Genomic DNA, 55,841 nt, shown 5'->3' on the forward strand with positions numbered 1-55,841 from the left:
AACGTTGGACGCGAGACTTTGCAGGATGCGATTCTGGCGAACGTGACTCCCTTTGCCAAGGTCTACACCGATGAGCATTTTGGATATGACGGCCTTGAAAAGCAGTTCGTCCATCAGGTTGTGAATCACTCTCGCGAGTACGTTCGCGGCAACGTGCATACGAACGGAATTGAGAACTTTTGGAGTCTTCTCAAGAGGACTCTGCGCGGGACGTATGTAGCGGTAGAGCCGTTCCACCTGAACCACTACATCGATGAGCAAGTCTTTCGCTACAACAATCGTGCGACGAAAGATAACAAACTTACTGACACTGATCGTTTCGCGTTGCTGATGCTCAAGGTCGCGGGCAAGCGCCTGACCTACGCAGAACTGACGGGCAAGGACTCGAACGAGCCACACCACCCGCAGGCAGGGACGGGGCAAGAGGTGCCATTCTAACCCCGTTGCTTGCCAGCAGGTTTCACCTTCGCGGGTTTCTTCGGAGCCACAGTTGTCTTTGGCTTTTGAAGGACCGCCGTTGCTAGTTTCTTGAAGTTCTCGCCCGCCTTGGGGCCTTCGTGATATTCGTGTTTCATCCTTTTCATTATGCCTCCAAATAGTCCATGGTATGTGCCGCATGGCCAACTCAAAAGAGCAGTTAAAGCGATCAGCGCATCGCTTGAGACTCTGCGTTCGGAATTGCATCGTGAAATCGAAAACACATCGAAAGAGCATGACGATGCTATACGCGATGCAGGCGAAGCCTCCGACGAAAAGCACAAAGAAATAGCCGGGATCATTGCCGGGGCGATCAAGACTATAGGATCCGAGGTACCAGAGTACGAAAAGACCCAGCGCGAAAAGGAATACAAACTTCAGCGTCGAACTTATCTTGCGACTCTCGCTGCTGGAATTGCCGCTGCGATTTACGCGGCATTTGCCTATCTCACCCTGACCGAAATCCAAGATCAAACGTATGCCTCCTGCGTGAGCGCCCAAACCGCTCAGCAGGCATTTCTTCAGGGACAGCAGGCAGCCATCGATTCTCACGAAGCGAGCATTGCGGCCTACGCTCAAGCAATTGCCGTAATCGAGAATCAAAAGGCGTTCGTTAGCCCTCAGTTCATCGTGCCGCCCGATCGCCCCTACGGCAAACCTTTGGAATTGAGGTTCAGTATTGCTAATACTGGAAAGTCTGACGCAAGCAATGTTTCGATTACGGGGGTCGCCATAGCTGCGAGGCCAAACTCTAATCCCAAAATCCCTATTAAGTCCGGCTTTGGCGTGGAGAAAGACGTGTTGGAAGTCGGGGAAAGGTTTATGCCAGACTCTTATCCGACCTACACCACTCCGCCCCGAAGTATTCGGATACCTGTTCTGGATGAGACAGGAAAACCCATCACAGATACGGCCGAAATAGATAAAGAGATTTTTTCCCAGCGAAAGAAATACATCTTCATCTACTACAAAATTTCCTACGAGGATTTCGCGAATCACTACACTAGGACGGTTTGCGTTGCACAAATTTCTTGGCAGGACAGCGATGCTAAACCGCTGGAGCCAAAAGATATTGATCGACAATGCAATGACGGAAGCTACAACACAAAAACAGAAATACCTAAAATACCAATGCCCCCACCCGCAAAACCTATCATTCCTATCCCTGCGGGGAAGCCTCTGACCTGCGAGACACCCAAGAAAACCCTTCTTGATTTTTGGCGATAGGGGCACTACTCACCGCCCCTGCAACATGTGCGCCAACCGTTTTGTTGCCTCGGTAACCCTATGAATCCAGGAGACCTACCTGGAGAGAGGGGATAATAGGGGGCGACATAGCGACTTGTTGCGCCTTGTTGGTATTCGCGGAGGGGCTGGGTCAGATTCGTGGTTTCCCACGTCTCAGAATCGAGACATGGGGCACCCACTCTTCTTGCAGATCGAGAGAACCAGACCGAGGCGACCCGCCCGGATGGTCACCGTTCACTGACCACTGACCACTGTCCACTGTTCACTGACCACTGTCCACTGTCCACTGTCCACTGACCACTGACCACTGACCACTGTCCACTGACCACTGACCACTGTCCACTGACCACTGACCACTGACCACTGACCACTGACACTAATTCACCCGTTCACTTATTCACTTATTCACTTGTTCACTGCCTTGCTCAATGAATCGTCTTCGACTTCCGATTCATGTAATCCATCAGCAGATATTCGCCCAGCGTATCCGGCGTAGTGAAGTAAGCCTTGCCGCGGCACATCTCCGACACCTTGTGCACGAACTGCACGAGGCCGAGGTCCGAAGCGAGCATGAAGGTGTTGATCATGATGTTGGAGCGCTTGCACCGCGCAACCTCTTCCAATGTCTCGCTGACGACCAACGGATCGAGGCCGAAGGCGTTTTTGTAGATGCGTCCGTCGGGAAGCGTCAGCGCTGAAGGCTTGCCGTCGGTAATCATTACGATCTGCTTCATGTCTTTGCGCTGCCGCGCCAGGATGCGCTGCGACAGCCGCAGGCCTTCGCACGTATTTGTGTAGTGCGGTCCAACCTTGACGCGCGGCAGTTGCGATACCGGCAGCTCTTCGGCGGAGTCGTGAAAGAGCACCAGCGAAAGCGAGTCGCCCGGATACTGCGTGCGGATCAAATGCGAAAGCGCCATGGCAACTTTTTTCGCCGGCGTAAACCGGTCTTCGCCGTACAGAATCATCGAGTGCGAACAATCCAGCATCACCACCGTCGCGCACGAGCTTTGATACTCGCACTGATGCACGTGCAGGTCTTCATACTCGAGATTCAGCGGCAGCCCGACGCCCTCGCGCGCAATCGCCGACTTCAGGGTCGTGGTCGTATCGAGGTTGAGCGTGTCGCCGAATTCGTAGCGCTGCGACGCCCCGTGGGTCTCGACGCCCGTTGCCCAGTGGTGTGTGTCGTGGCGGCCGAAGTTTGACTTGCCCAGCGAGCCAAGCAGGTCGCGCAGCGTTTTGTAGCCGAGGAAATCCAGGCTCTTGTCTGTGACTTCAAACTTGACCTCGCCCTGGACATTGCCCGCGTTGCCCATCATCTCCGACATCTGCGTGGGGTCCATGTTCTGCGAGTAAGAGATGTAATTCTCCTGCTCCATCCGCTTGATCAGCTTGTCGATCAGTTCGTCCATCTTGTCTTGCTGCGTCATCTGCTGGAGTTGCTCGCGGATGCGGTCGTCAAATATATCGCCGGACTCGAGAAGCTGGCGCAGTGCTTCGCGCAGGTCATCCAGCGTGTGATCCATGTCCTGAAAGCGCAGGTATGGATCGCGGAAGCCGGAATCGAGCAAATAGTCGGAGAGCGCCTTGAGCAAGTCCTCGATGTCCATCTCGGATGCCAGGTCGCCGGTGAATTTGCTGTAGCGAACGCGCTTCATGAAGTACCTCTTGTGTGGTCTAGTTCAGCGGTTTGGGTGCCCCCGGTCTCGCCCTGAGACGGGGAAAACCGGGAAACCGCAAATCGTCGCGGTTCGCTTTCCTAGTTCAACCCCCCGCCGCGGCCTGACCGGCGTGCGCGCTGCCAGTCGTCAAAGTCGACTTCAATATCGCGTTCCTGCTTACGCTGCGTTTTCTCCGGTGCCGCAAATCCGCGCTCCTCGCTGCGACTCAGTTTGCGATGGGCGACAAGGCCCTCCAGCAGGAACTCCGCCGCCGCGACCGCCTTCGCTGCATCATCGGAGACCTTCACCTGGAGCGGTCCCAGCTTTTCAAAGAGCCCCTGAATCTTCCTGAGGTCGGCAAGAGCGGCCGAACTCGACTGGTTGTCATCAAGCTTGACCGAACCGCCAAGGTTGAACCATTGTTCGATCTGTTGGGTGTTGGTTTCAGCGAAGTAGCGGTCGAAAATCTTGCCGACAGCAGTGTGGATCAGTTCGCGAACCACCGTGTCGGCGCCGCGCATCTCGCCTTCGTACTCCAGTTCGAGCTTGCCGGTGATGCCTGGCAGAGCCGCGTAGATGTCGCTGATGCGCGGCACAGCGAGCCTCTCGCCGTTAATCAGCGCGCGCCGTTCCGCATTCGATACAACCAGTTCTATGGTGGATATCGGCAACCGCTGGCTTACGCCGCTGCGCTTGTCCACCTTCTTGTCTTCGCGCGCCGAGAATGCCACTTGCTCCACGACAGCGCGCACGTAGGGCGGAATCTCGATTGGCGAGGCACCCCGTTCCGACCACGCTTCCTGCGCCGTGATGGCGATGCCTTCTTCGATCGTCTCGGGATAATGCGTGCGAATCTCCGAGCCGATGCGGTCCTTCAGCGGCGTAACGATCTTGCCGCGCGCGGTGTAGTCTTCCGGGTTGGCGCTGAAGACGAGGGCAACGTCGAGGGCCAGCCGCACCGGATATCCCTTAATCTGCACGTCGCCTTCCTGCATGATGTTGAACAGCGCCACCTGGATCTTTCCGGCCAGGTCGGGCAGCTCGTTGATGGCAAAGATGCCGCGATTGGCGCGCGGCAGCAGTCCGTAGTGCATCGTCAACTCGCTCGAAAGATCCTCGCCGCCCCGTGCTGCCTTGATCGGGTCCAGATCGCCGACAAGATCCGCCACCGTAACGTCGGGTGTGGCGAGCTTTTCAACATAGCGCTCGTCGCGGCCCATCCAGGCGATCGGCGTTGCATCTCCGCGCTCGGCGATCAGGTCGCGGCAGCGCTTGCAGATCGGCCGATAGGGGTTGTCGCGAATCTCGCAACCCGCTATGTACGGCATGTGCTCGTCGAGCAGCGCAGTCAGCGCGCGCAGAATGCGGCTCTTGGCCTGTCCGCGCAACCCGAGAAGAATGAAGTTCTGCTTCGAAAGAACGGCGTTAACGATCTGCGGGACCACCGTATCCTCAAATCCGACAATGCCGGGAAACAGCGTCTCGCGCGTCTGCAGTCGGGTGATGAGGTTCGAGCGCAGTTCATCCTTGACGCTCAGGGTCCTGAGGCAAGCTTCTGAAAACTGAGTGCTGGTGCGCAGTTCCCCCAGGGAATGGGGAAGCGAGTGAGCTGCTGGCATCGAATCGCTCCTGTCCGGCCCGACCTTGCCGGTGCTGTGTATAGTAGACGCGTTTGCACCGGGTTCCGGCGCAACGGAACTCAGGTTGTTTTCATCTGCCCGAATTCCTGTTTGTATCAATTGCGTGCTGTTGAGCTTGGGAAGCTATAGCGGCAGAGTGCACCGCGACGGAAGTTAGATTCCATCCCGCATAGAGAGAAAAGATTCCAGCGAAATGCTGGACTAATTGGACTTTGCCCCTGAGCCGTCTCGCTCGTATCGATCGAGAGCGTCCTGGAGACTTCTGGCAACCTGACCGTTGTTTTGTTTCACCGCCAGATCCAGCGCCTCGCGGGCAGACTGAATCGCTTCGGCGGAGTGACCTGTCTTGTCATACACCTTAGCCAACTCCGCGAGACAACGCCAGTCTTTCCTTCGACTCAATGCGACCGCTTTTTCCAGAGGATCGAGCGCGCTCGCAAATTCTTTCCGCGATTCCAGCACATAGGCGAGGTTGAATCGATACTCCACCGAACCTGGATCGACATTGATCGCCCTCTGCAACTGCTCGATCGCGGCTCCGGAGTCTCCGCCCAACGCCAGCGACACTGCGAGGTGATCGAGGAACATTGGATTCGTGGGGGCCAGGACGACGGCTCGGCGGTATTCGGCAAGTGCATCCTTCTCCTGGTCGCTGGCGCTGAGAGCCGTGGCCAGAACATAATGCACCAGCGCGTCATCCGGATTGTTCTGGATGGCCGTGCGCAAGGTGAGGATTGCTTCCGGAAAGTGATTGTTTTCAATCAGCGTGTAGGCCTCGTCAAAGAGGCGATAGAAATCCGTTGCCTGCGGGTCGATGTTGTCGATCCCGACGCCCGGCGGCAGGTTTACAAACTCGGGAATGTTGATCGCGCGGTTTGCTGCTGTCGTGTCATCCACGATGACAGCAGGGGAATCGTTGCCGTCGGCGTCGACGTGGGTGAGCCACAAGCGGGTGTAGGGTCCACGCGCCTTCGATGAAAACGCGAGCCAGTGGCCGTTCGGCGACCAGGTGTGCCAGGAATTCATCGGCGCCATGTTGCAGTGCATCAGGCGCGGCTTTCCGCCGGAAAAGGGAACGATGTAGAGCTTGCTGTCTGGCCGCATCAGCAGGCCATTCTTGTTCTGCACCCAGACGATCCACTTGCCATCGGGCGAGACCTTGGGAAAATTATTGCTCATGCCATTGCCCGAAGCGCCCTCCACGGGAACGGCCTTGCCTCCGCGGCCTTCGTTGAAGGGAATCTGGTAAAGGTCGTACTGGATCTGGGTCTCGTTCGGGCCATTGGCGAATTCCGGCTTCGGCACTCCGGCGGGATAGGGATCGCGCGCAAGGGCACGACTAAAGATGAGGTACTTGCCGTCCGACGACCAGAATGCGCTGGTGTGGACGTACTGCGGGTCGTCAGCCCCGGGTAGCGGCCGCATCTTGGCTTGCTTGCGGTCATACCAGGCCAGGATCCCGCGCGTGGGATAAAAGACCTGGCTGAACTCGATGCTGCGAAAGTTCGTGCTGTAGAGCCGGTCAAGGATGCCCGATGCAAATCCCGGTTCTACGCCCTGATGTTTGTTTGTGTTGTTGGGCGGCCCGATGGAAGTGACCACGTAGCGTCCGTCCGGCGATATCTGCGACATGAAGCCGAAGCGCTTTACGGCGGGATCCGCGGCGCGCGCTTCGTCATTCAGCCCGAATGAACTCCAGTGGAGCACGTTGGAATTGTGGATCGTCATCTCCTTCGCTACCGGCACAAGCGCATAGAGCCCCTTGTCGTTGCGGGGACCATCGAGGTCGAGGCCGAACGTCTTGCCGTCGCGCGAAAAGGAATGACAATTCGCGCATGTGGGCAGGTTGGTCATCACAACGTGGCTTTTGGGCTGCGAGATATCGCGAATCTGCCATTTGATAAGTGGAATGGCTGAGCGCGGCAGGGGCGCGATGGGGCCTTTTTCATCGGGAGGCGGAAGCATGAGCGGCACGTCGCGGTAGAAGATAGGAGCGCCGACCGGATCGCGCGAGGTCGAGACGCTCACGCGGCCAATGGAAACCGGTTCCCGCCCATTTGCCGCGAAACCCTCGATGGAGATTTGGGCAGGTGCGGCGGTCGACAATTGTTTGATCTTCTCCCAGGTCGCGTTGTCGGGCCTCCACGTGTAGGTCGAAGCTTGCTCAGGCGTGAGTGCCAGACCGGGTCCTGCGTTGGGATCGATTTGTCCGCCTTGCAGCAGAATGCCGGTCGTTTCAATTCGAAGGGGTGCACGTGCGCCGCCAAATGAGATTGCTATAACCCAGTGCTGTACCGATTCGTTCGCGTCGTGCCACAAAAACGTGGGCGCCGTGATCTCCGGTGGAAAGACGGATCCATCGCGTGGGTAGTCAATGTTAATCGTCGATGCCTGCTGTGTTAACTCTGCCGGAAGCAGCGCACCCGATGCTGGCGAGAATGCGGGGCCGCAAACCAGCGCAATCGAGCCGGCAACGCCAATCATCGCAATTAGAAGATGGGAAAGACGAGCCCCCATGGACCCCCGCTTCAGCCGCAAATCTTTTCGCCTTACCTAGAGCATGAATTGCCGCCGCGAATGATTCGGTGATCCCGCTCACATGAATGCAATTCCAGATGAGCGATTGTTAGGCAGGCAAGCAGGAGCTTTCGGGCCGCCAACGCATCTTTGCCGCTCTTCGAAATGATCTCCTGCTCCATAAGTCCTTGTTTCCGCAGAGGTCAGTGCCAGCTCTGCTGTTGGAGCGTATCCTTCCGGTGGAGATCTCTCCATGCGCACAGACGAGCGATGAGGAAGTCGGTAGAATTCTCCTTGCGCGTAGAGTGCCGCAGCTTTTTGGGGTATTGGGTCCTCTTGTGGACAGATAATCTGGAGATATAGATGCGTTTTCATGATGCACTTCCGCTTGCTTTTCTGCTTGCTGTTGGATCAGTTCCGCTGGTGGCGCGTGCGCAGTTTCCGCCGGTTCTCAAAGAAGAACTCGCGATGACGTCGGACTCCAAGGTGCCGGGCGCCGCCGCGGTCTATCTCTATCGCGAAGAAACAGAGGACGATCCTCATTCCTTTCGAACGATCTATGCGCGCATCAAGGTTCTGAACGCGGATGGAAAAAGTGCCGCCGTCGTGCATGTCAGTTTTCCGCAGAGTTTCGTTTTTAACGCTGTCGGTACCAATTCGAGCAGAATGTCGGGTGGTTTTGGTGGTTCCCTTTCAACCCAGTCAACCATCGCTGGCCCGAATACCGCGCATTGGGATATGCCGAGCATCAATCACACGGGGGAAGATCAGCCGTGGGATACAGATTCCTATGTGGGCAAAGTGGAGGTCGCGGCCCTCGAGGGACGAGTAACGCATGCCGATGGCACCGTCGTCCCCCTTGCGGGAAAGACCTTAGAATTGTTGAAGGTGTCCAAGGGCCCGCGGGGCAGTGAGACGACATTCACCATGCCGGGAGTTGAAGTAGGCAGTGTGATCGAGTACCGGTACCAGATTCGCTACGATCGTTATCTGACCGCGCCGGACTGGGAATTGCAGGAGCCGTATTACATCCACAAGGAGCACTTTGTCTTCCGGCCATCGAAGCAATTTCTGCCCCAGGAAGCAACTGGAGTTGGTGTCGGAGACAGCGCGTTGAAGGATGCGCACGACAACATTCTTACCGACATCCATTTCCGGCCCGTTCTTCCTTCCGGCAAGACACTGACCAGGGATGCGATGGGGAACTACTCCGTCGACCTCACCGATGTTCCCGCAATTCCGCAGGAGCCCTTTGCGCCTCCGCAGAATGCCGAGGCATTCAGCGTCGACTTCTACTACACCTACACATTCGACGTGAAGGATTACTGGCAAAAGCAGATGAGCTATTGGACGAGGGCGCTGAACGCGTACACGGCGTCCAATCAGGCGTTGCAAAAAGCCGTGAAGGATTCAGTCGCTCCTTCGGATTCGCCGCTCGAAAAGGCGAAGAAGCTCTACGCATTTGTGCAGACGTTCCAAAACACCGATTCAAGTCCCGATGGAGCGCCGCTCACCGGCAGCGAATGGATTCCAAGAGGCAAGGTAGATTCTGTTCTTCAAACCAAAAGAGGATCGAGCAATCAGATCGCGTATCTCTATCTCGCTCTGCTGCGCGCGGCGCGAATTACCGCCCGTCCGGAGCGGATTGCGAGTCGCAGTCTTCACATCTTCTCCGCGCAATACATGGATAACCTTCAACTCGACACCGTTCTCGTTGCATTGGAGATCGACGGGAAGGAAATCCTCGTCGATCCCGGCACGAAGATGGCTCCCTTCGAGGCGCTCCACTGGGCGCACACCGGGGCTGGCGGTGTAGCCATGGATGCGAATAGTAAGACCGAGATCATTGTCACGCCGTTGCAGAAGATCACCGACAACAGCACTCTTCATATCGGCACCGTCAACGTGTCTCCCAAGGGCGTGGTCTCTGGATCACTCAAAGTGGCCTTTATCGGCCAGAAGGCAATTGAGCTCCGCCAGCTTGGCGTGAAGTCGGGCGTCGAAGCTGTACAAGCCGAGATCAGCTCGGTCATCGCGCAGCAGGTGCCCGCGGCCATCCATATTGCGGTGGATCATGTCGGTTATCTCGATGATCCGGATCGCCAGTTGCTGGCCGTGATTCTTGTTTCAGGGTCCTTCTCAAAGCAGTCGGATGGTCGCCTCGTTTTGCCTCGCACTTTTTTCGAAGCGCAGGAACAGAATCCATTTCCGGCCGAGACCTCTCGCGAACTGCCGGTTGACATGCGTTATCCGGCGCAGGAGCAGGAGCAGATTACCTACGCGCTGCCGCCTGGCTTTGCACTCGCGGGCACTCCCGAAGACGCCAAGCTCAAGTGGGAAGGCAATGCTGCATACGAGTTGCGCACGAAAGTCGAAGGCAGTTCGATTACCGATGCTCGCGTCTTCGTCCGGGCCTTCACCGTTCTCGACGCGAAAGACTATGGCCAGTTGCACGACTTCTACCAAAAAGTGGTGGCGGCCGATCAGCAGCCACTGGTGCTCGCTGGGGAACAGGTAGGGGAAGTCCAATAATGGGCCATGGGCAATCGTCCTGGTATCGACCGGCGAAACACCAAAGCGAATTTGCGCGATTGATTTCAGGAAGGCCGCGTGCGGCTCTCACGATTGTCACCCTGGTTCTGCTGCTTTGTGCGTTGCCTCCGGTCAAACAAAGCCGGCTTGCAATGAGTCTCTCGCTGCAGGCCTTTGCCGCATCATCTCCGCATGCCCTGAGCCCCATTTCCATCGACTATCCCGAGGATGGCTCCATCTTTCCCCCCGGAATAACGCCTCCGACATTTTTGTGGCGCGATGCAGCCGGGACCACATGGGACATCGACATTTCTTTCGCCGACCACTCTGCGCCGATTCACGCAGTGTCGAAGGGCGAGCGCATGCAACTCGGCTCGATCGATCCGGATTGCGTTTCAGACTCGAATGCTGCGCCGACACTCACTCCGCAGCAAGCGGCGGCATGGACCTGGAAACCGGACGCGGCAACATGGACTGCAATTCAGGCGCACTCGGTAGGCGCTCAGGCGGATCTGACGGTGACTGGCTATCGCAACGGGCAGATCGCAAGTTCGCAATCCCACATTACCTTTACAACATCAAGGGACGACGTCAGCGCGCCAATCTTCTACCGCGATGTTCCGCTGATGCCGTCATCGGGCAATGGCGGTTCCGTGGCACCCCTCGCCGATTCCAACATTCGCCTCATTCACTGGCGCATTCGCGATATCCGCAAGCCCGAGAGCCACACGGTGCTCTCGGATATGCCCACCTGCGCCAACTGCCATTCGTTCTCTGCCGACGGCAAGACATTCGGGATGGATATCGACGGCCCAGCCAACGACAAGGGCCTCTACGCCGTAGTTCCGGTGAAGAAAACCATGACGATCCAGAGCAACGACGTGGTGCACTGGAATACCGACGGCAAAGTGGGCACAGTGCGCGTCGGTTTCATGTCGCAGGTTTCGCCCACCGGCCAGTATGTACTCAGCACATTTGCCGGCCCCGCGCTTAGCCGCATGATCGATAGCTATTACGTCACCAATTTCATGGACTATCGTTTCCTGCAGGTATTCTTTCCGACGCGCGGCATTCTGGAGTACTACAACCGTGCCACTGGCCTACGCGAACCTCTGCCGGGCGCGGACGATCCAAAGTACGTGCAGACCGACGGCGTGTGGAGTCCCGACGGAAAGTACATTGTGTTTGCGCGTGCCGATGCGCGGGACCCGCGTCCCCATGGTCAGCCTGGCGCTACCCACGCCAACGATCTGAACGAAACGCAGATTCAGTACGACCTTTATCGGATCCCCTTTAACGATGGGAGAGGTGGAAGGGCGGAGCCCATCAAGGGCGCCTCGCAGAACGGCATGAGCAACAACTTTCCCAAGATCTCACCCGATGGCAAATGGATCGTCTTCGTGCAATGCAAAAACGGCCAGCTGATGCGCCCCGACAGTCAGCTCTACATCGTTCCTGCCGCCGGAGGAACGCCGCGACGTCTTCGCGCCAACACGCGGCTCATGAACTCGTGGCATAGCTGGTCGCCCAATAGCCGCTGGCTGGTCTTCTCGTCCAAGGCGCGTTCGCCCTACACTCAGATGTACCTGACCCACATCGACGAAAACGGTGACGCGAGTCCAGCGATCCTGATCGATAACGCGACGGCCTCAAACCGCGCCGTCAACCTTCCCGAATTTGTAAACATTGATCCAGACGGGATACAACAGATCGAAGTTCACGTCGCCGACGGAGCCGAGCGAGCGAGCGGCAGTCATTAGTACGATGATTTTGGGATTTCTAAATCGTCATGAACATGGGTGCCCCATCCTTGCGAAGCAAGGGTGGGAAAGCGACAAGCCTTTGCGGTCGTGGTGCTAGCAATGCCGAACGGAAACCGACAATCAACAGAACAGATGCCCGGCTCATTCCAAATCAAACTCGGCCTCCTGATCGCTCTGCTCCTCGCAGTGTCCGGCCCTGCGTCCGCACAGACGCCCTGCACTCCGCCCGAGTCGATGAAGTCAAAATTCACAGGCCCGCCCAATCCCGACGCATTGAATGACCTTGGCGTTTGGTTCGGTGAGCAGAAGAACTACACCTGCGCCGCCGACGCTTTCGCAACTTCGCTGCAGTTGGATCCAAAGCAGAAAGACATGCCCCGCATCGCCTTCATGTTTGGCGGGAGCCTGTACTTCGCTGGCGATACCCGAGAAGCGATCGCCGCGCTGCGCGAAGCAGAGAAGTTCGGTTACCGCGACATCAAGCTGCACCTGCTGCTGGCCGAGGCGCTCGACAGCACAAAGGCTTCCGCCGACGCCGAAGCAGAATGGCGCGCGGCGCTCGATATCGTCCCAGAAAACGCCGAAACTCTCGATAGCCTTTCGAATAATCTGATCGCCGGTACTGACTACCAGGGAGTGATCACGCTGCTCGATACCGCGAGACTCAGACCCCTCTGGAGCATCCAGCAGTGCTCCAATCTCGGCCTGGCCTATGCCCGCAAGGGAAACCTCGCAGAGGCGTCCAGGGTGCTGCGTGACGGAGCAAATACATATCCCGATTCATTGCCGCTGGCTGAGAAACTGGCCGACGTCCTCACGCAAATCGGGAAAAAGGATGAAGCGGCGCAGGTGCTTGCGAACGCGCACCAGCGCCAGGCTGGCAGCGCAAAACCCGACGCACCTTAAAGCAAAACCAGAAGAACGTCGAGACAAACACAAAGCGGCGCGACCGTTGCCAGCCGCGCCGCTTTGTTCCCCACCCGGAAAGAGAATCGTTCGCTCTAGAACAGGTTCCAGAGCGACTGGTTGTAAATCTCGTGGTGGAACTGTACTTCAGGAGCCTTTACGAAAGTGCCAAGGTCGCGTGCGCAACGATTCGCAGAGGCTTGCTTCAGATCGGCGAAACGTCCCTGCACATCCGAACCCAGAACCTCGGCGATCCACTTCGATCCCTTGAAGTCGTCGATGGCCGCCTGGATGTGATCGGGCAGATAACGCTCAGCCTGTCGCAGGTTGTCGATCTTGGCAGTCGAACCGTCGACGCCCGTCTTGAAGATGGAGTAGAGAGCCAGGTAGGGATTCGCATCCGGCGCGACCGACCGCACTTCCACGCGCATCGAGCGCGAGTTGCCGATCGGCACACGCACCATCGAACCCCGATCGGTGGCAGACGCCTTGATCTGGTTCGGCGCTTCAAAGTGCGGATCGAGACGGCGATATGCATTCACACTGGGATTCAGAATCAGGCAAATGTCCAGCGCATGCGTCAGGATGCGATCAATGAACTCCCAGCCAAAGCCTGAGAGCATCTCCTGGCCCTTCGGATCCCAGAACAGGTTGGTCTTCTCCTTGGAGATCGATACGTTGGTGTGCATGCCGCTGCCGTTCACGCCGACGACCGGCTTGGGAAGGAAGCACGCCGTGTAGCCCATGTTGTTGGCGATCTGACGGCAAAGCAGCTTGTAAAGCTGGATCTGGTCCGCCGCGGCAACCACTTCGCCATAGCCGTAATTGATTTCAAACTGGCTGGGCGCGACCTCCGGGTGATCCTTCTCGTTCTGGAAGCCCATCGCGCGCTGCACTTCAGCAGCCGTGTCGATGAACTGGCGCAGTGGATCGAGCGGCAGCACATGGTAATAGCCGCCGGTGTTGATGAAGTCGAACTTTAACGTCTCGTGGTATCTCCGTTCCGCATCTTTCCCGGCAAAAAGGAAGCCTTCAATTTCGTTGGCCGCGTTGAGCGTGTAGCCCTTGTCCTTGTAGAGTTTGTCGGAGTAGGCCTTGAGAATGCCGCGGAGGTCGCCGGAATATGGCGTGCCGTCCTTGTCGATGACGGTGCCGAAAACCAGCACCTTGCCGTTGCCGAACACATCGGCGGGCACCCAGTAGAAGGCGCTCCAGTCAATGCCCAGGCGCAGGTCGCTCTCCTTCTGCGCGGTGAAGCCGCGAATCGAGGAGCCGTCGAAGGTCAGATTCTCATGGGAGCCCAGCAGAAACTTCTTGTCGTAGTCGAGCAGGTGCAGACGTCCTTCCAGGTCAGAGAACAATACCGTCACTGCCTTGATGTGCTTCTGGTCTGTCAGGTACTTGATCCGCTTATCGCGAACCTCCTCGATCGGCAACCGGCTCAAGCGGTCTGCCTTGGCTTGCAGGTTCAGTTCTTCAAGCTCCTCGTACGAGAGGGCAAGAAAATTCCGGTAGTCCAATGACATAGTTCTCCTTCCAACTGACAAGTGTGTTGTTGGGCATTCAGTGGTAAGTCTAAGGTTCCCTGTATAAGGAATCCGTGAAGATTGCCGCGTGGAGTTGCCTACCGGTGCCGTGCCACAAGCACCATCAATAACAGAATAACAACTGGAATCAGGGCGAGCGCCGTGTAGTAGAGGGCCTGGCGCGTCGCGTGCGATTTTCGCTTGTTCCAGTCGCGCAATTCCACGCGGTCTTCCACCCCGACTTCGTGTAAATGCTGCAGATCATGTGCAAATTCATCGGCGCGTGCATATCGGTTCTGCGGATCGCGTTCGAGCGCGCGATACAGCACCTCCTGCAACTGCGGCGAGATCGACGGCTCGGCCACCGTGGGAGGCAGCGGATAGTTCAGCAGCCGGTCGTTCATGATTTCCATGGGCGACGATCCTGAAAAAGGCAGTCGCCCCGTAAGCATCTCGTAGAGGATGACGCCCATGGCATAGATGTCAGAGCGTCCGTCGCCCCGCTTACCCTTCACCTGCTCAGGCGAGATATAGTCCGCAGTCCCCAGTGTGGCTGTGAAGTTGGCGTAGGTAAGGCGTCGAGCGCCCGCATCTCCGGCGATCCCAAAATCGATCAGCTTGATGTTGTCGTTGGCGTCGACCATGATGTTCTCCGGTTTCAGATCCCGGTGGACGACGCCCTGCTCGTGAATGTATTCGAGCGCTTCGAGTACTTCGATGGCGATGCGGATGGCGCGGTCTTGCGGAATGCGGCCTTCGCCGAGGATGGTGCGCAACAGCCTGCCGTCGCACCACTCCATCACCATGTAGATGCGCGACCGTTTCTCTCCACCATAAACGCGCATCACCATGGGGTGGTCGAGCTTCTCGCCGATGTCGGCCTCCCGTTTGAATCGATCGAAGAGGATCGGGTCGGCTTCCATGTCCGGGTGCGGAATCTTGAGGGCAACGACGCGATTGTCGCGGGTATCGACAGCGCGAAAGATTGACGCCATACCGCTTCGCGCCACCGGGGCTTCAATGCGGTACGCGTCGATTTGCGAGCCGGTTTCTATGGTGTCGAGGAGGCCCATCGGGCGAAATTCTCCAGTGCTTGCGTTTCTTCTACTCTATCGGGATTGAGGGGCGTAACTCTAAGGATTTCGTAAGTCTTTGCGGCAACATCAGGAGGGAAGCCGATAGGGACGCCCGCGATACATGCCCACTTGTTCGACCGAACGGATGCGCACCACCTGCGCCGTGGTGTTGTCATTGCCGTCGATCTCGATTGCGCGCGCGACCAATTCTTGCGCGATCTCATCGATCGGCTTGTTCTGCGACACGATGGAGGCGATCGTCGTCTCGGGCATCTCATCGTGCAGGCCGTCAGAGCACAGCACCAGGATGTCGCCAGGCGCAACGTTCAATGCCGTGGTGTCGGGCGAGACAAACATCTCAGGTCCAAGTGAGCGGATCAGTACGTGGCGCGAATCGGATGTCGCAACGTCGGCGGCGGATATCACGCCCATCTTGCGTTGCTCGTTGACCCACGTATGGTCTTGCGTGATCTGCTTTGCGACACCATTGCGCACCAGGTAGCAGCGCGAGTCGCCCACGTGCGAGACAATGGCCTGGTCATGGCGCAGGGCACATGCCACGGCCGTAGTTGCCATCTTCTTTCCGCGAAATTCCTGGGCCAGCGTCCGATCGTGGACTGCGGCATTCGCGTGCTGCACCAGGCGCGGAAGCAGGCTGATAAGCATGGCGCCGCCTTGTGCCTTCTCGAATTCCTGTACGAGAACCGAGACAGCAGTGGATGAAGCGATTTCGCCCAGGTCCATTCCACCTACGCCATCGGCAACGACAAAGAGAAAACCGTGTGAACGGGCCTGGTGGCGGGAATTGGGAATAAACGACCCCATGGCGTCTTCATTGTTCGTGCGTACTTTGCCGGGATCGCTTGCCTGACCAAACACGACATCCAACATGGACCGGTCGCCTCACTCGGGGACCCCACGAACGGGTCCTATGTTCGTGGAGTGATTCATTCGCTGGGTGGTTTCCGCTCGCGGCCTTAGGAATCGAGCCGAGAAGGAATTCCACCCAGCATTTGTGTTTGGCTGTCGAGAAATTATCGCCGGTCTAGCCAGCGACCTTCCTCGCCTCCAGCAACACTGACTTGCCCTTCGCCTTCGATGATCGCAGGAAGTAAACCGCACCGTACAGGCCCCAGACGCCGGAAATACCAAGCGCCGTCAGCGGTTCCATCTTAGTGCCGAGATTGAAGAACGGTCCAAGCACGTAGACGGCCATGCAAGCCAGGTTAGCCAGCAATCCCAGGCCGGGAATCAGTGTGTGTTTCACAAAGCTGTGGTCAGGCCGCTTGTGGAACGCCACCATGCACAGGAAGCAGCTGAGAGCATACAGAATGAAAGTGCCGAAGTTGGATGTGAGTGTGATGGTCAGCAGGGAATTGGGCAGCGAAGCCAACCTGTCGTGCGTCGAATAGCCGAAGCTCGAGAACAGGCCGTGCGGCAATGCAGCGATGGTTGCGTCGGTCGGCGCGCTGCCATCGGCAAACACCAGCGACACTGCGATGCAGCCGATGATTGCGGAGATCGCAGCCAGCGTCCAGATTGCACGGCGTGGCGTGAGCGACTCGGCGTGGAGCAAGCCGAAGTGTTCAGGTGCCTCGTCGTCTTTGCCCATCGCGTAGGTCACGCGAGCCCCGGTATTCATGCAACTGAGCGTAGTGCCGATGAGCGCGAGGAACACTGTGACCGCTTCGACGATCATGAAGTACTTGCCGTGCCCTTGTCCCAGCAGAGCGTCTCCAACAATAATCATCATGTCGCCGATCGGTGCCGCCGATCCCGCGGCACTTTGCATCGTATACCCCGAGTTCAGAAAGTAGTTTGCGGCAAAATACTCGATCAGATAGCAGACCAGTCCCTGAATCAGCAACGAAGCAATTACGGCGATTGGAATATGTTTAGTCGGGTTCTTAGCTTCGCCGCCCATTGTAGTTACTGATTCAAAGCCAACCAGGATCAGAATGGCGACGGTAGCCTGGATAAATACCCAGCTGAATTTGTGCGGCGAGACCACGGACTTCGCGCTTGTATGCGTGAGAATATTGCCGCTGGCATCGGTTGCCGGATAGTCAATGGTGAACGCAACCGGTTTGCCGGCCGCATCGAGCTGAGGCTGGGGAACGCCGCTTGCGTCACGAACGATGGAGCCGTCCTTGGCGGTGGCGAACTGGTAGGTATAGGTCGCGAGAGACTGCCCGTCGTAGTTGAACGCCGGCGAACCAGCGGGATGATTGGCGCGATATCCCAGTGCGAGCACGCTGAAAACCAGCAATGCGGAAATCTGGATAACATTGATGGCCAGGTTTACCGCCGTCGATGCGCCTGCGCCCTTCTGGGCGATCCAGGCCACAAAGAACGAGAAGACGATGGCGACCATGGCCATAAAGACCGGCCCGGGATTCGATCCGCTGATGAAGCTCGGATAGAAAAACCCGACAACGTAGCCAACGAAGATGCCGGTGGTCGCCACCATCACTCCGGGATAAACCCAGTAGTAGAGGTGAGAGCCCCAGCCGACGATGAACTTCGCGATTCGCGCGTATTTGAAAGCCTTGTCCTTGGAGAGCAGGGCCTGCTCAGCGTAGTAGTAGCTGGATCCTGTGCCTGGATAAAGCTTGGAGATCTCCGCGTAGGCTACGGCCGTGGCCAGGCAGAGGCCCAGCGCAAGCAGAATGCCCCACCACATTGCCGGTGCAGTGGAAGGCTGGCCCGCGGTCCCTGTTGTCGCCTGGATGAAAAACGTTAACCATAGAAAGGCGCCGGGAGCAATCAGCGCCATTGCATTGCTGGTCAACCCGGTAAGGCCCAAAGTTGCCTGCATCTGTGGTGCTTTCTCTTCAGCCATGTAGATTCTCCTGGAGATTAAATTCTTAGAGTCGGCTCCCGCGGGTTGAACTGCGGGATGTTGTGAGGCTCGCCGGATTGCGATCGGGCCACAGGCGTTCAGGGTTCGGGGTTACATGAATGCTACGTATGCACTAATGAAGATGAAATGAAGAAACCTGCTCTTCTGAGTGCATGCGCCCCCGCTTGCAGGCATGCCACCGCAAGGACGGAAAGATTCTCAACAATTCGGCTATTTTTCGGTCACGTTTTTGCCGAAGATGAAGCCGAATTCAAGTACGCTTCGGAATTGGTTGGCAGCCGTTCCTGTGGTGCCAAAGACGCTTCCCGGCGTGTAGTCTGTTGCATGCACCACCGCGAGATCGCCGCGAACGAACACGCCTCCCTTTTGGTAGGTTGGCGTCGCGGTGAAAGTGGTGCCGGAGCTGCCGGCCCCAAAGCCCAGCATGTTCACCGACCCGTCGGTTGTATTGCCCGAACTCGTCAGGTATTCCACGCGCGCCGGAAGCGAGAAGCCGCTCTTGAAGGCGTAGCTGACGTTGAGCGCGCCGCCGGTTGCGGATGTGCTCTTGATAACGCCTACCTTCGCGTTGGTTGGCAGCTTGCCGTACTGGAAATACGGCGAAACGATCCACCGGCCCTTTGTGAACGTATAGATCACCGCGTGCATGTAGCCGTTGTTCTGGATCGGCGTCGCCGCCGTTTCAAATTTGGTCTGTCCGAGGTTCCCCATCCCGTCGTACACCAGGCTATGAGGCCCCTTCGTGAGAGTGGCCGAACCCGAGAGCCACGAGTAGCGGTTGGAATAGTATCCGTCGTTCCAGCTGAACGCGGCGCTCAGGTACTTACCCATAGTTTGATTCACCTGGATGCCGCGATTGATTGCGTTTTCCTGGTTCCAAACGATGCCGCGCTCGATGTTGAAGTTCTGGTACGTAAAGGTGGACTCCGCACCCATCAGCGTGGGAAGAGAGCCGATAAGGAACTGCGTATTCTTGGCCGCCTGCAACTTCAGATAGGCGACCGGAACGGGTCCATAGAAATTTTTCATCGTGTCCTGGGCATTAACAAACGGCGCTGAAAGTGCCTGCATGGTGTAAATGCCCGCCTGGATGAAGTACTGCACCTTCCCGTCCGCTCTTTGAATGAAAACACTTCCGTTGCTCAGAGTGGCCTGCGCACTGTCGTCTCCCGGCACGTGGTTGTTCTGGAACTGCGAGAAACCGGTCACAATGCCATTGACGTTCAGCTTGCCCAACGGTCCTGCGTCGAAGGTGGCCGGCGGCAACCATTGCAGCGGACCAGTCAGAACAAACGTGGAAAGAGGGGCTGGGGCAGCTGCGGGAGTTGGATCGGCCTGCGCCGCTGACGCAGAAGTTAGTGCCGCTGCAGGCGCCGGCGTGGTCGGAGCTTGAGCGCCCGCCGCAACGGCTGTGGAGAGCGCCGCGGCGCTCAACGATTGGAGAATGATGTGATTTACCTTGCTGAGCATCGACACAATTCCTCCTGAACAAGATTTGGGTATGAATCAAATGAGTTTTTATGCGAGAAGTGAGGTTGTTGACTCAATCTCTCTGGTGCGGACTACCTTTTGGGTGGGCCACGGAAAGGCACACGGGGACGGTGTCTTTGCCGGGGCAAAGATAATGAAGTCATGCGCCTTGAGCGCTGTTCCCTTTTGGGGTTTTTGAATCGCTGCGGCTTAACACAAGTAATGCAAACAATGCATAAGGAACGGATGAGGATTGAAGAAAGAAATTCGATATTTCAGCCGCCGCATCGCACGCCGAACAACTCGAATTGGCGGGGCTTTGCAATGAACGACATTGAAGCCGCGCAGAGGGTCCACGCCGCTCCTTCGCATAAAGATCAAATGAGGAACTGTTAATATCTAGACACAATCTCCCTGCGCACGATGCCAGCCCACCTGGAAAAAAAGAAGGTGCACGCGGGGAGTTCTCACTGAAGTCGGCGCAATCCTTGAAGATCGGCGCGCAGACTCAGGAGAAAGAACTTCGAGTCATAGCCGCGGAGTTTCCTGGTTGCTCACGGTCAACGGGATTGAGTTGCGCTCATCCAACTGCCCGGGTGCTCCTCCTCATGGCATCCGAAGGAAAGGCCGGTAACGGTTGTCTGGAACCTACATTCCGCTCCGCGCCTCATTTGCGTCGCGACGCTCGCGCGGCTCCGGGCTGCAGGTGCTCCTGTTCTCAACGGAGTGCGCTCTCGGCATCGTCTCTGTAGTGCTCGTGGGGGTCTTTGCGCACTGGCTGCAATGGCTGCTTCCCGTCGCCGTAGTGCTCTATCTGCTCATCGTTGTGCCCACCGCTCTCTGGTGCGGATTCTGGCAGGCCGTGATCGTCTCGCTTTCCGCGGTGGTCGTGCATAGCTACTTTGCAGCGCGCTTCAACAGGCTCAATCCGGCCACCGATCCGGCAAACTCCGTCACACTCGTGGCGTTCATTCTCACCGCCCTGGTCATCAGCCGCCTGTCCGCGCGCGTCACGGAGCACGCACGCGAAACCGATTCCTGGGGCGGCCAGATGCAGGATCTCTACGAGTTCACGCGGCGCACGCTGCAGATGAATCTGCACGTAGAACCCGGCGCCCAGCTCGTCGAACTGGTGCATGAGATATTCGCTCTCGAGGCCGTCGTCATCTTCGACGCGGATCTGCACGAGACTTACCAGGCCGGCTTCTGGAACGTCGATCCGCAAGAGCTCGCTCAGAACGTTTATTTCTTCGAGACGTCGGACGACGATCCGGAGACAGGCATTGCACGCCGTGTGGTTCGTCTTGGCGCCGCACCCATCGGTGCGGTTGTCCTGCGCGGCGACACCAGTCCATTGACCAACAATGCAATTGCATCTCTGGTGGCCATCACTTTCGACCGCTACCGCGCCTTCGCTAACGAGAGCCGCATCGAAACCGAGCGTCAGACCGAGCAGCTTCGCTCTACCGTGCTGGATGCGTTGGCGCACGAGTACAAGACGCCGCTCACCGCCATACGCGCAGCCTCCACCGGACTCAATGAGATGGGCAAGCTTTCCGCAGGCCAGGGCGAGCTCGTCTCGCTCATCAATGAGCAGGCCGACCTGCTCAACGATTTGACGACGCGCCTGTTGACTACTGCGCGGCTCGATGCCGGCGAAGTCACCGTTCATGCGTTGCCTGTCGGCGTTGCCGCCCTGATTGACGAAGTCGTTGCCAGCCTCAGCGAGCGGCTGGCCTCGATGAAGGTCGCAATCGATATGCCCGACGACACCCTCGTGCTCTGCTGCGACCGGCGCTTGATCACGATGCTTTTATCGCAATACATCGACAACGCCTGCAAGTACGCGATTTACGGCACCACGATCACCATTCGCGCCATCCAGTCAAAGGCCGAGGTCATCTTCTCGGTGCACAGCTTCGGCCCGGTCATTCCCATTGCCGATCGCGAACGCATCTTCGATCGCTACTATCGTTCGTCGGGCTCAGCCAATCGCGCCACCGGCACCGGCATCGGTCTGTCGGTAGCCAAGCGCGCGGCGACGATCCACGATGGATACGTCTGGGTCACCAGCGACCAGGATGAAGGCAACACGTTTTATGCGGCCATCCCATCCCAGGCACGAAAGAGGGAATCGTAATGAACCAGCCCGCCATTCGCATTCTGATCGTCGATGATGAATCCGCCATCCGCCGCGCGCTCAGGCCGCCGCTCGCCGAGCTCGGATTTGAATTCAGCGAAGCCTCGCGCGGAGAGGAGGCGCTCCAGTTGCTGCGTTCCAGCCCGTACGACGTGGTGCTTCTCGACATCAATATGCCGGGCATCGGCGGAATTGAGACTTTACGCCGTATCCGCACATTTGCACCCCGCCTGCCCGTGCTGATGCTGACGGTGCGCGACGGCGAAAGCGAAAAAGTGGAAGCGCTCGAACTCGGAGCCGATGACTACATCACCAAGCCCTTCAGCACCCGTGAGCTGATTGCACGCATCCGTACGGCGGTCCGCAGGGTGCATGCCCCGGCACGCGCCGAAGATGCGCCCATCGAGATTGGAGAGATCCGCCTCAACCCGTCGAAGCGTAGCGTGACCCGCGGCGGCCAGCCCGTCCATCTCACGCGCAAGGAGTACGAGATTCTCTACACCATGATGAGCCGCGCGGGCCGCGTCGTCTCTTACGCCAAGCTGCTCACCGCCGTGTGGGGCGCGGAATGCCGCGAAGAGGTCGAGTATCTGCGCACCTTCATTCGCCAGTTGCGCAAGAAAATCGAGGACGATCCATCAAAGCCGCTCTACCTGCTGACGGATGTATACGTGGGCTATCGCTTCGCCGACGCGCAGATGCTGCAAGATGCGGCGGTCGATCCTGCATCTGCCGGACCCGAAGTCAGCGAACATGTGTCGGAAAACGCGTCCTAGCGATCCAGTTCGAAGGGGACTTGGATACACTACCGCTACCCAACGGGCAACCTCTTCCAAGGTCTCACGATTGTGAATTCAACCTCGATAGCCTTGTCCGAGCATCGGTATTTTTCAGTTGTAGCAGTCGCTGTCACAGTGACAGTACTCGCAGGATTCATACCGCTCTACACGTTGCGTCTCTTGCGTCACGACCCGAATCTGACGCTGCTCGTGCATGCTCACGGATTCGTGATGACGGCGTGGATTGCGCTGTTTCTGACACAAACTTTGCTGATCGCGAGGCATCGCGTCGATCTGCACCGACGGCTTGGGATGTTCGGCGTGGGGCTTGCATCGCTTGTGATTCTGGTAGGCATGCCTACTCTGGTGAATGCCGCCGCACGCAGGTCGCACGATGTTCACAGTACCCGGTTTTTGTGGATGCTGGCCGCTTTTGACGGCCTTGCTCTGGTTGTGTTTGCTGGACTGGTTGGCGCTGCCATTTTTCTCCGCCGGCGTGGCGACTATCACAAGCGGTTGATGCTGCTGGCGACGCTCAGCCTGCTTGGTCCCGCATTCGGTCGCCTCACTGAATATGCGAGAGGGTTTCGAGGCAACAGTGATTTTGGGGTATTGCTCCTCTGCGTGGGGACCGTTCTGGTGTGCGCCCTTGTCGACACAATGAGATCGCATCGACTGCATCCGGCGTTTGTCTGGGGAGGAGTGTCCGTCATTGGCATGGATGTGGCTACTTACATAGCCAAGATCATGCTCTAAGATGGCCGCGCAATCTGACGCGAGTACAAGTGTGTCGGACGCGAGACATACAGAGTTGCCGAAGAAACGCGTCACACGCTCGATATACGCGGAGCCACTACATCCTCCAGACTTGATACGGCATCTGACTTTATTCAGGGACTCCGATTTAGCACCGGCTTTAGCGTTTTACCTTGCAGGTTTCCTCAAACTCAGGCACCATTTCTGGTGCTGATCGATTCGGCAGCAATAAGTCTTCAGGTGAAGCAATGAGCAGCAACGCGGAATTTCATTCAAGCACTACTCCAATATTCTGGGGCGAGATTGCTCCCTGCGAGCACATTGCGCAGTTCTATGAAAATGACGACGTTTTGCTGGACACGCTTTTCGGATTCGTGGCCGGTGGCCTGACGCGGGGCGAGAGCACCATCGTGATCGCAACGCCAGAGCATCTTGAAGCTTTGGAACGTCGATTGGCCGCCACCAACGGCGAACTGGTAGCTGCGTTGATGGAGGATCGATACATAGCCCTTGATGCCAGCACCGCCCTCAACAGCTTCATGGTGGATCACTGGCCAGACGATCAGCTATTTACCAACTTCGTTACCGGTTTGCTCAGACGCGCGCAAGTTAACGGCAGTCGCGTGCGCGCATTTGGAGAAATGGTGGCGTTACTTTGGGCGAGAGGCGACACCGGGGCTACAGTCCGGCTTGAGCACCTATGGCAACAGTTCTGTCTGAGCCAGTCGTTCTCGCTTTTCTGTGCATATCCAAAGGCTGGGTTCACCAAGGCCCCGACAAATTCGATGGCCGAAATATGCGCCGCGCACTCCCGGCTTGTCTGACCTCAATTCAGAAGCGTCTAAGTAATCAGCCATAGCGTTTGGTGGTTGGCCACGTCTCTGGGAACCCACCCGGCATAACGCGAGGGTGCCCCATTTCTGGATTCCCAGGCCAGGGATTTCACAACCTTCAATTCACCACACCATCGCGCCTTGGTCTTCGATCCATGTATCCCGTCAAATCACTTTTCCCTCGACGTCATTAGGAAACATGCACTCAACTCGCAGTTCCTGCGCAGTAATGCACTGCGGCGTACCGACGGTTGTGATCAAAGAAAAGTATGAGAAGCGCTCGTTTCCTCGCCGAAAGGTAACAGGCAACACAGGACTCTGAGGAGCCAGAGGCGGCTTCAATCCTTCGATGCCGGGATACTTACGCAGCCGCTGCAGCAGCTCTTGGAGCCCTGCATCCACCACCTGCCCCACCGCTTCCCGCCGCACCCTTTGCAGCAGGCCGGCAGCAACCCTTTCCCAATCCTCAACAAAGGGCCGCAGCCCCGCTGGATCGAACATCAGGTCAAGCAGATTGCGTGGCTTGGGTCTCATGTCCAGATCGACGAAGGAGCCAAAGAATCGCGGCGCGGCCTCATTGGTTCGCACCACGTTCCAGTGCCGGTCCAGCACAAGCGCTGGATGAGGCTCATGTTGCCGCAGCATCCGGTCGATTGCCCGGGTTACGATCGCCATTTGCTCGGCATCCATATTTTGCTCGCTGTATTGCGGGGCGTATCCCGACGCGAGCAGCAGAACATTCCTCTCGCGTAGGGGAATGTTCAAAGCATCGGAAACGATGGAAAGGAAGTCCCGGCTCGGCGCACTCCGCCCGCTCTCCACAAAGCTCAGATGACGCTGTGAGATGCCGGTGTCCATCGAGAGGCCGAGTTGGCTCTTGCCGCGCAAGTGTCTCCAGTGGCGCAGCAATTCGCCGAGCTGAGGAACTGCGGGAGTGGAATGCGTTCTCATCACGATCTCCTCCTGTCAACGCCAGGCCGGGCGACGGAACCTTTCCAGTGGCCGACTCCCCGGGGTACCATTTTCCACCTTCACCCTCGCCAGGCGTACTGCCGGAATGGATCTTCCAGCGGCGGATTGGCGATGGTTCCAGCGTAGTTTGTGATCGTCGAAGCTGCCACTATGGCGACAACTTCCAAAACCTGTTCCTTCGTGAAGCCGGCAGCGATGAACGAATCGAATTCCTGATCGCTCAGGTGCCCGCGCTTCTCAATGAGCGTTCTTGCCAAGGTGGAAAGCGCAGCAAATCGCTTGTCCATGGGCACGCGCCGCTCCCGAATAGTTTCAGTCTCTTCAGAACTGACTCCCTGTTGGAGCGCCAGGGCCGTATGGAACGCCACGGCATAGTTGGAAGAATTCGCGACTGCATCTGTCAGGAGGACGATTTGAATCTCCGGCTCGGTGAGGCTGCTGCTGTGAACCTGTTGAAACACGCCCACGAGGGAATTGATGAGCTTCGGTGAATTTGCAATCGTGGCCGCGAGGTTGGGTAGAACACCAAACGCCTGCTGCAGCTGTTCGAGCCCCGACTTTGAACCTGCGGGAGACGAAGCGATCGTATGAATCGGATAGTTCGGCATGTGATCCTCCAGTGTGATCTGTAGCGCCACAGATGATTCTGGGCGGCTACTGACCTAATATCGGATAGTTTGCGAGGCGCAGCAATTACCTCGCAGGTAATCGGCGGGTGGCACCACATCACGGGGAATTCCACCGGCACAAACACGCCCATTCGATTCCGCTAATGTGTAAATATCACTCATACGGACGAAGATCCTTATTGAAGCCGAGAATTCGGAGGGGAGCAATCATGCAGGACGAACAGATCCGTGAAGTCTTAAATGCGCATTGGCATGCGTCTGCAGGCGGGGATCTAGACGCGGAGCACGAAATTTACGATGACAATGCCATATGCGATTATCCCCAGTCGGGCGAGCGCATCCTGGGGAGAAGCAATCTGCAAGCCTTGCGAAGTCATCACCCTGGCAAGCCGTCAGGCTTCAACGTCAGGCGAATGCTCGGGAAAGGCGATCTTTGGGTTACGGAGTACACCATCACCTACGAGGGTCGGCCTGCGTACACAGTAAGCATCATGGAATTCCGCAACGGTAAGGTAGTGCACGAGACGCAGTATTTCGCAGATCCCTTTGACGCACCAGATTGGCGAAGCCAATGGGTTCAGCAGATAGCGTGACGCCGCGCTAAGAACGCTTGGTGCTGAAAGCGGTAAAGGAGCATCCGGGAAAGGACACACTTCACCTCTGCAGGAACATCTTCACGGCTACGCCTAGCAGACACGCAGCGAAGACACGTCGGAGTTGCAGCCCAGCCGCGAACTGCGCAAACGTCCCTCCGAAGTAGCCGCCGACAAAAAAGCCTACGGCCAGCAGCATTGCCAGCTTCAAGTTGACGTGACCGGCGTTGTAGTACTTCCAGAACGCCAGGGCGCCAATTGGGAGAAGCATTGTCGCGAGCGAAGTTCCTTGAGCGCTCTTTTGATCCATACCGTATCCGTACACAAGGATCGGGATCAGGAAAATGGCACCCCCCAATCCAATCATCCCCGAAATGACCCCAATCACCACTCCAATTGCCAGGGGAAGGAGCAAATTCATTGGAAGCCTCCATTTTTTTCTTGACTCAGTCTGTGAACGAGCATATATGTCGTGTTGCGTAGTAGTACACCGTATGCCATGCGAATGCAACGAGAAAATGACGAGCGAGCGGAATTGAGATCCAGACGACGCCCGCGTCGAATTGAAGGATGGTTCCATTGGGCAAGAAACGAACGATCGAATCCTATTTGCCGCTGACTCCGGCGCTCTTCCATGTCCTGCTGGCGCTCGCCGATGGTGAGAAGCACGGTTACGTGATCAGCAAGGAGATTGCGCGCAGGACCGACAACGAAGTCAATCTGAGCACGGGGACGCTGTACGGCATCATCAAGCGACTGCTCGAAGACGGGATGATTGAAGAATCTTCAGAGCGTCCGGACTTCAGCCTGGACGACCAGCGACGGCGCTACTATCGCCTGACGAAGCTGGGCAGGACAGTGGCTGAAGCTGAAGCCGAGCGGATGGAGCGCGTATTGGCACTGGCGCGTTTGAAGAATGTTCTGGGCCCGCAGAACGCCTGAGGTGAACCATGCGAGTCAGAACGAATCCAACTGCGCAAGAACGGTTCTTGAGTACGCTCCTACGCCTGCTTCCGACAGACTTTCAGGACCGTTTCGCAGGTGAGATGCGGACACTTTTCCGCGACCAGCAGCGTGATGCAAGGGATGCGGGGCGTTTTGCATATTTGCGGTTCTTCGTGAATACCACCTGCGGGCTGATCGCAACCGCGTTCCGAGAGCATCGGGAGATTCTGTTCCAGGATGCGGATTACGCGCTCCGGCTGATGCGGAGGGATTTGTCGTTCACGATAGCCGTGATCGCGATTCTAGGGATGGCTATTGGGGCGAGTACGACGGCATTCATCGCGGCGAATGCAATTCTGATACAGCCTCTACCGTTTTCTGGCGGCAATCACCTGATACATCTTCAACAGCGCCAGCCCGGGGTCGGCGTGGAGAACATGGGGTTCTCCGTGAAGGAAATCGAAGACTATCGGTCGCAAAACCATACCCTCGATGCGCTGGTCGAATTCCACGAGATGACGTTCAGCCTGCTTGGCGGTCGAGAGCCCGTCCGCGTGGACACTGGGGTGGTTTCTGCGAATTTTTTCCGCATTCTGGGAGTGACGCCGCTCTATGGCCGCTCGTTTATGGATGAGGACGACACGCCGAATGCGCGTCCCGTACTGATACTTAGCTACAACTTCTGGAAAAAAAGCTTCGGTGGCGACCCCAACGTTGTTGGCCAGAAGTATTCCATGAACGACAAAGAGCATGTCGTGGTCGGTATCTTGCCGCCGATCCCACAGTTTCCCTCTGAAGTCGATGTGTACATGCCCACTGTGGCATGCCCCACGCGTTCCGGGGAGCACGCGATGCATGAGCGCCAGTGGCACATGATGAATGTGTATGCAACGCTCAAGCCCGGGGTAACGCTGGCCGAGGCGCAAACCGATCTCAACCAGATTGCCAAGCGCCTGCAGGTCGCATACCCGGATGATTATCCGATTGCGAAGGGCTACGAGATCGGCTTGCGGCCGGTCCATGAAGAGCTCTCCCACGATATTCGTCCAGTGCTGATCGTGCTCTCTGCGGCTGTTGGCCTGCTGCTGCTGCTGGCATGCACGAACGTGACGGGAATCATGGTTTCGCGAATGCTGGCGCGCACCCGGGAACTGGCTGTTCGGACGATCCTCGGAGCAGGTCGAAACCGAATCCTGCGCGCCATGATAACGGAAGGCATCATGCTCGCGATCTTCGGCGGTTTAGCCGGATTGATCTTTGCGTATGGGAGCCTGGGGTTGCTGGTGAGTTTCACAGCGAAATTCACCAGCCTTGCCTCACAACTCAGTTTTACGCAGGGCGCGATCGTTTTTTGTCTTTTGCTCTCGTTGGCGTGTGGGGTTGTGATCGGAATGGCGCCATCCATTGGAGTGCGCTTCATGCCGCCGTTCACGATGGAGAGAGGCAATGTCAGCGTATCCGGTCGAATCAGTTCGAAGACCCGCGGCGCGCTGGTTGCGGCGCAGCTTGCGTTTTGCGTGATCCTTCTGGTGGGGGCCGGCCTGGCGCTGCGTACCGTGCTCCATCTGGAACGAGTCGACGCGGGATTTCAACCAAGCGGGGTCCTTACGTCGCGCATATACATTTTGAACGGAACGCACCAGGAGTTCTTCAAGCAACTTCTGCAGCGCATACGACGCCTGCCTGGAGTAGAGTCCGCCGGATTGGCGAGTACGATACCGCTGCACGACGCTGTATCAGACGGGCCTGTGCCGATCGAGGTTCGCGACGCGGAAGCCATCCAGCGCAACGAAACCAGGCCCAACCCTCCGGTTATTCGAATCGTGACGCCGGATTATTTCCGCACGCTGGGCGCTCGTATCCTTGCCGGCCGCGACTTCAGCGAGCAGGACACGAAGGAAGCGACGCCGGTCGTAATAGTCAACCAGCACCTTGCCAGCCACTATTGGCCGAATGGCAGCGCGGTGGGAAAGCAGATTGCCGTCTCGCCTGATAAGTGGCTCTCCATTGTCGGAGTCGTAAGTGACGTCCGCCACGTCGGACTCGATCAGGACCCCAGCGATGAGGTATACGGGTCGCTGGCGGAATCCTCTCAGGCTGCAATGAGCCTGGTTATCCGGAGTCCGCAGACCTCTCCGGATCTGGGAGCCCAGCTTAGGTGGATTGCGCATGACATCGATCCGAAAGCCGTGGTAGCGGATGTGCGTCCGATGATGCAAGTGCGCAGCGACTGGCTTGCATCTCGGCGCATGACCGCGATGTTCCTGAGCGTCTTCGCGGTGATTGCGTTATGTATCACGGCATCAGGCATCAGCGGAATGATGGCGCTCACTGTGGGAGAACGAAAACATGAGATCGGCGTGCGGCTTGCGGTCGGGGCGACGCCAGGCACCGTCATCCTGTCAATGATGAAGCAAGTGCTGGTTCTCATGATGATTGGGTTGGGGACAGGATTTGGAGGGGCCTGGATGATGTCGACGTCCATGTCGCACATCATTTCCGGTATCGCACCTCGCGACGCAATCACCTTCGCAGTTTCGTCGGCGCTGCTGATCGCAGTGACGATGGCTTCATCGTTCGTGCCACTGACTCGAATTGCCAAGCTCGATCCGGTTGTGTTGCTAAAGGCAGAGTGAACTCATGCTGGAAAAGGAAGCGATGCTGAGAGAGATGACAAGCAAGGCGGCGCTTCCGTTGATCGGAGCCGCCGTCTTGAGCACGGCGTTTCAACGCGTTTACGCCCAGGATGACCCCCGACCGACAGTGCGCACGGAGATGCTGGTATCGACTACATGGCTGCAGCAACACCTTAATGACCACGACCTGATTGTCGTGTACATCGGACGCGACCGAAGTCAATTCGATTCCGGACACATACCGGGCTCACGTTTTGTGCGGCTCGACGAGTTGGTTGAACAGCACAAGGACTCGCTGAACGAGCTCCCATCGGTCGAGGACCTGCAGGCTACGTTCGAAAGCCTGGGAGTGAGTCAGCAATCGCGCTTGATACTTGCCGACGATACCGGCGGCGTTCTGGCGGCACGAGCTTTCTTCACCCTCGACTACCTCGGACTCGGGGATCACGCGGCCCTATTGGACGGAGGTATGAAAACGTGGAAGGCGGAATTGCGAAGGACGTCGAAGGAAGAGCCTCTTGTAGCTCGCGCCGAGTTCATCCCGCATGTTCATCGCGACATTCTGGTCAGCACTGCGCAAATGCGAAGACTGAGCTTTGGTGCCGGCAAGGGTGTTTCCGATTACGCATTACTCGATGCAAGACCGGTGGCCGAACATACTGGCATTGTGAATTCCGAATCCATCTCTCAGTCCGGGCACATCGCCGGATCGCGAAGCTTGTATTGGAAGAGGTTGATTCGCTCCGACGCGGATCCGCAACTGCTAAGTCCGGAAGAACTGCAACAGCGATTCCAAGATGCAGGCGCCGGGTCGAGTAGGACGGTTGTCACCTATTGCCGAACCGGAATGCAGTCGTCATTTACGTATTTTGTCGCAAGGTATCTGGGATACCGGGCTGCCATGTACGACGGCTCGATCTACGAGTGGGTTCGCACCGCCGGCAACATACTTGTGCGCTCACCCGCTCTACAGCGGGCGACCGCTACTCATCAACAAAAACATCTCACCCGATGAAGGAACTAATATGAAACGAAATTCCATGTTGTCGATAGTCGCCGCGTGTTCGCTGTTCAGCCTTTTCAGTTTGTCTGGCAGTGCCGCGTCCAAAAGTTCAACAGATGCCGGTCCTGCGCATCCGGAACTGGTTGTCTCCACTCAATGGCTGGCTGGCCACCTGGCTGATCCGAACCTGGTGATCGTGCATATCGGCCATGACGAAAGCGACTATCGCGCAGCCCATATCCCCGGCGCACGATATCTGTCGATGGACAAATTCGCCACCGGTCAAACCGCGCCGGGAACCGAACTGCTGCCCCCAGACCAGTTGAAGAAGAACCTGGAGGAAATCGGGATTGGTGACGACTCGCGCGTAGTGTATTACGCGCCTGACTGGGACCCAATGGCAACCCGTCTCTTCTTTACCCTGGACTACCTGGGACACGGAAACCAAGCTGCACTGCTCGATGGCGGCCTTGACCAGTGGACTCGAGAAAACCGGCCCACCTCGACAGAGACCCGAGACGTTAAACCCGGGAGCCTGACAGTCCATCTGCATCCTGAGATCATTGCAAAGATGGATTACATGAAGAGATTAGTTGGCGATCCGGAGAAGGAAATCGTTATCGTCGACGCTCGTCCGTCGAAGCGTTATCGCAACGGTCACTTGGGCGGCGCCCAATCGCTCTACTGGGAGAACGCGCTGGTCAGCGAGAAAGAGCCCTTGCTGAAATCGCCGGAGCAACTTCGGCAGCTCTTTACCGCGGCCGGAGTCACCGGCAAGACGAAGGCCGTTTCGTATTGCGAAGTCGGCTTGCAGGCCTCGTATGTGTACATGCTGGCGCGTTACCTTGGCTTTGACGCCGCGATGTACGACGGTTCTTACAGAGAATGGAGTGACGCCAAACAACAAGTGGTACGGGGAGACTCTGCCCAGTAGCGGGCAGCCTCTTGATTTTCAGTCCCGCATCGGTAGTACCGAACCGAGTGAGGCATCGTTGTGTTCGGAGAATTCACGCCTTTAGGATCGAGCGGGGACAGATCGATACATACCCGCACCCCCTCCCGAAATTTGCAGCTTTCCACCGCGAATTTGCAGGAAATTAGCCCAATGAGCTCCGACCGTATCAGTCGGGGATCGATTGGCGATGAATGAGGGCGCTTTCAAGCTGCAGGCTACGCGTGCAGATCTGCCTTGCTATTCGTCGTAGTGCAACAGGCTGAAGACGTCGTACTTCTTGAAGCGGTCGCGGCCCTTCAGGAAATCCAGCTCCACGGCAAAGGCGAGCCCGGCAATCTCGCCGCCCAGTTCATTCACCAACTTGACCGTCGCTTCCATGGTGCCCCCAGTCGCAAGCAGGTCATCGACCAGCACCACGCGCTGCCCCGGCTGGATTGCGTCCATGTGAATCTCCAGCGTGTCCGATCCGTATTCGAGGTCGTAGGTGACGCGTGCCACGGGCGCCGGGAGTTTGCGCGGTTTGCGCACCGGCACGAACCCTGCATTCAGCCGATAGGCGAGCGCGGGCCCGAAGATGAACCCGCGGGCCTCGATCCCCAGCACCAGGTCGATTTTGCGTTCGAGATAGTGGGCGGCCATCAAATCGATCAGCTTGGCAAAGCCTGTCTTATCCTTCAGCAGCGTGGTGATGTCATAAAACAAGATCCCCGGCTTGGGAAAATCCGGCACGGTGCGCACCAGCGCCTTCAGTGCTTCCACGTCAATCGGCTTGATTGCTTCGGGCATGCGTTCGCTCGCTCCTCGAGACTGTCGAAGTTGTCAGTCTTCAGTCCTCAGCTCTCAGTCTTACCGACTGGCCTCTGATAACTGAGATCTGAAAACTGCGCGAAGTGCTCTAAAAAATTATTGCTGTCAACAGCAATTATAAAAGGCAGGTCTTCAGTAGTGGTCTTCAGTCCTCAGTTATCAGTCATGCTGGTCGTCCAACAGAAAAACTGTCCACTGTGCACTGACCACTGCGCAGCTTGGCGGCGCCTCACCACGCCCCTTCAATCCGGAACGCATTCAGCCCCGTCGCCTCTTTGTCGTCCAGATGGTGCTCAATGAGGCGGTCGACGCGGCTGCCGCGCGGGCCACGGCGAAGGCTGGCGCGCAGTTCTGCCAGGTCATCAGCAGTGCCTGAGGCCACGACTTCCACATCGCCATCTTCGGTATTGCGCACCCAGCCGCGCAGATCAAGCTCGCTGGCTTCGCGATGAACGAACCAGCGGAAACCTACGCCCTGCACGCGCCCTTGAATCAGAAAGTGGAGAACCATCATTTGAAGACCATCGTCAGTTTTTCAGATGCGCTTGCTTCCGCGCAACCGGGAAGGCGCCACGCCACGTCGCGCGGCGCAGAGAGAGTAGTGCATTTGCGGCTTTTGCGCGATCTTTCACTGATTGCAACCGCATATTGATGTAGCTTCAGCGCAGATTAAGGAGGGCAGACGTAGGATTGCGCTGACTGGAAGAAGAAAGCCGTGGATTGGGATTTTCACGCACACTTGTCGGAATCGCTCTCACATTCTTCACCAGAGAGGGGAAAAAATGAAAACATTTCGGATTGCCTCTGTTGCAGCAGCAGTGCTCTTGGCCTCTGCGATTGAGGTGCCTGCGATTGCGCAATCAGACTGGAAAGTCGTGAAGACTTTCCCCGTGGGTGGTGATGGCGGGTGGGACTACCTTACAGTTGATGCCGCAAGCCACCGGCTCTTTGTCCCGCGCACCACGCACACCCAGGTGCTCGATGAGAATACGGGCAAAGTGCTGGGCGACATTCCCGGCCAGAAGGTCGCGCACGGCGTCGCCATCGCTCCCAATGCCGGACGCGGTTTCATTACCGACGGCGGCGGCAGCGGGGCGATCGTCATCTTCGACTTGAAGACCTACGCGGTGCTGGGGACCCTGGCGACCGTACCGGACTCGGACGGCATCATCTACGACGCCGCACAGGACCGCGTTCTCGCGGTTTCCGGTGACGGCGGCGTGCTGATGACATTCAAGCCCGACATCGATCCGAAAAATGGCAAAATTGATCCTCCCATCGAGCTTGGCGGGAAGCCGGAATTCCTGGCCGCCGATGGCACGGGCAAGATCTATATCAATCTTGAGGACAAGGACCTTGTCGCGGTTGTCGACCTGCAGAGCCGGAGTGTGACCTCCCGTTGGCCGGTGACTCCAGGTGGCCATCCCGTCGGCATGTCGCTGGACTCCCGGACGCACCGCCTGTTTGTGGGCTGTCGCAAGCCGCAGAAGCTGATTGTGATGAGTACGGAGACAGGCAAAGTACTGGCCGACCTCCCCATCGGTGTGGGAGTTGATGCTACCAAGGTAGATGGAGCCCTTGCCTTCGCAAGCTGCCGGGACGGCTCCCTGATCGTGGCCGGCGAAAAAGCGGGGAAATACGAGGTCGCTCAGACCGTCAAGACTCCCGATGGAGCGAGAACCATGGGCGTCGACACAACGGCGCACCAAATCTTCCTTCCCACCGCGGAATTCGAGCCGCAGCCCGCCGGATCTACGGCCCGTCCGAAGGCAAAGCCAGGCACGTTCATGATCGTCGAGGTCGCTCGCTAGCCCGCATGGCGGGTTGCGCGGTCAGATGTTGAAGACTGCTTTGAACATCGGAACAACCCGAGCGGCTTTGGGATCGGCCCGGCTCCGATCTGATTGCCGCTCGCGCTACACTGGTTTCACCGATGGTTTTTGTCCTCGATAACTACGATTCTTTCACCTACAACCTTGTTCAATACCTGGGCGAGCTTGGGGCGGATGTGCTGGTTCGCCGCAACGACGAACTCACCGTCGAAGAGGTGGAAGCACTGAAGCCGGAGCGCATCCTGCTGTCGCCGGGCCCCTGCACGCCGGCAGAAGCGGGCATCCTGGTTCCGCTCATCCGCCACATGGCGGGCAAAGCTCCCATCCTCGGCGTTTGCCTGGGGCACCAGGCCATCGGCGAAGCCTTTGGCGGACAGGTCGTGCGCGCCCAGAGCCTGATGCATGGCAAGACGAGCAAAGTGAATCATGACGGCAAAGGCATTTTTTCCGGATTGCCGACACCGCTTATCTGCACCCGGTATCACTCCCTGATTGTGGCCGAGAAATCGCTGCCGTCGGATCTTGAAGTTACGGCGCGCACGGCGGAAGCAAACGGCGCGGGCGCAAAGGGCAGGTCTGTCATCATGGGGCTGCGCCACCGCACGATGAAGGTCGAGGGCGTCCAGTTTCATCCCGAGTCCGTGTTGACCGAAGGCGGTCACCAGATGATCCGCAACTTCCTGGAAATGTAGGCGCGATGCAAGACTCCCATAGGCCCGCGAAAGACACGCTGCATTGGATTCTGATATGCGGGGCGTGCTGCGCCGGCCCACTTCTGTGGTCGCAGGCGCCCAAGTCCCGGCCTACGCCTCCTTCGGAAACGCAGCCGGCTCCGCCGAGTACGCCTGCGGACAGCAATCCGTCCTATGGACCCACGCAATCGGGGCCGATCGCAATCGTTCCACTCGACAGCAAAGATCCCGCCAGTGCCGCCATGGTGACGGGAGCGTTGCAAGTTGCCAATGGGCGAGCGATGATCGCCACCAACGGAGCCATCACCTCGGGCACCGGCACGACTGAAGTGACGCTGCCGCGGCGGGGCGTGTTGCGCGTGTGCGCATCGACCACCGTGAAGTTGGCCGCTGACGCCAGCGTTCCCAAGGACGAGATCGCCGGCCTGATGATGGTGATCGATCACGGCGCGGTCGAGGCAAGCTTTGCCACCGGCCGCAATTCTGACGTGCTGCTTACTCCCGACTTCCGCATTCTGATCGGGGGTCCCGGCGCGGCGGATGTGAAGGTGCGCCTTGGCCAGCATGGCGACACGTGCGTTGACAATGCAGGTGTGAGCGCGCCCTACGTGCTGGTGACGAGCGTCTTTGACGGCGGCATCTATCGCGTGCAGGCGGGGCAGCGCGTGATGTTCCAGCACGGAAGCGTGACTTCGGTGGTCGACCAGGAGAAGGAGTCTTGCGGATGCCCGGCGCCGCTGCATCCGAACACCAATGAGTTCCCTGAGGCGCAGAGCGCAGGCCTCTCACCGCTTCCCCCGCCCGGTCCCCCGGGAGTGACGCCCTCAACCGCACCGACTGAGGCGACAGACACGTTCGTGCACAAGAGCGGCGAACCTCCGCCTGCGACCGACACCATTACGGCAACTGGCGGAGAACCTGTTCCGCCGGTGCATGTGCCAAGGCACAAGCTGCCCAAGGTCAAAGGCGACAAGAAGCCCGGATTCATGGCGCGCATGGGGCACTTCTTCCGCCGGCTGTTTGGCGCGGAGTAGCTTTCAACTACAGTTCCCGGGCGCGCTCAATCGCGCGAATCACGGCCTGAGCCTTGTTGAGCGACTCCTGATGTTCAAGCTCCGGGACGGAGTCGGCAACAATGCCGGCGCCCGCCTGGACGTATCCTTTGCCACCGGTGGTCAGCAGCGAGCGGATGGCGATGCAAGAGTCGAGATTGCCGGAGAAGTCGGCGTAGAGCACGGCGCCTCCGTACGTCCCGCGGCGCGACGGCTCCAACTCTTCGATGATCTCCATGGCGCGAACCTTGGGCGCACCTGAGAGCGTGCCGGCAGGAAAGCATGCGCGCAGCGCGTCGACAGCGGTTAGTTCAGGCTTAAGTTTGCCTTCGATGGTGCTGACAATGTGCATCACATGGCTGTAGCGCTCGACAAACATCAGGCGATCGACTTTAACGCTGCCAAACTCGCTGACACGGCCGACATCGTTGCGGCCGAGGTCGACAAGCATCACGTGCTCGGCGCGTTCCTTCTCGTCGTGCATCATCTCGTCTTCGAGGCGCAGATCTTCAGCTTCGTTAGCTCCACGTGGACGCGTGCCCGCGATCGGCCGATACTCGACTTTGCGATCGTGCACGCGCACCAGCAACTCCGGCGATGAGCCGGCAAGCTCCACGCTGTTCGAGGGCTTCGATCTTTTCGCGGTGCCCAGCGACCCATCCGGTGTAAAACGCAGGAAGTACATGTAGGGGCTTGGATTCACCGTGCGCAGCGAGCGATACACCTGGAAGGTGTCCATGCCCGTTGTCACATCGAGACGCTGCGAAAGCACGGCCTGAAAGATGTCACCCGCGGCGATGTATTCCTTGGTGCGCTCGACGGCGGCAAGAAAGTTCTTCTTGCTGGTGCGTCGCTTTACCTTCACCGGATTGGCGGTCCGCACTTGCGGCAGCTTCGGCAACGGCGTCGCCAGGCGCTTTTCCATCTTCGCCAGCCTCTTTACCGCCTTGGCGTAAGCTTCATCGGGTTTGGTAAGCGTAACGTCGGCCGTGGCCACCATCCAGATCTGTTTGCGCACGTGGTCAAAGGCGAGCACTTCATCGAAAAAGAGTAGGCACGCATCAGGAACACCGAGTTCATCCTTGGCGTGATTGGGCAGCCGCTCGATCTGGCGAACAGCGTCGTAGGCGAAGAAACCGATAGCGCCGGCTGTGAACGGAGGAAGTCCGGCGATCCGTGCCGGCTTGTGGCCGCCGAGTGCCTCGCGCAGCACTTCAAAGATGTCGCCCTCAATGCGCGTGGTGCGACCGCCTTCGGTGATATCGATCTGCTGGCCGCGCGCGACGATCCGCTTGTACGGATTGAGCCCGATAAAGGTGTAGCGGCCAACTTGTTCGCCGTTCTCAACCGACTCCAGCAGAAAGCATTCGCGTTCCTGCCACGCCGCGCGCAAGAAGGCCGAGACCGGAGTTTCAAGGTCGGCCGTGAGCGTGCGGTAGACGGGGACGAGCGTATGCTTTTTGGCGAGCGCCAAAAATTCCTTGCGGCTGGGTTGGATGAGATTCGATGAGGGCTTCACAGCTTCCAGTGTAAAGGAGCACTGAAGGAACCAATGATTGGACGAGTGAACAAAATGAAAGAGTGAAAAAAAGTGAAAGAGTGAACCAGTGAACGCGCCGTCACTTCGTCACTTCTTCACTTGTTCGCTTGTTCACTCGTTAACTCATTCACTTCTTGCCGCTAGATCCGATTCGTCGGCCCGATGATGTGCCAATGAATGGCGAACCAGCTCACGAAGGCGCAAGCGAGCGCCACGAAGGAAAACTTGAGCTTCGTAATCACGCGAATCTCCCGGCTCCAGGCGTCGATTCCGGCAACAACGGCAAGCGTGCTGAGGACGATCGCCAGCATGGCGACGAAATTTTCCGCGACAAACCATTTGAACCACGCAGGAGTGGGAGGCATCAGGTCGTCGCCCTTTACAGCGAAATATCCGATCAGCACGCCAAGGAAAATGACCCACAGGAAGGCAGCCAGCCGTGGCGCAGCGGTGATCCAGATGGTTCCCGGCTGCGGCTCAGGACGGCCACGCCTGCGCTGGAACAGGCGGCGCCAGGTTCGAATGAGACTGGCAAGAATCACGAGTACAAGGATCCCGATGCTCGACCAGAGAGCGATCAATACCCAGGTCTGGTTTTCATACCAGGGCACGCGCTGCAGTTGCACTCCGGGAAAATCGACGGCAAGGCGCACCACCTTGTTCCGGCCATCACGAATCGCGAAGAGGTGCTGCTGTTCACCCTCGGCCAGCCACAGATCCTTGCCGATCGGCTTCCACTTGATCGGATGACCGCGCAGATCTCGCGCACCGTTGATTGTGAGAACGCCATCTTTGTCGACCGATGCACTGCGCTGGCTGAACAACGTTGAAAGCTTGAATTTGGTGGTGTCGTCACGGCGCGTCGACTCGTACGTTCCCGCAATATCTTTCAATTGATTTGCCGGCGTTTTCACATATTGAACGTCTGGTGCGCCAGGAAAGTAGCGATCTGAAAAAAAGTTGATGATCTCCGGCCTCGGCTCTGAGCCGCCGCCAGCCGAGTTGTAGGAGACAAACAGCACAATCTTCTGCGTTGGTTCGACAAAGAAGAGGCTGTGAAATGCAATCAGATCACCCTCATGCCCGATCCAGTGGAGATGGTTGCGCCAGTCCTGGTAAAAGCCCATGCAGATCGGAGGCAGTTGGTCGCTGGCTCGGAACTGCGGTGTCCACATCCGCGCAAGTGTCTCCGGCTTGAGGATGTGCTTGCCATCGAGTTCGCCGCCGTTCAGCAGCGCCTGTCCAAAGCGGCCCATGTCGGCGGCGCTCGAGGAGATGCCGCCAGCGCCGACGGGGTTGAAGATCTCAAAACCGACAGCGGGCTTGGTGGTGTTTCCGCGATAACCATCCGATGGAAGGTTGGCCAACGATTTCTCCAGCGGCTGATAGAAAGACGAGTGGGTCATGCCGAGTGGCGCGAAGATGTGCTCCTGTACATATTGTTCGAAGGGCTCTCCGCTGGTGCGCTGAACAATGTAGCTTGCAAGTCCTACTCCGTAATTTGAATATGCCGGGATTTCCCCCGGAGGATAGATACGCATCGGCTGGTTGGCGATCAGATAATCGCGCAGCGAGACCGCCTGTTTGGGATTGGTAATGATGATTTCATCGAGCGACTCTTCAAATCCCGCCGTGTGCGTCATCAGGTCGCGCAGCGTAATTGGCTTGTTGAAGGCGGCGCGGATCGGAAAGTCGAGATACTGATTGACGTCGGTGTCAAGGTTCAGCTTGCCTTGCTCCTCCAGTTGCATTACCGAGACCCATGTGAAGAGCTTCGAAATCGAGGCAAGTCGAAAGATCGTCGATGCCGGATCGACGGGCTTCTTCGATTTAACGTCGGCGTAGCCATAGCCCTTCTGGAGCAGGACATTGCCATCCTTCATCACCAGCACAGATGCGCCTGCGATGTCGTTTCGCTCAAGCTGGAGGGGAAGGACGCCGTCGAAAAAAGCGGCGAGATCCGCCTGGTCGAGAGAGTGGCCGGGTGTGGGCGCGCTCGTTCCGGGCTTGATGGCCTGGGGTTGCGCGATTTGGCTGGAGTCCGGCGGGACCTTCGCGATGGGCGCCTGGGCAAAGACCGGCCACACGGTGAGAAAGGTCGCGGCCACCAGCACCGCGCTTGCAAGTCTGCGCATAAGCCTCTCCAATCGCCATGGCTCTCTCCAATGACTGCGATGAACGCGCGTCATCGCGTTGATCTGACTGAAGTGGGGATTTTGATTAGAGCTTGTCGATCCCTGTGAACGGCGATGCGACTACTGTACTTGCTGGGATCGGTGGGTTTCAAGCCAGCGAATGATGTCGGCAGGCGGCAGAGCGCGGCTGAAAAGAAATCCCTGCACGCCATCGCAGCCTTTTTCCCGCAGAAGATCGTATTGCTCGTCGGTTTCCACTCCCTCGGCAATCACTTCCATGTCGAGCTCATGGCCCATTTCGATAATCTTTTCCACCATCACCAGGTCCGCGTGCCTGGCGTGCATGTGCTGCACAAAGGTCTTGTCGATTTTCAGTTCGATTGCGGGCACGTTCTGCAACTGCGTCATCATCGAGTAGCCGGTGCCGAAGTCGTCAATGGAGAGCTGGAAGTTGCGCATGCGGAGGCGGGTGAGAACGTCGAGCGCGAGCGAAAACTCCATCAGTCCAGACTCGGTGATCTCTAGAACGATGCGCTCGGCCGGAAAGTCGTACTTGCGCGCGAGGTTCATCAGGATGTCGGGGAACTTCAGATCGCGCAGCGAACTGACGGAAACATTAATGGCGAGCCGGGGCAGATGCCCATTCGGCGCCGAGAACTGCCTTACCTCGTTGAGCGCGCGTTCCGCCGTGATCCAGCAGAACCGGTCCATGAGGCCCAGGGCTTCAATCCTGGAGATGAAATTGTCCGGGAAGACGAGTCCGAGTTCGGGATGCTCCCAGCGCGTCAGGGCTTCAACTCCGGTCACGACTCCGGTGGCGATATTGATTTGGGGCTGATAGTAGAGAACAAACTCATCGCGTTCGAAGGCCTGGCGCAGGTCTTCATCGGGAATGGCAATGCGTTGCTCGTTCTGCTTGTCGGCAGGCTTCTCCGGCCCAATACTGGCGAGGAGCAGCTCCTGTAGTTGTCCGATCGGGAAGGGCTTTTGGAGGTGCCCGACCACGGCGAGACCCAGCGTTTGAGCTAGTTTTTTGGCGGTTTCGATGACGCGAATGTTGATTCCGCTCATCAAAACAATGCGCGCTTTGCAGTTGTGCTCGCCAAGAAGCCTAAGGATTTCGATCCCATCCATATCCGGCATGACCAGATCAAGAAGAATCAAGGTCGTTTCCGGGCCAATGCGATCGAAAAATTCCTCCGAATTCCGCGTCACGTCGCACTGCAAATTCATCGCCTTTGCCAGGGCGGAGACGATTTCGCCGACGACTCGATCGTCGTCAATCAGCAATATCCTGTCTCCAGCTGGCATCTGTTCTCCAGGTCGTACTGCGAAAACGGCTTCGGGCACAGGAACCGCCGGAAAGTTATGGTTGGAGTAGGACATGAGGCTCAAGGTCAGTCTAGTCCAGCAACGAGCTAGTGACCGATTTCTCCAACAAGAGCTCCATTACCAACGTTGTAGGGTATAGCTATCTTATCGTTAGTGCCCTACATCCAAGTGTCTATATGCGAGATAGAAACATCGTTCGTACCCAGAGAATTACCGAAAATTACTCATCCATCTGCAGGGGTTTTGGGAAGCAAACCTGAACGGCATTCTTAGAAATCAGCCTTGCCTCATTCGGATTCCGCGCAGTACCTAGGGGTTCCCAGGCTGGTTCTCACCGGCTTGACGACGCTGTGTGTGAGGCCTAGACTCACATGGGTTTGGGCGATTGCCGGCAAGTTCAGCACCCCAAAAGAAAGCCTCAGGGGAATCCTTGGTGCTTGGCAACAAATGAATTACTCCGGAAACCGGAGAAATCCTGCTGCGTCTATTAGTTGGCGCGTGAAAGGGCCTCAGGCCTTTCCGCGGCAGGCGAAAGAATTGGAGATGGTATGGTACCCGCAACAACAATGACATTGGACCAGGAGATCAATCCCTGGGAAGCGCAAAGCGCGCGGTTCGACTTTGCAGCACGCAAGCTCAATCTGGATGAGGGGCTTTGGAAACTGCTGAGGACGCCGGCGCGCGAAATTATCGTTCACTTTCCCGTGACCATGGACGATGGTCGCATTGAGATTTTTACCGGATTCCGGGTTCAGCACTCGATAGCACGCGGTCCTGGGAAAGGCGGCATCCGCTACGCACCAGAAGTCACGCTCGATGAAGTGCGCGCACTGGCAAGTTGGATGACGTGGAAATGCGCCGTCGTGAACATTCCGTTTGGCGGCGCCAAGGGCGGAGTCATTTGCGATCCCAAGAAGATGAGCCAGGGCGAATTGGAGCGCATGACGCGCCGCTACACTTCAGAGATCATCGAATTCATTGGACCGGAAAAGGATGTGCCCGCGCCCGATGTGAACACCAACGAACAGACGATGGCCTGGATCATGGATACCTACTCCATGCACGTGGGTCACACCGTCACCAGCGTCGTTACCGGCAAGCCGCTGAATATCGGCGGTTCGCGCGGACGCGTTGAAGCGACCGGGCGCGGCGTCATGGTGGTATGTGACGAGAGCCTCCGCTATCTGAACCTGCCCATCGACGGCTGCCGCGTCATCATTCAGGGATTCGGCAATGTTGGCTCAAACGCAGCGCGCCTGATGATGGAGCACGGCTACAAAATCATTGGCATCGCCGAGAAAGAGGGCGGGCTGTCGAATCCCAATGGCATCGATATTCACCAGCTGGTCGAGTACAAGTATCGCAATGGATCGCTGCTCGGCTTCCGCGGAGCCGAAGCCATGCCGAGCGAAGAACTGATCGTTTCCGATTGCGATGTGCTGATTCCGGCGGCAACCGAGAACGTGATCACCAGCCGCAACGCCGAGAAGATCAAGGCGCGCATCATCGTGGAAGGCGCCAACGGCCCCACCACCGCCGTCGCGGACGAAATCCTTGCGGATAAGCGCATCTTCATTGTGCCCGACATTCTGGCCAACTCAGGCGGTGTTACGGCCAGCTACTTCGAATGGGTGCAGGACCGGCAGGGCTACTTCTGGAAGGAAGCCATCGTCAACGAGCAACTCGAGCAGATTCTGCGCGACAGTTTCGACGATGTGGTGCGGTACGCCGAGGCCCACAACGTGAACAACCGCATTGCAGCGTACATGCTGGCCATCGATCGCGTGGCGTTTACCATCAAGCAGCGCGGCATCTACGCGTAGTCTTCTGGTTCAGTTGAATGAGGACGGGTCGCTTCGGCGGCCCGTTCTGTTTTGGCCTGTCAATCCGCGGCGGCCAGGGCGGGCGAACCCATAAAATCGCAGACGAGCACTGTCAGGTCGTCGTCCTGCGACTTGGCCCATGCCTGCACGGCCCCGATAAGGTGATCAGCCGTCTCGGAAGGTGTCATGCGGGCACTGGTTTTCAGTTCCGCTGCCAGTGACTGCTCGCCGAAGAGCCTCCCTTCAGCGTTACGTGCCTCGATCACGCCATCGGTGTAAAGCAAAAGCCGATCGCCGGATTCGAGCGGCAGAGACCTGCTCTCGTAGTTCGCGCCCGGAACAGCAGCCAGCAGCATCCCGTTTTCCGCGATCTCGGTGACTGCGCCATTCCGCAAAAGAAGCATGGCAGGATGGCCGGCCGCAGCGTAGTGCAGTTCTCGCGCATGAGCGTCCAGGTACACGTAGGCGGCTGTCACATATTGCCCCTGCGTATTGCCGCAGAGAGCTGAGTTCATTCCTGACAACAGCACCGCCGGGTGAGCCGTCTGCGCGCGCTGCGAAATCGCTGCCATCTTTACCATCGAAGCAATGAGCGCAGCGGGAACTCCATGTCCGGAGACGTCGGCTATCAGCAGACCGGCGTGCTGGTCATCGGCGAGCAGGAAGTCGTAAAGATCTCCTGCGACCGATGTCATTGGCACGTACTTTGCCGCAACCCGGAAAGATCGCGAAGCAGGGAAGTCGCCAGGCAGGATGGAGAGTTGCATGCGGCGTGCCAGGTCGAGTTCCTGCTGAATTTCGTCCAGTTCCTTGTCGCGTTGCAGGGCGCGGTGTGCCGCGACATAGCCGAGGCAGGCAAGTAGCACCGCAAATCCGTAAGGCTCAACGTGCGAAGGCCTGTAGACATTGTCGGAAATGGAGGGAAGCACAAAGCACAGCAGTCCAACGCCAATCACGCGCGAATCGCGATCGTGTGCCATCCGTCGAAACCATCGCAACGCGACGGCGATCAGGGCCACAGCGATCACCGTGTTGTTGATGTCTCGGAATGCCGCATGCGTCCCAAACAACATCGAGCCTGCGGAGAGACCAAGAAACAAAACAACGAAAATTGGAGCGACAAATCTTCCTGCCTTGCCCAGGAAACCGGCAAAATAGAAGAAGATAAATGCCGGGACCGGTACCAGGTAGTCGACCGCGGCGCTGAACCGATGGAAGAATTCGCTGGCGGGTATGGAAAGGCGAAGCAGATCAGAATTAATCCAGAGTCGTATCCCATAGAGGTGCGCAAAACATGCGAGCGACAAAAGCATTCCGTCTGCTTTGCGACGAATGATACAAAGCCCGATCAGAATAATCGTGACCGTGTTGAATGCCGCGCCCAGAAACAGGAATGGCTCATCGTGATGAAAGGCCCGCAGTACCTCGCCGGCAGTAAGTTGAGCTTCGAGCGCGAACATTGACCCTCATGGTAAACGATGGATGAACTTATACTGGTCCCAATGGAAAAGCGAAGTGCGGGCCTCTTAATGTTTCGTCGCAGAGATGTAGGGCTTGAAGTGTTCCTCATCCATCCCGGAGGTCCCTACTGGGCCAAGAAGGATGCGGGTGCGTGGATGATTCCCAAGGGGGAATACACCGACGGGGAGCTTCCCCTGGATGCAGCGCGGCGCGAGTTCCACGAGGAAACCGGTTTTGAAGCGAGCGGCGAATTCATCGACCTCGGCACTGTGAGACAGGCCGGCGGCAAACTGGTCAGCGCATGGGCGTTTGAAGGCGACTGCGATCCGAAGAAGCTGACCAGCAATCTGTGCATGCTGGAGTGGCCGCCGCACTCGGGGCGCATGATCGAAATTCCCGAGGTCGATCGCGGAGCCTGGTACTCGCTCGCCGCCGCTAAATCGTCCATCCTGAAGAGTCAACAGCCGTTTCTCGATGTCCTTTCGATGAAAGTGCTGAACCGTTGATCCGAGGCAGAAACGACCAGAAATATGCGCTATGTGCTCTGCGCCATCCTTGATCACCGGTTTGAGAGGCCTGAGCGACGCGGTCTATAGTTGTAAATGGCGCCCGCAAAACTGTGGCATGCGGGTACAAAAGTTTGGGGCTTCGTCAACAAGCGGGTTCCGAACCTACGCGATTTCAGAAAGACTCAACTGGACTGATAAGAAGAACGTGAATCTCCCTAACTCCATCACGCTGAGCCGGATTGCCATGATCCCGCTCCTTCTGTGGATACTGTCGCCGCATTTTCCTTTGCAGGGACCGAACGGCGAACAGGAGATTCTGGCTTCAATTCTGTTCGTTCTCGCCTCAATTACCGATGGCCTCGACGGATACCTGGCCCGTAAGCGGGCACAGATCACGACGATGGGCATGCTGCTGGACCCGATCGCCGACAAAATAATGGTGACCGGCGCGCTGATTGCGCTGGTGGCCTACAACCCTCACGTGGTCAAGGTGTGGATCGTGGTGGTCATCATCGCGCGCGAGTTCCTCATCTCCGGCCTCCGCTCCATCGCATCTACTGAGGGCTTCACGATCCAGGCCAGCGAACTCGGCAAACTCAAGACCGTGGTGCAGATCGTGTGCGTGGTCTCGGCCGTGCTCGCGCATCGCTGGTTTCAGTGGCAGTTCGGCGTGCTGGTCATTCCTGTTGAGTGGATTGCGATCGCAGCCATCTACTTCACGGTCCTGGTCTCGACCATTTCGGCCATCGACTACTTCGCTGCCTTCTGGAAGCAGATAGACCACGCATCGAAGGATCGGCGCAAGTCGTATGTGCTGACGCGGCAAAAAAGCACAGGAACCCAGGGCGCGAATCCATAACCGAATCGCGGAGATCGCGTTCGGCAATCCAACCAGCAGTCTTTGACAGATCGACGCGATGCGATGCGCGTCATCTGCCGCGCCCCGCTTGTTGTCTTCGTTACTTCTTCGGTTTGCGGATCACAGCCAGATCCTGCATTCGATCAATGACTCCGGGCGCAATGGCTTCCAGTTTCAACCCCAGGTCTTCCACAAAAATCTTCGCGTATTCCGGCGAAAAGAACATGTCGCCGGTTGGCCGCGTCGCGCCTGTGGTGTTCGATCCGAATTCCGAAACGGCTTCCTCTGCCTTGCGCCGGTACCAGCTGGCTTCGTCCACGGAATACCAGTGCCCATCGCGCGTCAGCTGCTCTGCCGAGTAGTCCATGATGTATCCGCGATCATGGCTCCACGCAACCGAAGTGTAGCTGTTGAAGGTGAGACACATCAGTCCACCCGGTCTGGTCACACGCGCCAGCTCTCGCAGCCACAGTTTCGCGTCGTCAAAAGAAAAATGCGAAAACGTCGATACGGAATAAACCAGATCGAAGGTATTGTCAGCGTACTTCAGCGGTGGATCGAAGCTGTTGGCATATACATCCGCATTGGGAAAGGTGCGTTTTACATTGTCAGGGTGCGCATCGCATGCGTGGGCCTTTACGCGAGGGTACTGCCGGTTAAGCTGCAAAAACTGCCGCGCAACGCCGCAGCCGAAATCGAGAACGTTGACCTGCTGATCGAGATCGGCTCCAAAGATCCGGGCCGCCGTCACAATCGGCATCATGGTTGTGACGCCCGACTCGTAATAATGACGGAGCGTGTGGCTCGACGTGCGCCGCAGGCAATGATTCGGAGGTACGGGGAAATCGATGATGCCGAACGTGCGCAACAACGCGCATTTTGTGGCGAAATAAACGTCGATGCCGCGCTTTGCGGTGCTTTTTCCGATGGCTTTGGCGCGATCGAATGCGCCAAGCTGGGGAAGTGCGGGAGAATACTCTAAAGCCGGACGGTCATTCACCTTTTCCATGTTTCTGGTTGCCTCCAATGTGCACGATACGTTTGTTGGTCGGGACGAGCTTAGGTATGAGGTGCGGGAGCGAGGGTGGAGAGGAAGAGGCGCCAATCTTCCTCTTTGATCCACGATATCAAAGACCGCGAATCCGATAACCATCGCAGAGGCGCCGAACCCGTCTTGGCGAACAAGGTCCGGCATTCCAACCGATTACGAAAGACACGCTCAAACATCATCTTTCGATTCAAAAAGTAGTCACAGCGCACTATCAACAAAGAAGTTAGATGCCATACCTACGGCTTTCTCTCTAGCCGAAGATCGTGATTTGAGATCACTCTAAAATCCCATTCTGGGAATTGGTCTTCGCAAGTTCGCCTGAGGGCTTCACCAGTCCTGGTCAAAAAGAGAAACTCTCAACTGAAACGAAATGAATCGGAACCAACCTCCCTGCGGAGGCGTATCTCCCGACAAGAGAGTCCAACATGACGAACAACCTGAAGATCGCGTTTCGGAAGTTGAGGAAGTCTCCGGGATTTACGCTGACGGCGATTGTGACCCTCGCGCTGGGGATTGGCGCAAACGCGGTGGTGTTCAGTGTGTTGAACGCGGTGGTGCTCCGGCCGGTGAAATTGCCCGATGCGCAGAGTCTCTACGAGGTGCAGCGCTTCCAGTTTCCTTCGCATTCCTATCTCGATTATGTGGATCTGCGGGATAGGAACCGGGCGTTTGAAGGCATAGTGATGTCCCAGATTATGGGCCCGGTTGGGGTGGATACCGGGGGCAGTCCGTCGACTGCATGGCCCTATCTGGCAAGTGGAAATTATTTCGACGTATTGAGAATTCAGCCCTACCTGGGACGCTTCTATCACGCCACCGATGAGAAAGGGGCGGGCAGCGCTCCGTATGTGGTGCTGAGCTACGCGTACTGGCATGGCCATTTTCACGGCGATGCGAGTGTAGTTGGGCGAACCGTGGGGGTGAATAAGTACCTGCTCACGATCATTGGCGTGGCGCCTCCGGATTTTCGGGGTACGGAGCTGTTCTTTGCGCCGGCGATGTGGATTCCGCTCGTAGAGCAGCCAGTGATTGAGGGCTACGACGAGCTGACCCAGCGCGGCAATCACAACGGGTTCGTGGTAGGACGGGTGAAACCCGGGGTAACGGCGGCACAGGCCACGGAGGACTTGAATTCCATCGGGAACTGGCTCGCAAAAGCTTATCCGGCTGACGACGAAGGCGTGAAGTTCACGCTGGCGCGGCCGGGGCTCATCGGGGACATGCTTGGCGGGCCGGCGCGGGCGTTTATGGCGGGCCTGATGCTGCTCGCGGGGTTGATTCTGCTGGCCGCATGCGCGAACCTCGGTAGCCTGTTTGCAGCGCGCTCGGCGGATCGGGCGAAGGAAACAGCAATGCGCCTCGCGCTGGGATCGCGACGCGGGATGATCCTGCGCCAGATGCTTACAGAGGCGGTACTGGTTTCGCTTGCGGGAGGAGCGGTCGGCCTTGCGGGAGGCGTCGCGGTGCTGCGCTTCCTCAGTACATGGCAACCGATTCCGGATACTCCGATTAACGTGCCGGTGAATCCAGATGCAGGCACGTACATCGTGGCGCTGTTGCTGGCGCTGGCGAGCGGCCTGCTGTTCGGGATGTTGCCTGTGCGGCAGGTGCTGCGCGCCGATCCGTGGCAGGTGATTCGTACCGGTGCGGCTGGCGTTGGCGGGGTGCGGCGGTTAACGCTGCGCGATGTTCTGCTGGCCTTGCAGATCGCGATTTGCGCGGTGCTGGTGACGTCGTCGCTGGTGGCGGTGCGCGGGCTGGCGCGTTCAATGCACAGCAATTTCGGATTTGTGCCGCAAAACGTGACACTCGCAGGGACGGAACTGCATATGTCGGGCTATGCAGACGAGCGGCAGTTGCAGATGCAGCGGCGCATGCTTGAAGCAGCGGCGGCTATTCCCGGCGCGACCGCCGTGGGCTATGTCGACCACTTGCCGTTGGGACTGGAGGGCGGTGACTCGGGTGTTTACGCCGACAGCACCACTGATTTCCGGCCCACCAACCAGGTTGCCGAGGCCATGAATTACCACATCTCGGGAGGCTACATCGAGGCCGCAGGCACCCATCTGCTGGCGGGCAGAGATCTCTCAATGCAGGACGATGCCAAGGCGCCCAAGGTGGCCCTGATCAACCGGCAATTTGCAGTCAAGGTTTTCGGATCGGTGAACAACGCGATCGGTGGGCATTTCAAGTTCTGGGGCGGGCAGCGGGCTGAAGTTGTGGGCGTGGTGGAAGATGGAAAGTACCGGACGCTCACAGAGGATCAGCAGCCGGCGATGTTCTTCTCGTTTCAGCAGCAGCAGTCCAGCAACACCTGGCTTCTGGTGCGCTCGAACCGCGATCCGCAGGAGATTTCTGCGGCGCTGGAGAAGGCGCTGCACGGGCTTGATTCGGCAATGCCTATCACCGTGAGGCCGTGGACCCAGGCAATGGGTTCAGCGATGTTTGCCGCACGCGTAGCGTCGGTGGCGCTCGGAGTGCTGGGGCTGCTGGGCGCGATGCTGGCGGTGACGGGGATCTTCGGCATGGCCTCGTATACCGTGAGCAAACGGCTGCGCGAACTTGGGATTCGCATGGCGCTCGGCGCGCGGCGGAAGCAGGTATTACGGACGGCGCTGGGGCGCTCCTTTGTGCTCCTTTCGGTGGGCTCGGTGGCTGGACTCGTGCTTGGGCTTCTGGCGACGAAGGTGCTGTCGTTCATCGTGTACCAGGCCTCGCCGAACGACCCGGTGGTTCTCGGCGGCGTAGTTGTAACAATGTTGCTGCTTGGCCTGATGGCAGCATGGATTCCAGCGCAAAAAGCGTTGGCGGTCAATCCGGTGAAGCTCATGCGTGAGGAGTAAGCGAAACAAGAGTCAAATCTACCCTCAACTCGCCATGACGGATGTCCGATTAGCCCGGTAGCATGCCGGACCGAACTCTTCCCATCACTGGCGGTGTCATTCTGAGGGAACGGAGCCCCAAACGTTTTTCAGTTTGGGGGTGGTGAGCGAAGAATCTGCTGTTCTTTGCCGGTCCCTTTCAAGAATCAGAAGCTGATCTTGCGCTCGGGGAACCAGGTGAGCTTGATCGTGGTGGTGGTCACGGTCTGCTGGCCCGGCAAGTAGATCGGCGCCTTCCAGTGTTCGAGCGCGAAGTTCCCGTTAATCTCAAAGTCCTTGCCGATGCGTTTCACGGCCTGGACATTGAAATCGTTAAGCGTCGTGCCCCCCTCGATGAGCGATCCCGTGCCAGGCTGCAACTGCGTGGTTGAGCCGGGGATGAAGTTTTTGGCGGCCTTCTGGTTTCTCAAGCCGACCTGGATCCACTCGTTGCCGCTCAAGTGGTAGGTAATCCAACCCTGTCCGCCTTTGGCTTCGCGGCCGATCCAGTCGCCGAAGATCTGGCCGTTGTTGGTGTAGCCCTGACGCTGAATCGATTCCCAATACATGAAGCGGCCGGAGACGCTTGTGGAGATTGGTGGATCGGTTGAGACTGCTTCTGCGCGCAGGTCGAGTTTGGGCACTCCGGGCACGTGCGACAGATAGAGGCCGGGACGCCAGGCGGCACGCCGCGGCGCGTCGATAGGCGAGACGTCGTCGTGGACCTCCCCATCGGTATACAGAGTTAGCCAATTGCGCAGGTATGGCAGGCGATAGTTAAAGTCGAATGCTCCGAAACGCGCACCGGGATCGTTGCGACCAAGCTTGTCGCCGTTCGTGGGGGACGACAGACTGAAAAAGCTTTTCAGAAATGTGTGCAACGTGATGGGGCCATGTCCCTGGCCACCCCAGATGACCGTGCGTTCGAAACCAAATTCGAGATTCTCCGTAGGGCGGAAGCTGATCTTTTCGAGATGCACCCAGGGTTTGCCGGGACTGACGACGTTGGGCTCTCCAGGGCCGGGGTAATCCGGGTTCGGAATATGGGCATGGCCATGAAGCTCGCCAATCATGAATTCATAGCGGAATGGGCCGGTGAGATACGACAACCCGGGAACATGGAGCGGCTCGACGCGATTGATGCGGAACGAGTAGAAATTCTCCGCATTGTTGGAGTAGGCAAAGCCGCCGCCCAGTCCCGGTCCGAGCCAGTCATCCTGCTTCCCCAGTGAGATCTCATGATTCAGGAAGTTTGCGGAGACATATGCTTCGAGGAGACGTCCACGGGTTGTTGCGCCAATCGGTCCCAGTGGAATCGTCGCCTGCGGAAAGTACGTAAATTGGTTGTAAGCGGGATCAATCGTGCCATCGATTCCAGCAAGTACCTGTGAAAGTGCAGGGGAATACCCTGTTCCGGAACTTGCACCCTGGAACTCCCCACGCACATAGATCAGAAAGCGTCCTGCCGACGCGTAGCCGCTGGCGCCGGTGTAATTGTTGAATCCGTTCTGGTAGGGGCGACCATAGTCGTTGATGACGGTCTGGCCGAGGTGAAAGCTGTCGTCAAGCGGAGTGCCCGTGATGGCGCGCGATGTGGAGTAGATGGATTCAATGCGAGTCTTGCCTCTGAAGACGCCGCACGGGCCCTGCATGTCGGGATGGAGTTCGCGATCCAGGGCTTTGTAGATTTCCTGCGCTTCGTCCGACGCTGCATCCGGCGTGTCCTGCGCGTCTTCGATGCGCGCTCCGGCTCCTTCAACGATGTGTTCAAGGCTGGCGCGGGTCCACGGGCGCAGCCCCAGGAAAACAGTCTCGACGTAGCCGAGGCCATAGAGGCGCATGACGGCGGGATATATCCAGCTGTCGACGGGAATATAGGGCGAATCGAGCGTCGATGGCTCGCAGACCGGGATTGGACGACCGCTGTCTGGCGCTGCCTGGGCTGCGCCTCCGCCTGCTCCCGGCGTTTCAGCTGCAAGTGGGGCGAGGCTGAGAGCGACGAGTCCTGCCAGCACAATCGCACTTGAAAGGACAGAAGCAGTGGCTGTGCGTTTACTTACGCTCATTTCCTCACTTTACCATTCTGGTTGGGCCGGACTCTGCTATGTGCTCTGTTGTCCGGAAGATAGACAAAAACTGCAATCGCGGCAATGTTCGTTTGACTCAAAGATCGAGGAATCGGGTAGCGAGATCCAGTTCAACGTTAAACGCAGCCACAATGTGTTGGTTGTGTTGCGCCGGCTCGATGCCTTTGCTTCGAAGGTAGGCCTCCATAGTGGCTAACGGATCGGGTAGGCGAAGCGGATCGAAGGATGGTTCGGGTTCTTTTTCGCTTCCCGGGTTCGGGATTCCCGCGAACGTGGCACACTCCAGCAGCGTCGCTCCGCGCCCCTGGCGCGCGCGCACGATGGCTTCAAAAGCAACGCGATACACAGCGACGGCGTCGAGCGCATCCACGCTGATGGCTGGTACGCCGTGAAACGAGGCATGGGGGTTTCTGCTTTTGCGGGCTGGCTTTGCCATTGCTGCCTGTTCACCTGCATCGGCGTAGTGCACGAAGACGATGGGGAGCCTTTGCGAAGCCGCAGCGGCCAGGATGTCGTGCCACGGCTTCAGCGACTGTTCGTCTGAGGGAAGAATGGCGGCCACGAGTGAATCCTGTTTCGCGGCCTGCGCTGCAAGGGCGCGTTCGCGAATGGAGGCTGGACGCTGGGCCTTGTCCCCCGCAGAAAGAATGTTCTTTTGTTCCATTGCGGCAGCGCCGTTGAGTTGCACGGAAGCAGGAGCCAGGGCACGAAAGACGCTCTCAATCGCCATGCCCTTGACCGATGCTGGCAGCCAATCGCCAGCTGATAGGCTGAGCGAATCGCCTGGCTGCAGATCGATAGCGATGGCGGCGGCAGTAGCCTCGCGTCCCGACGATGCGTGGAGATCGGATGCAAGCTTGCCCTGCTGAAACAGCAATGCCGCCCGCTGCTGGACCATGCGGCACTTCACCATAGCTGCGTAGATCGCGAGCAGCTTCTCATTGGAGACAAGCGAAAAGGTCTCCTTGAGAGGCGCGGGTTTTGCTCTACGCTCGGGCTTTGATTTAGAGATGCTGGCCATAATTGAATTGCCGGGTTTCGCGAGTTCGAATGATCCCCCCGGGCGGGCTCGTTCAACGTCACTTTCGTTAGATGCTAGGTTGTGTAATCTGCGTTGATGCGGATGTACTCGTGGGTGAGGTCGGTGGTCCAGAATGTGCATGACCCACTGCCCTGGTGGAGATGGATGGCGATGGAAAACTCCGGTTGCTGGATGTAGGCATGGGCCGCGTTCTCATCGTATGCAGCGGCCCGGCCGCCGTTCCGGCAGATGGGAAGCTCACCGAATGAAATGTCAATGGCTTCGGGGTCGATGAGAGCGCCTGAGTAGCCGACGGCAGCCATGAGTCGTCCCCAATTGGGGTCGCAGCCCGCCCATGCTGTTTTCACCAAAGGCGAATGGGCGATGGCCTTGGCCACACGCAGAGCGTCAGCGTCGGATGCGGCCCCCTTAATGCGCAGTTCGACAACATGAGAAACGCCCTCGCCGTCGGCCACGATCTGGCGTGCAAGAGACGTGCAGACCTGCGCGAGCGCCATGGCGAATTCCGTTTTGCCGGAGCCGATAGCGGCGCCGCTGGCTCCAGAGGCCAGCAGAAGCACCGTGTCGTTGGTGGAGGTATCGCCATCTACAGAGATCCGGTTGAAGCTGAGATCGATGGCGCCACGAAGATAGGCGCCCAGCACGGTGGGTTCGATAGCAGCGTCGGTGAGTATGTAGACCAACATCGTGGCATGCGGAACGAGTTGCGGGTGAATCATGCCTGAACCCTTGCAGACCGCAGCGATGCGGACTTCCTGCCGAATTTCCCCGGGGCCATCGATTTCGGGTGTGGAAACTTCGATGCGCGCGAAGGCGGTCTTCTCCACCGTGTCGGTGGTGAGGATGGCTTCGGCGAGTTGCTGAAAGTGATCCGACTGGGAACCGATGGACTTCGCAAGTTCCGGCAGAGCGGCGATGAGTTTCTCGGCGGGCAGTGGAACGCCGATGACTCCCGTGGAAGAAGGGAAGACCTCTTCGGGCTTGCAGGCAAACGTTTCGGCCGCGGCCTTGCAGGTGGCGCGGGCTGCGTCGATGCCGGGCTGGCCAGCAGCGCAGTTGGCGTTGCCGGCGTTGATAGCGACCACACGGACCTTGCCTCCCGTCGCGCGGAGATGCTCTGCGTCAATGAGCAGCGGCGCGGCCTTGACGCGATTGCCAGTGAACGCGGCGGCGGCGGATGCAGGGGTGTCTGCAACGATTAGAGCGAAGTCGGTGCGGCCGCTCTGCTTCAGTCCAGCTTTGACCGCTCCGAAGCGGAAGCCGCGGGGAATCACAAATTGAGAAAGGTCGCTCATTAATAATTTTGGCAGGATCTTGGGTGTCGGACAGATCGCCGAAACAAAAGAGTCAATCCATTTAATCTAACAAATGGAGGGTGGATGACCGAGAGCCGGAAGCAAGCAGCGGCTGATCACGAAGAGCATTTTCTGGAGCTGGCGCATGTAAATGTGGCGCGTGGCGACCGAGTGGTGCTGCATGACATTGATCTTTCGATTCGAACAGGCGAGCATGTTGCGATCCTGGGCCCGAATGGATGTGGCAAATCGACGCTGATCTTCACCATGACCTGCCAGATTTATCCCATTGTCCAGCCGGGGATGCAGGTGCGCATCTTCGGGCGCGAGCGTTGGGATCTGACCGAACTGCGCAGGCACTTCGGCATTGTGGCCGCGGGGCTGATGGGTTCGGAGCTTCCGGGCGAGCGTACCGCGGTGACCACAGGCCTCGACGCGGTGATCGCAGGATTCTTTTCTGCGTCGACGCTGTGGCCGAACCTGCATGTGACCGGCGAGATGCGCGAGCGCGCCGTGGAAGCTCTGGAGCGTATCGAGGCCGCAAACCTGGCGACTCAGCTGGTGGGCGAGATGTCCGCGGGAGAGAAGCGTCGGATCCTGATTGCGCGGGCGCTGGTGCATCGGCCGCGCCAATTGTTGCTCGATGAGCCTTCGAATGCGCTCGATCTGGCTGCGCAACGCGAACTGCGCGAGACTTTGCGACGCCTCGCACTGGAGGGAACCGGGCTCGTGCTCGTAACCCATCATCTCGGCGACATTCTGCCCGAGATCGAGCGCGTGATCCTGATGCGTAGCGGCCGCATCGTGGGCGACGGCCCGCGCGCCGAGATGCTGACTGCGCCGAAGCTCAGCGAACTCTTCTGCACGCCGGTCCGCATCGGCCACGATGAAGAGTGGCTTCATAGCTGGTAAAGGACACAGATAAGCAATCATGGCTTCTGGCGTTCGCAATCTAAACCGAAGCACAGGCCCGGGTGCCCCATCCATGACGCAGTTTTATCGCGCCATGGGTGGGAAAGCACGGTCCCATCGAGTCTCAATCAGACAAGGGCGCATTACATCGCCCCGCCCGATCCGCTGTCGGGTTTCGCGCCAGGCAGGCGTTTGCGCAGCAGGGCGATCTGCCCGGTGTGGTGCGCCTCGTGCTCGCAAACGTGAAACCACTTGCACAGGTTATTGGTAGGCCCCCACGGAAAAGCCTTGTCCGCGGAAAGGAACCATGCATCATCTTTCTTGCGGAATTCCGCCAGCGTCTTCTCTCGCACTTCATGCAGTATGCCGACGTAGTATTCGCGATCGTGGCCCTTGATGGTTGCACGTCCTGCGTCGCCGAGATTCATCGCCGGGTCCCATTTCTTCTTGATGTCTTCCGACCACGAATCCCACTTCATGCCGTCGAAGGTGTTCATCTGGTAGTAGGTCTCGGTGGCGGCAAGGTGCAACATCAGGGCACCGATCGTATTGGCGTTTTTATCGAACAGAGAGTCAAGATCAGCTTGCGCAAGTTTCTCGGTCGCACTGAGCACGCCGTTAGCTTCGC

45 protein-coding genes (1 of these 45 only partly in view) are annotated in these 55,841 nt (G+C 57.9%); 22 read left to right on the top strand and 23 right to left on the bottom strand.

What is annotated here, in order from left to right; all coding sequences use genetic code 11:
- On the top strand, positions 1 to 438 hold the final stretch of the coding sequence (locus VK574_RS10740; RefSeq protein WP_472799843.1) for an IS1595 family transposase. 570 nt of this gene lie to the left of the window's left edge; 438 of the gene's 1,008 nt are visible here — the last part of the coding sequence; its start codon lies beyond the left edge, outside the window; it ends in the stop codon at positions 436 to 438.
- Here the strand turns inward: VK574_RS10740 and VK574_RS10745 are convergent.
- Positions 435 to 584, bottom strand: a complete 150-nt coding sequence (locus tag VK574_RS10745) for a hypothetical protein (protein WP_472799844.1) — start codon at positions 582 to 584, stop codon at positions 435 to 437. The genes VK574_RS10740 and VK574_RS10745 overlap by 4 nt on opposite strands.
- Positions 585 to 678: 94 nt before the next feature.
- Between VK574_RS10745 and VK574_RS10750 the strand changes: the two genes are divergently transcribed.
- On the top strand, positions 679 to 1,704 hold the full coding sequence (locus tag VK574_RS10750; RefSeq protein WP_472799845.1) for a hypothetical protein: 1,026 nt from the start codon (positions 679 to 681) through the stop codon (positions 1,702 to 1,704).
- A 446-nt stretch (positions 1,705 to 2,150) separates the two neighbouring features.
- Here VK574_RS10750 and VK574_RS10755 read toward each other — a convergent pair whose 3' ends face one another.
- The 3 genes from VK574_RS10755 to VK574_RS10765 all read right to left on the bottom strand — a co-directional run bounded on the left by VK574_RS10755 (position 2,151) and on the right by VK574_RS10765 (position 7,546).
- Positions 2,151 to 3,386 (bottom strand): vWA domain-containing protein, encoded by a 1,236-nt coding sequence (locus VK574_RS10755; RefSeq protein ID WP_472799846.1) that lies wholly within the window; start codon positions 3,384 to 3,386, stop codon positions 2,151 to 2,153.
- A gap of 101 nt (positions 3,387 to 3,487) precedes the next feature.
- On the bottom strand, positions 3,488 to 5,008 hold the full coding sequence (locus VK574_RS10760) for a magnesium chelatase (RefSeq protein ID WP_472799847.1): 1,521 nt from the start codon (positions 5,006 to 5,008) through the stop codon (positions 3,488 to 3,490).
- 222 nt (positions 5,009 to 5,230) lie between these two features.
- Positions 5,231 to 7,546: a tetratricopeptide repeat protein gene (locus VK574_RS10765; RefSeq protein ID WP_472799848.1), complete on the bottom strand. Its 2,316-nt coding sequence runs from the start codon at positions 7,544 to 7,546 to the stop codon at positions 5,231 to 5,233.
- Between the two features lie 363 nt (positions 7,547 to 7,909).
- On the opposite strand from VK574_RS10765, the gene VK574_RS10770 reads away from it, so the two are divergent.
- From VK574_RS10770 to VK574_RS10780, 3 genes are all read left to right on the top strand, one after another.
- Positions 7,910 to 10,078 (top strand): transglutaminase domain-containing protein, encoded by a 2,169-nt coding sequence (locus VK574_RS10770; RefSeq protein WP_472799849.1) that lies wholly within the window; start codon positions 7,910 to 7,912, stop codon positions 10,076 to 10,078.
- Entirely contained in the window at positions 10,078 to 11,838 is a 1,761-nt protein-coding gene (locus VK574_RS10775) for a TolB family protein (RefSeq protein ID WP_472799850.1), read from the top strand. Before VK574_RS10770 ends, VK574_RS10775 begins: the two co-directional genes overlap by 1 nt.
- 135 nt (positions 11,839 to 11,973) lie before the next feature.
- Entirely contained in the window at positions 11,974 to 12,747 is a 774-nt protein-coding gene (locus tag VK574_RS10780) for a tetratricopeptide repeat protein (protein WP_472799851.1), read from the top strand.
- Positions 12,748 to 12,842: 95 nt separating this feature from the next.
- On the opposite strand, the gene VK574_RS10785 is transcribed toward VK574_RS10780, so the two are convergent.
- The 5 genes from VK574_RS10785 to VK574_RS10805 all read right to left on the bottom strand — a co-directional run bounded on the left by VK574_RS10785 (position 12,843) and on the right by VK574_RS10805 (position 19,682).
- Positions 12,843 to 14,273, bottom strand: a complete 1,431-nt coding sequence (locus VK574_RS10785; RefSeq protein WP_472799852.1) for a glutamine synthetase family protein — start codon at positions 14,271 to 14,273, stop codon at positions 12,843 to 12,845.
- A gap of 98 nt (positions 14,274 to 14,371) precedes the next feature.
- The gene (locus VK574_RS10790) at positions 14,372 to 15,346 is read right to left on the bottom strand and encodes a serine/threonine-protein kinase (protein WP_472799853.1); all 975 of its coding nucleotides are present in this window, start codon (positions 15,344 to 15,346) and stop codon (positions 14,372 to 14,374) included.
- A gap of 90 nt (positions 15,347 to 15,436) precedes the next feature.
- Positions 15,437 to 16,240 (bottom strand): PP2C family protein-serine/threonine phosphatase, encoded by an 804-nt coding sequence (locus tag VK574_RS10795; RefSeq protein ID WP_472799854.1) that lies wholly within the window; start codon positions 16,238 to 16,240, stop codon positions 15,437 to 15,439.
- 154 nt (positions 16,241 to 16,394) lie between these two features.
- A complete protein-coding gene (locus tag VK574_RS10800; protein WP_472799855.1) occupies positions 16,395 to 18,191 on the bottom strand; it encodes an APC family permease in 1,797 nt (598 codons plus the stop codon).
- A gap of 231 nt (positions 18,192 to 18,422) precedes the next feature.
- Positions 18,423 to 19,682, bottom strand: coding sequence for an outer membrane beta-barrel protein (locus tag VK574_RS10805; RefSeq protein WP_472799856.1), 1,260 nt, complete (start codon positions 19,680 to 19,682; stop codon positions 18,423 to 18,425).
- Between the two features lie 637 nt (positions 19,683 to 20,319).
- Here VK574_RS10805 and VK574_RS10810 point away from each other — a divergent pair.
- The 4 genes from VK574_RS10810 to VK574_RS10825 all read left to right on the top strand — a co-directional run bounded on the left by VK574_RS10810 (position 20,320) and on the right by VK574_RS10825 (position 24,181).
- Complete coding sequence (locus VK574_RS10810) at positions 20,320 to 21,822, top strand: sensor histidine kinase (protein ID WP_472799857.1); 1,503 nt, start codon at positions 20,320 to 20,322, stop codon at positions 21,820 to 21,822.
- On the top strand, positions 21,822 to 22,598 hold the full coding sequence (locus tag VK574_RS10815) for a response regulator transcription factor (protein ID WP_472799858.1): 777 nt from the start codon (positions 21,822 to 21,824) through the stop codon (positions 22,596 to 22,598). The genes VK574_RS10810 and VK574_RS10815 overlap by 1 nt, the downstream gene beginning before the upstream one ends.
- Before the next feature lie 138 nt (positions 22,599 to 22,736).
- Positions 22,737 to 23,357: a hypothetical protein gene (locus VK574_RS10820; protein WP_472799859.1), complete on the top strand. Its 621-nt coding sequence runs from the start codon at positions 22,737 to 22,739 to the stop codon at positions 23,355 to 23,357.
- A 248-nt stretch (positions 23,358 to 23,605) separates the two neighbouring features.
- A complete protein-coding gene (locus VK574_RS10825) occupies positions 23,606 to 24,181 on the top strand; it encodes an MEDS domain-containing protein (RefSeq protein ID WP_472799860.1) in 576 nt (191 codons plus the stop codon).
- 174 nt (positions 24,182 to 24,355) lie between these two features.
- Here the strand turns inward: VK574_RS10825 and VK574_RS10830 are convergent, their stop codons facing one another.
- Together VK574_RS10830 and VK574_RS10835 are read right to left on the bottom strand one after the other, a co-directional pair.
- Complete coding sequence (locus tag VK574_RS10830; protein ID WP_472799861.1) at positions 24,356 to 25,141, bottom strand: helix-turn-helix domain-containing protein; 786 nt, start codon at positions 25,139 to 25,141, stop codon at positions 24,356 to 24,358.
- An 80-nt stretch (positions 25,142 to 25,221) separates the two neighbouring features.
- A complete protein-coding gene (locus VK574_RS10835; protein WP_472799862.1) occupies positions 25,222 to 25,770 on the bottom strand; it encodes a carboxymuconolactone decarboxylase family protein in 549 nt (182 codons plus the stop codon).
- 230 nt (positions 25,771 to 26,000) lie between these two features.
- On the opposite strand from VK574_RS10835, the gene VK574_RS10840 reads away from it, so the two are divergent.
- Positions 26,001 to 26,384: a nuclear transport factor 2 family protein gene (locus VK574_RS10840; RefSeq protein ID WP_472799863.1), complete on the top strand. Its 384-nt coding sequence runs from the start codon at positions 26,001 to 26,003 to the stop codon at positions 26,382 to 26,384.
- Positions 26,385 to 26,445: 61 nt separating this feature from the next.
- Here VK574_RS10840 and VK574_RS10845 read toward each other — a convergent pair whose 3' ends face one another.
- On the bottom strand, positions 26,446 to 26,964 hold the full coding sequence (locus VK574_RS10845) for a sulfite exporter TauE/SafE family protein (RefSeq protein WP_472799864.1): 519 nt from the start codon (positions 26,962 to 26,964) through the stop codon (positions 26,446 to 26,448).
- On the opposite strand from VK574_RS10845, the gene VK574_RS10850 reads away from it, so the two are divergent.
- From VK574_RS10850 to VK574_RS10865, 4 genes are all read left to right on the top strand, one after another.
- Positions 26,964 to 27,326: a PadR family transcriptional regulator gene (locus tag VK574_RS10850; protein ID WP_472799865.1), complete on the top strand. Its 363-nt coding sequence runs from the start codon at positions 26,964 to 26,966 to the stop codon at positions 27,324 to 27,326. The two genes, VK574_RS10845 and VK574_RS10850, sit on opposite strands and share 1 nt — an antisense overlap.
- Before the next feature lie 104 nt (positions 27,327 to 27,430).
- Positions 27,431 to 29,965 carry an ABC transporter permease gene (locus tag VK574_RS10855; RefSeq protein WP_472799866.1) on the top strand — a complete coding sequence of 845 codons (2,535 nt, stop codon included), beginning with the start codon at positions 27,431 to 27,433 and terminating at the stop codon, positions 29,963 to 29,965.
- A 4-nt stretch (positions 29,966 to 29,969) separates the two neighbouring features.
- Complete coding sequence (locus VK574_RS10860) at positions 29,970 to 30,980, top strand: sulfurtransferase (RefSeq protein WP_472799867.1); 1,011 nt, start codon at positions 29,970 to 29,972, stop codon at positions 30,978 to 30,980.
- A 10-nt stretch (positions 30,981 to 30,990) separates the two neighbouring features.
- Entirely contained in the window at positions 30,991 to 31,902 is a 912-nt protein-coding gene (locus tag VK574_RS10865; RefSeq protein ID WP_472799868.1) for a sulfurtransferase, read from the top strand.
- Positions 31,903 to 32,160: 258 nt separating this feature from the next.
- Here the strand turns inward: VK574_RS10865 and VK574_RS10870 are convergent, their stop codons facing one another.
- Positions 32,161 to 32,709 carry an adenine phosphoribosyltransferase gene (locus tag VK574_RS10870; protein WP_472799869.1) on the bottom strand — a complete coding sequence of 183 codons (549 nt, stop codon included), beginning with the start codon at positions 32,707 to 32,709 and terminating at the stop codon, positions 32,161 to 32,163.
- Between the two features lie 250 nt (positions 32,710 to 32,959).
- The gene (locus VK574_RS10875; RefSeq protein WP_472799870.1) at positions 32,960 to 33,244 is read right to left on the bottom strand and encodes an acylphosphatase; all 285 of its coding nucleotides are present in this window, start codon (positions 33,242 to 33,244) and stop codon (positions 32,960 to 32,962) included.
- Positions 33,245 to 33,512: 268 nt separating this feature from the next.
- Here VK574_RS10875 and VK574_RS10880 point away from each other — a divergent pair, with 268 nt between their 5' ends.
- From VK574_RS10880 to VK574_RS10890, 3 genes are all read left to right on the top strand, one after another.
- Complete coding sequence (locus VK574_RS10880; RefSeq protein ID WP_472799871.1) at positions 33,513 to 34,541, top strand: YncE family protein; 1,029 nt, start codon at positions 33,513 to 33,515, stop codon at positions 34,539 to 34,541.
- Positions 34,542 to 34,663: 122 nt separating this feature from the next.
- Positions 34,664 to 35,254: an anthranilate synthase component II gene (locus tag VK574_RS10885; RefSeq protein WP_472799872.1), complete on the top strand. Its 591-nt coding sequence runs from the start codon at positions 34,664 to 34,666 to the stop codon at positions 35,252 to 35,254.
- 5 nt (positions 35,255 to 35,259) lie between these two features.
- Positions 35,260 to 36,288: a hypothetical protein gene (locus VK574_RS10890; RefSeq protein ID WP_472799873.1), complete on the top strand. Its 1,029-nt coding sequence runs from the start codon at positions 35,260 to 35,262 to the stop codon at positions 36,286 to 36,288.
- Between the two features lie 7 nt (positions 36,289 to 36,295).
- Here the strand turns inward: VK574_RS10890 and trpE are convergent, their stop codons facing one another.
- The 3 genes from trpE to VK574_RS10905 form a co-directional block, all read right to left on the bottom strand.
- Positions 36,296 to 37,825 carry an anthranilate synthase component I gene (trpE, locus tag VK574_RS10895; RefSeq protein WP_472799874.1) on the bottom strand — a complete coding sequence of 510 codons (1,530 nt, stop codon included), beginning with the start codon at positions 37,823 to 37,825 and terminating at the stop codon, positions 36,296 to 36,298.
- A 161-nt stretch (positions 37,826 to 37,986) separates the two neighbouring features.
- Complete coding sequence (locus tag VK574_RS10900) at positions 37,987 to 39,981, bottom strand: serine hydrolase domain-containing protein (RefSeq protein ID WP_472799875.1); 1,995 nt, start codon at positions 39,979 to 39,981, stop codon at positions 37,987 to 37,989.
- 120 nt (positions 39,982 to 40,101) lie between these two features.
- Complete coding sequence (locus VK574_RS10905) at positions 40,102 to 41,292, bottom strand: EAL domain-containing protein (protein ID WP_472799876.1); 1,191 nt, start codon at positions 41,290 to 41,292, stop codon at positions 40,102 to 40,104.
- Positions 41,293 to 41,861: 569 nt separating this feature from the next.
- On the opposite strand from VK574_RS10905, the gene VK574_RS10910 reads away from it, so the two are divergent.
- Positions 41,862 to 43,136 carry a Glu/Leu/Phe/Val family dehydrogenase gene (locus tag VK574_RS10910; RefSeq protein WP_472799877.1) on the top strand — a complete coding sequence of 425 codons (1,275 nt, stop codon included), beginning with the start codon at positions 41,862 to 41,864 and terminating at the stop codon, positions 43,134 to 43,136.
- Between the two features lie 59 nt (positions 43,137 to 43,195).
- Here VK574_RS10910 and VK574_RS10915 read toward each other — a convergent pair whose 3' ends face one another.
- A complete protein-coding gene (locus VK574_RS10915) occupies positions 43,196 to 44,596 on the bottom strand; it encodes a PP2C family protein-serine/threonine phosphatase (RefSeq protein WP_472799878.1) in 1,401 nt (466 codons plus the stop codon).
- 42 nt (positions 44,597 to 44,638) lie between these two features.
- Here VK574_RS10915 and VK574_RS10920 point away from each other — a divergent pair, with 42 nt between their 5' ends.
- On the top strand, positions 44,639 to 45,103 hold the full coding sequence (locus VK574_RS10920) for an NUDIX hydrolase (RefSeq protein WP_472799879.1): 465 nt from the start codon (positions 44,639 to 44,641) through the stop codon (positions 45,101 to 45,103).
- Positions 45,104 to 45,311: 208 nt separating this feature from the next.
- Positions 45,312 to 45,965 (top strand): CDP-diacylglycerol--glycerol-3-phosphate 3-phosphatidyltransferase, encoded by a 654-nt coding sequence (gene pgsA, locus VK574_RS10925; RefSeq protein WP_472799880.1) that lies wholly within the window; start codon positions 45,312 to 45,314, stop codon positions 45,963 to 45,965.
- A gap of 100 nt (positions 45,966 to 46,065) precedes the next feature.
- On the opposite strand, the gene VK574_RS10930 is transcribed toward pgsA, so the two are convergent.
- On the bottom strand, positions 46,066 to 46,974 hold the full coding sequence (locus VK574_RS10930; protein ID WP_472799881.1) for a class I SAM-dependent methyltransferase: 909 nt from the start codon (positions 46,972 to 46,974) through the stop codon (positions 46,066 to 46,068).
- Between the two features lie 467 nt (positions 46,975 to 47,441).
- On the opposite strand from VK574_RS10930, the gene VK574_RS10935 reads away from it, so the two are divergent.
- Positions 47,442 to 49,859 carry an ADOP family duplicated permease gene (locus VK574_RS10935; RefSeq protein WP_472799882.1) on the top strand — a complete coding sequence of 806 codons (2,418 nt, stop codon included), beginning with the start codon at positions 47,442 to 47,444 and terminating at the stop codon, positions 49,857 to 49,859.
- 185 nt (positions 49,860 to 50,044) lie between these two features.
- Here the strand turns inward: VK574_RS10935 and VK574_RS10940 are convergent, their stop codons facing one another.
- The 3 genes from VK574_RS10940 to argJ all read right to left on the bottom strand — a co-directional run bounded on the left by VK574_RS10940 (position 50,045) and on the right by argJ (position 54,301).
- Positions 50,045 to 51,943 carry a capsule assembly Wzi family protein gene (locus tag VK574_RS10940; RefSeq protein ID WP_472799883.1) on the bottom strand — a complete coding sequence of 633 codons (1,899 nt, stop codon included), beginning with the start codon at positions 51,941 to 51,943 and terminating at the stop codon, positions 50,045 to 50,047.
- 97 nt (positions 51,944 to 52,040) lie between these two features.
- Positions 52,041 to 52,985 (bottom strand): thiamine pyrophosphate-dependent enzyme, encoded by a 945-nt coding sequence (locus tag VK574_RS10945; RefSeq protein ID WP_472799884.1) that lies wholly within the window; start codon positions 52,983 to 52,985, stop codon positions 52,041 to 52,043.
- 74 nt (positions 52,986 to 53,059) lie between these two features.
- The gene (gene argJ, locus VK574_RS10950) at positions 53,060 to 54,301 is read right to left on the bottom strand and encodes a bifunctional glutamate N-acetyltransferase/amino-acid acetyltransferase ArgJ (protein WP_472799885.1); all 1,242 of its coding nucleotides are present in this window, start codon (positions 54,299 to 54,301) and stop codon (positions 53,060 to 53,062) included.
- Between the two features lie 84 nt (positions 54,302 to 54,385).
- Between argJ and VK574_RS10955 the strand changes: the two genes are divergently transcribed.
- Entirely contained in the window at positions 54,386 to 55,213 is an 828-nt protein-coding gene (locus tag VK574_RS10955) for an ABC transporter ATP-binding protein (RefSeq protein WP_472799886.1), read from the top strand.
- A gap of 143 nt (positions 55,214 to 55,356) precedes the next feature.
- Here the strand turns inward: VK574_RS10955 and VK574_RS10960 are convergent.
- The coding region (locus VK574_RS10960; RefSeq protein WP_472799887.1) for a mycothiol transferase at positions 55,357 to 55,841 on the bottom strand (485 nt) is incomplete at its 5' end.

The sequence above is a fragment of the Occallatibacter sp. genome (genome assembly GCF_035317045.1).
Taxonomy (GTDB): domain Bacteria; phylum Acidobacteriota; class Terriglobia; order Terriglobales; family Acidobacteriaceae; genus Telmatobacter.

Coding starts and splice junctions, on each gene's coding strand:
- VK574_RS10745 (WP_472799844.1), bottom strand. CDS start 584: ATGAAAAGGATGAAACACGAATATCACGAAGGCCCCAAGGCGGGCGAG.
- VK574_RS10755 (WP_472799846.1), bottom strand. CDS start 3,386: ATGAAGCGCGTTCGCTACAGCAAATTCACCGGCGACCTGGCATCCGAG.
- VK574_RS10760 (WP_472799847.1), bottom strand. CDS start 5,008: ATGCCAGCAGCTCACTCGCTTCCCCATTCCCTGGGGGAACTGCGCACC.
- VK574_RS10765 (WP_472799848.1), bottom strand. CDS start 7,546: ATGGGGGCTCGTCTTTCCCATCTTCTAATTGCGATGATTGGCGTTGCC.
- VK574_RS10770 (WP_472799849.1), top strand. CDS start 7,910: ATGCGTTTTCATGATGCACTTCCGCTTGCTTTTCTGCTTGCTGTTGGA.
- VK574_RS10775 (WP_472799850.1), top strand. CDS start 10,078: ATGGGCCATGGGCAATCGTCCTGGTATCGACCGGCGAAACACCAAAGC.
- VK574_RS10780 (WP_472799851.1), top strand. CDS start 11,974: ATGCCCGGCTCATTCCAAATCAAACTCGGCCTCCTGATCGCTCTGCTC.
- VK574_RS10785 (WP_472799852.1), bottom strand. CDS start 14,273: ATGTCATTGGACTACCGGAATTTTCTTGCCCTCTCGTACGAGGAGCTT.
- VK574_RS10790 (WP_472799853.1), bottom strand. CDS start 15,346: ATGGGCCTCCTCGACACCATAGAAACCGGCTCGCAAATCGACGCGTAC.
- VK574_RS10795 (WP_472799854.1), bottom strand. CDS start 16,240: ATGTTGGATGTCGTGTTTGGTCAGGCAAGCGATCCCGGCAAAGTACGC.
- VK574_RS10800 (WP_472799855.1), bottom strand. CDS start 18,191: ATGGCTGAAGAGAAAGCACCACAGATGCAGGCAACTTTGGGCCTTACC.
- VK574_RS10805 (WP_472799856.1), bottom strand. CDS start 19,682: ATGCTCAGCAAGGTAAATCACATCATTCTCCAATCGTTGAGCGCCGCG.
- VK574_RS10815 (WP_472799858.1), top strand. CDS start 21,822: ATGAACCAGCCCGCCATTCGCATTCTGATCGTCGATGATGAATCCGCC.
- VK574_RS10825 (WP_472799860.1), top strand. CDS start 23,606: ATGAGCAGCAACGCGGAATTTCATTCAAGCACTACTCCAATATTCTGG.
- VK574_RS10830 (WP_472799861.1), bottom strand. CDS start 25,141: ATGAGAACGCATTCCACTCCCGCAGTTCCTCAGCTCGGCGAATTGCTG.
- VK574_RS10835 (WP_472799862.1), bottom strand. CDS start 25,770: ATGCCGAACTATCCGATTCATACGATCGCTTCGTCTCCCGCAGGTTCA.
- VK574_RS10840 (WP_472799863.1), top strand. CDS start 26,001: ATGCAGGACGAACAGATCCGTGAAGTCTTAAATGCGCATTGGCATGCG.
- VK574_RS10845 (WP_472799864.1), bottom strand. CDS start 26,964: ATGGAACCATCCTTCAATTCGACGCGGGCGTCGTCTGGATCTCAATTC.
- VK574_RS10855 (WP_472799866.1), top strand. CDS start 27,431: ATGCGGACACTTTTCCGCGACCAGCAGCGTGATGCAAGGGATGCGGGG.
- VK574_RS10860 (WP_472799867.1), top strand. CDS start 29,970: ATGCTGGAAAAGGAAGCGATGCTGAGAGAGATGACAAGCAAGGCGGCG.
- VK574_RS10865 (WP_472799868.1), top strand. CDS start 30,991: ATGAAACGAAATTCCATGTTGTCGATAGTCGCCGCGTGTTCGCTGTTC.
- VK574_RS10870 (WP_472799869.1), bottom strand. CDS start 32,709: ATGCCCGAAGCAATCAAGCCGATTGACGTGGAAGCACTGAAGGCGCTG.
- VK574_RS10875 (WP_472799870.1), bottom strand. CDS start 33,244: ATGATGGTTCTCCACTTTCTGATTCAAGGGCGCGTGCAGGGCGTAGGT.
- VK574_RS10880 (WP_472799871.1), top strand. CDS start 33,513: ATGAAAACATTTCGGATTGCCTCTGTTGCAGCAGCAGTGCTCTTGGCC.
- VK574_RS10885 (WP_472799872.1), top strand. CDS start 34,664: ATGGTTTTTGTCCTCGATAACTACGATTCTTTCACCTACAACCTTGTT.
- VK574_RS10890 (WP_472799873.1), top strand. CDS start 35,260: ATGCAAGACTCCCATAGGCCCGCGAAAGACACGCTGCATTGGATTCTG.
- VK574_RS10900 (WP_472799875.1), bottom strand. CDS start 39,981: ATGCGCAGACTTGCAAGCGCGGTGCTGGTGGCCGCGACCTTTCTCACC.
- VK574_RS10905 (WP_472799876.1), bottom strand. CDS start 41,292: ATGCCAGCTGGAGACAGGATATTGCTGATTGACGACGATCGAGTCGTC.
- VK574_RS10910 (WP_472799877.1), top strand. CDS start 41,862: ATGGTACCCGCAACAACAATGACATTGGACCAGGAGATCAATCCCTGG.
- VK574_RS10915 (WP_472799878.1), bottom strand. CDS start 44,596: ATGTTCGCGCTCGAAGCTCAACTTACTGCCGGCGAGGTACTGCGGGCC.
- VK574_RS10920 (WP_472799879.1), top strand. CDS start 44,639: ATGGAAAAGCGAAGTGCGGGCCTCTTAATGTTTCGTCGCAGAGATGTA.
- VK574_RS10930 (WP_472799881.1), bottom strand. CDS start 46,974: ATGGAAAAGGTGAATGACCGTCCGGCTTTAGAGTATTCTCCCGCACTT.
- VK574_RS10935 (WP_472799882.1), top strand. CDS start 47,442: ATGACGAACAACCTGAAGATCGCGTTTCGGAAGTTGAGGAAGTCTCCG.
- VK574_RS10940 (WP_472799883.1), bottom strand. CDS start 51,943: ATGAGCGTAAGTAAACGCACAGCCACTGCTTCTGTCCTTTCAAGTGCG.
- VK574_RS10945 (WP_472799884.1), bottom strand. CDS start 52,985: ATGGCCAGCATCTCTAAATCAAAGCCCGAGCGTAGAGCAAAACCCGCG.
- argJ (WP_472799885.1), bottom strand. CDS start 54,301: ATGAGCGACCTTTCTCAATTTGTGATTCCCCGCGGCTTCCGCTTCGGA.
- VK574_RS10955 (WP_472799886.1), top strand. CDS start 54,386: ATGACCGAGAGCCGGAAGCAAGCAGCGGCTGATCACGAAGAGCATTTT.